Origin of the sequence: Neobacillus novalis NBRC 102450 (genome assembly GCF_001591805.1) — a bacterium.
Lineage (GTDB): Bacteria > Bacillota > Bacilli > Bacillales > Cytobacillaceae > Neobacillus > Neobacillus novalis.
Genome location: NZ_BCVP01000010.1, coordinates 1 through 57,671, shown reverse-complemented (window position 1 = coordinate 57,671; position 57,671 = coordinate 1). Strand labels below are relative to the sequence as shown.

The 57,671-nt window shown below is 38.4% G+C and carries 60 protein-coding genes, 1 pseudogene and 2 other annotated features; of the genes and pseudogenes, 50 read left to right on the top strand and 11 right to left on the bottom strand.

All coding sequences use genetic code 11. From position 1 onward, the window contains the following. Positions 1 to 27 precede the first annotated feature (27 nt). The gene (locus tag BANVL01_RS08185) at positions 28 to 465 is read right to left on the bottom strand and encodes a ribosomal maturation YjgA family protein (protein WP_066086499.1); all 438 of its coding nucleotides are present in this window, start codon (positions 463 to 465) and stop codon (positions 28 to 30) included. Positions 466 to 633: 168 nt separating this feature from the next. On the opposite strand from BANVL01_RS08185, the gene BANVL01_RS08180 reads away from it, so the two are divergent. From BANVL01_RS08180 to thrS, 21 genes are all read left to right on the top strand, one after another. Next, positions 634 to 1,269, top strand: coding sequence for a pentapeptide repeat-containing protein (locus BANVL01_RS08180; RefSeq protein ID WP_066086500.1), 636 nt, complete (start codon positions 634 to 636; stop codon positions 1,267 to 1,269). 55 nt (positions 1,270 to 1,324) lie between these two features. After that, on the top strand, positions 1,325 to 1,537 hold the full coding sequence (locus tag BANVL01_RS08175; RefSeq protein ID WP_066086501.1) for a hypothetical protein: 213 nt from the start codon (positions 1,325 to 1,327) through the stop codon (positions 1,535 to 1,537). Positions 1,538 to 1,785: 248 nt separating this feature from the next. Continuing rightward, entirely contained in the window at positions 1,786 to 2,604 is an 819-nt protein-coding gene (locus BANVL01_RS08170; RefSeq protein WP_066086502.1) for an SDR family NAD(P)-dependent oxidoreductase, read from the top strand. 13 nt (positions 2,605 to 2,617) lie between these two features. Further along, on the top strand, positions 2,618 to 3,661 hold the full coding sequence (locus BANVL01_RS08165; protein WP_066086505.1) for a ketopantoate reductase family protein: 1,044 nt from the start codon (positions 2,618 to 2,620) through the stop codon (positions 3,659 to 3,661). Beyond that, positions 3,655 to 4,305, top strand: a complete 651-nt coding sequence (locus tag BANVL01_RS08160; RefSeq protein WP_066086508.1) for a GntR family transcriptional regulator — start codon at positions 3,655 to 3,657, stop codon at positions 4,303 to 4,305. Before BANVL01_RS08165 ends, BANVL01_RS08160 begins: the two co-directional genes overlap by 7 nt. Before the next feature lie 23 nt (positions 4,306 to 4,328). After that, positions 4,329 to 5,342, top strand: coding sequence for an ABC transporter ATP-binding protein (locus tag BANVL01_RS08155; protein WP_066086510.1), 1,014 nt, complete (start codon positions 4,329 to 4,331; stop codon positions 5,340 to 5,342). Then, on the top strand, positions 5,296 to 6,291 hold the full coding sequence (locus tag BANVL01_RS08150; RefSeq protein ID WP_066086512.1) for an ABC transporter ATP-binding protein: 996 nt from the start codon (positions 5,296 to 5,298) through the stop codon (positions 6,289 to 6,291). Before BANVL01_RS08155 ends, BANVL01_RS08150 begins: the two co-directional genes overlap by 47 nt. A 23-nt stretch (positions 6,292 to 6,314) precedes the next feature. Next, a complete protein-coding gene (locus BANVL01_RS08145) occupies positions 6,315 to 7,328 on the top strand; it encodes an ABC transporter permease (protein ID WP_066086514.1) in 1,014 nt (337 codons plus the stop codon). A 15-nt stretch (positions 7,329 to 7,343) separates the two neighbouring features. After that, positions 7,344 to 8,162, top strand: coding sequence for a nickel transporter permease (gene nikC / locus BANVL01_RS08140; protein ID WP_066086516.1), 819 nt, complete (start codon positions 7,344 to 7,346; stop codon positions 8,160 to 8,162). An 84-nt stretch (positions 8,163 to 8,246) separates the two neighbouring features. After that, positions 8,247 to 9,881 (top strand): ABC transporter substrate-binding protein, encoded by a 1,635-nt coding sequence (locus BANVL01_RS08135; protein ID WP_066086519.1) that lies wholly within the window; start codon positions 8,247 to 8,249, stop codon positions 9,879 to 9,881. Positions 9,882 to 9,954: 73 nt separating this feature from the next. Next, positions 9,955 to 10,896 carry a M14 family metallopeptidase gene (locus BANVL01_RS08130; protein ID WP_066147795.1) on the top strand — a complete coding sequence of 314 codons (942 nt, stop codon included), beginning with the start codon at positions 9,955 to 9,957 and terminating at the stop codon, positions 10,894 to 10,896. Positions 10,897 to 10,920: 24 nt separating this feature from the next. Then, on the top strand, positions 10,921 to 12,057 hold the full coding sequence (locus BANVL01_RS08125; protein WP_066086522.1) for a M20 family metallopeptidase: 1,137 nt from the start codon (positions 10,921 to 10,923) through the stop codon (positions 12,055 to 12,057). A gap of 71 nt (positions 12,058 to 12,128) precedes the next feature. After that, positions 12,129 to 12,845, top strand: coding sequence for a creatininase family protein (locus BANVL01_RS08120; protein ID WP_066086525.1), 717 nt, complete (start codon positions 12,129 to 12,131; stop codon positions 12,843 to 12,845). A gap of 25 nt (positions 12,846 to 12,870) precedes the next feature. After that, positions 12,871 to 14,112, top strand: coding sequence for a hypothetical protein (locus BANVL01_RS08115; protein ID WP_066147792.1), 1,242 nt, complete (start codon positions 12,871 to 12,873; stop codon positions 14,110 to 14,112). Positions 14,113 to 14,192: 80 nt separating this feature from the next. Next, positions 14,193 to 15,239 carry a ketopantoate reductase family protein gene (locus tag BANVL01_RS08110; protein WP_066086528.1) on the top strand — a complete coding sequence of 349 codons (1,047 nt, stop codon included), beginning with the start codon at positions 14,193 to 14,195 and terminating at the stop codon, positions 15,237 to 15,239. A gap of 14 nt (positions 15,240 to 15,253) precedes the next feature. Then, complete coding sequence (locus tag BANVL01_RS08105; RefSeq protein ID WP_066086531.1) at positions 15,254 to 16,870, top strand: ABC transporter substrate-binding protein; 1,617 nt, start codon at positions 15,254 to 15,256, stop codon at positions 16,868 to 16,870. A 117-nt stretch (positions 16,871 to 16,987) separates the two neighbouring features. Further along, positions 16,988 to 18,742: a M28 family peptidase gene (locus BANVL01_RS08100; protein WP_066086534.1), complete on the top strand. Its 1,755-nt coding sequence runs from the start codon at positions 16,988 to 16,990 to the stop codon at positions 18,740 to 18,742. Next, positions 18,739 to 19,284, top strand: a complete 546-nt coding sequence (locus tag BANVL01_RS08095; protein ID WP_066086537.1) for a GNAT family N-acetyltransferase — start codon at positions 18,739 to 18,741, stop codon at positions 19,282 to 19,284. The genes BANVL01_RS08100 and BANVL01_RS08095 overlap by 4 nt, the downstream gene beginning before the upstream one ends. A gap of 331 nt (positions 19,285 to 19,615) precedes the next feature. Then, on the top strand, positions 19,616 to 19,963 hold the full coding sequence (locus BANVL01_RS08090) for a lmo0954 family membrane protein (protein WP_066086538.1): 348 nt from the start codon (positions 19,616 to 19,618) through the stop codon (positions 19,961 to 19,963). A gap of 20 nt (positions 19,964 to 19,983) precedes the next feature. Further along, positions 19,984 to 20,643 (top strand): PspA/IM30 family protein, encoded by a 660-nt coding sequence (locus BANVL01_RS08085; protein WP_066086541.1) that lies wholly within the window; start codon positions 19,984 to 19,986, stop codon positions 20,641 to 20,643. A gap of 152 nt (positions 20,644 to 20,795) precedes the next feature. Next, positions 20,796 to 21,017, top strand: a binding site (T-box leader). Positions 21,018 to 21,053: 36 nt separating this feature from the next. Next, positions 21,054 to 21,278 (top strand) — a binding site (T-box leader). A 51-nt stretch (positions 21,279 to 21,329) separates the two neighbouring features. After that, positions 21,330 to 23,270 carry a threonine--tRNA ligase gene (gene thrS / locus BANVL01_RS08080; RefSeq protein WP_066086543.1) on the top strand — a complete coding sequence of 647 codons (1,941 nt, stop codon included), beginning with the start codon at positions 21,330 to 21,332 and terminating at the stop codon, positions 23,268 to 23,270. Between the two features lie 118 nt (positions 23,271 to 23,388). Here the strand turns inward: thrS and BANVL01_RS08075 are convergent, their stop codons facing one another. Continuing rightward, on the bottom strand, positions 23,389 to 24,408 hold the full coding sequence (locus BANVL01_RS08075) for an HAAS signaling domain-containing protein (RefSeq protein WP_235845509.1): 1,020 nt from the start codon (positions 24,406 to 24,408) through the stop codon (positions 23,389 to 23,391). Further along, positions 24,386 to 24,733 (bottom strand): PadR family transcriptional regulator, encoded by a 348-nt coding sequence (locus tag BANVL01_RS08070; protein WP_066086547.1) that lies wholly within the window; start codon positions 24,731 to 24,733, stop codon positions 24,386 to 24,388. The genes BANVL01_RS08075 and BANVL01_RS08070 overlap by 23 nt, the downstream gene beginning before the upstream one ends. 228 nt (positions 24,734 to 24,961) lie before the next feature. Between BANVL01_RS08070 and BANVL01_RS28560 the strand changes: the two genes are divergently transcribed. From BANVL01_RS28560 to helD, 4 genes are all read left to right on the top strand, one after another. After that, positions 24,962 to 25,105 carry a YrzI family small protein gene (locus BANVL01_RS28560; protein ID WP_082804912.1) on the top strand — a complete coding sequence of 48 codons (144 nt, stop codon included), beginning with the start codon at positions 24,962 to 24,964 and terminating at the stop codon, positions 25,103 to 25,105. A 278-nt stretch (positions 25,106 to 25,383) separates the two neighbouring features. After that, complete coding sequence (locus tag BANVL01_RS08065) at positions 25,384 to 26,826, top strand: MDR family MFS transporter (RefSeq protein WP_066086549.1); 1,443 nt, start codon at positions 25,384 to 25,386, stop codon at positions 26,824 to 26,826. Then, entirely contained in the window at positions 26,826 to 26,984 is a 159-nt protein-coding gene (locus tag BANVL01_RS28035) for a hypothetical protein (RefSeq protein WP_218010660.1), read from the top strand. Before BANVL01_RS08065 ends, BANVL01_RS28035 begins: the two co-directional genes overlap by 1 nt. A gap of 53 nt (positions 26,985 to 27,037) precedes the next feature. Beyond that, positions 27,038 to 29,344: an RNA polymerase recycling motor HelD gene (gene helD / locus BANVL01_RS08060; protein WP_066086552.1), complete on the top strand. Its 2,307-nt coding sequence runs from the start codon at positions 27,038 to 27,040 to the stop codon at positions 29,342 to 29,344. Positions 29,345 to 29,453: 109 nt separating this feature from the next. On the opposite strand, the gene BANVL01_RS08055 is transcribed toward helD, so the two are convergent. Then, positions 29,454 to 29,675: a hypothetical protein gene (locus BANVL01_RS08055; RefSeq protein WP_066086553.1), complete on the bottom strand. Its 222-nt coding sequence runs from the start codon at positions 29,673 to 29,675 to the stop codon at positions 29,454 to 29,456. 770 nt (positions 29,676 to 30,445) lie between these two features. On the opposite strand from BANVL01_RS08055, the gene BANVL01_RS27210 reads away from it, so the two are divergent. Both BANVL01_RS27210 and BANVL01_RS08050 read left to right on the top strand, forming a co-directional pair. Continuing rightward, complete coding sequence (locus BANVL01_RS27210; protein WP_156482228.1) at positions 30,446 to 30,589, top strand: hypothetical protein; 144 nt, start codon at positions 30,446 to 30,448, stop codon at positions 30,587 to 30,589. A gap of 198 nt (positions 30,590 to 30,787) precedes the next feature. Then, positions 30,788 to 31,090, top strand: a complete 303-nt coding sequence (locus BANVL01_RS08050) for a hypothetical protein (RefSeq protein WP_156487434.1) — start codon at positions 30,788 to 30,790, stop codon at positions 31,088 to 31,090. A gap of 88 nt (positions 31,091 to 31,178) precedes the next feature. Here BANVL01_RS08050 and BANVL01_RS08045 read toward each other — a convergent pair whose 3' ends face one another. Further along, positions 31,179 to 31,907, bottom strand: a complete 729-nt coding sequence (locus BANVL01_RS08045; protein WP_066086557.1) for a DUF981 family protein — start codon at positions 31,905 to 31,907, stop codon at positions 31,179 to 31,181. 379 nt (positions 31,908 to 32,286) lie between these two features. Between BANVL01_RS08045 and BANVL01_RS08040 the strand changes: the two are divergent. The 3 genes and pseudogenes from BANVL01_RS08040 to BANVL01_RS08030 form a co-directional block, all read left to right on the top strand. Further along, a pseudogene (locus tag BANVL01_RS08040) lies at positions 32,287 to 32,562 on the top strand (phosphotransferase); the annotation flags it as partial. Positions 32,563 to 32,655: 93 nt separating this feature from the next. Continuing rightward, positions 32,656 to 32,862, top strand: a complete 207-nt coding sequence (locus tag BANVL01_RS28170) for a hypothetical protein (RefSeq protein WP_066086565.1) — start codon at positions 32,656 to 32,658, stop codon at positions 32,860 to 32,862. Between the two features lie 153 nt (positions 32,863 to 33,015). Beyond that, positions 33,016 to 33,804 carry a putative protein N(5)-glutamine methyltransferase gene (locus tag BANVL01_RS08030; protein ID WP_066096430.1) on the top strand — a complete coding sequence of 263 codons (789 nt, stop codon included), beginning with the start codon at positions 33,016 to 33,018 and terminating at the stop codon, positions 33,802 to 33,804. Between the two features lie 99 nt (positions 33,805 to 33,903). Here BANVL01_RS08030 and BANVL01_RS08025 read toward each other — a convergent pair whose 3' ends face one another. Then, a complete protein-coding gene (locus tag BANVL01_RS08025; protein ID WP_066086567.1) occupies positions 33,904 to 34,320 on the bottom strand; it encodes a DUF1284 domain-containing protein in 417 nt (138 codons plus the stop codon). A 276-nt stretch (positions 34,321 to 34,596) separates the two neighbouring features. Between BANVL01_RS08025 and BANVL01_RS08020 the strand changes: the two genes are divergently transcribed. Continuing rightward, positions 34,597 to 35,007: a hypothetical protein gene (locus tag BANVL01_RS08020; RefSeq protein WP_066086569.1), complete on the top strand. Its 411-nt coding sequence runs from the start codon at positions 34,597 to 34,599 to the stop codon at positions 35,005 to 35,007. Positions 35,008 to 35,154: 147 nt separating this feature from the next. Here BANVL01_RS08020 and BANVL01_RS08015 read toward each other — a convergent pair whose 3' ends face one another. Continuing rightward, positions 35,155 to 35,436, bottom strand: a complete 282-nt coding sequence (locus tag BANVL01_RS08015; protein ID WP_066086572.1) for a hypothetical protein — start codon at positions 35,434 to 35,436, stop codon at positions 35,155 to 35,157. 277 nt (positions 35,437 to 35,713) lie between these two features. Between BANVL01_RS08015 and BANVL01_RS08010 the strand changes: the two genes are divergently transcribed. Further along, complete coding sequence (locus tag BANVL01_RS08010) at positions 35,714 to 36,556, top strand: aldo/keto reductase (RefSeq protein WP_066086578.1); 843 nt, start codon at positions 35,714 to 35,716, stop codon at positions 36,554 to 36,556. Positions 36,557 to 36,622: 66 nt separating this feature from the next. Here BANVL01_RS08010 and BANVL01_RS08005 read toward each other — a convergent pair whose 3' ends face one another. After that, positions 36,623 to 36,919: a DUF3243 domain-containing protein gene (locus tag BANVL01_RS08005; protein ID WP_082804911.1), complete on the bottom strand. Its 297-nt coding sequence runs from the start codon at positions 36,917 to 36,919 to the stop codon at positions 36,623 to 36,625. A 252-nt stretch (positions 36,920 to 37,171) separates the two neighbouring features. Between BANVL01_RS08005 and BANVL01_RS27205 the strand changes: the two genes are divergently transcribed. Together BANVL01_RS27205 and BANVL01_RS08000 are read left to right on the top strand one after the other, a co-directional pair. After that, complete coding sequence (locus tag BANVL01_RS27205; RefSeq protein WP_156482225.1) at positions 37,172 to 37,315, top strand: hypothetical protein; 144 nt, start codon at positions 37,172 to 37,174, stop codon at positions 37,313 to 37,315. Positions 37,316 to 37,495: 180 nt separating this feature from the next. Then, on the top strand, positions 37,496 to 38,875 hold the full coding sequence (locus BANVL01_RS08000; RefSeq protein WP_082804910.1) for an MFS transporter: 1,380 nt from the start codon (positions 37,496 to 37,498) through the stop codon (positions 38,873 to 38,875). A 312-nt stretch (positions 38,876 to 39,187) separates the two neighbouring features. Here the strand turns inward: BANVL01_RS08000 and BANVL01_RS27200 are convergent, their stop codons facing one another. Further along, positions 39,188 to 39,394, bottom strand: coding sequence for a lmo0937 family membrane protein (locus tag BANVL01_RS27200; protein ID WP_425311811.1), 207 nt, complete (start codon positions 39,392 to 39,394; stop codon positions 39,188 to 39,190). A 276-nt stretch (positions 39,395 to 39,670) separates the two neighbouring features. On the opposite strand from BANVL01_RS27200, the gene BANVL01_RS07995 reads away from it, so the two are divergent. The 3 genes from BANVL01_RS07995 to BANVL01_RS07985 all read left to right on the top strand — a co-directional run bounded on the left by BANVL01_RS07995 (position 39,671) and on the right by BANVL01_RS07985 (position 41,547). Then, positions 39,671 to 40,108 carry a TraR/DksA family transcriptional regulator gene (locus tag BANVL01_RS07995; protein WP_169803147.1) on the top strand — a complete coding sequence of 146 codons (438 nt, stop codon included), beginning with the start codon at positions 39,671 to 39,673 and terminating at the stop codon, positions 40,106 to 40,108. Positions 40,109 to 40,423: 315 nt separating this feature from the next. After that, on the top strand, positions 40,424 to 40,825 hold the full coding sequence (locus BANVL01_RS07990; protein ID WP_066086591.1) for an S-Ena type endospore appendage: 402 nt from the start codon (positions 40,424 to 40,426) through the stop codon (positions 40,823 to 40,825). 224 nt (positions 40,826 to 41,049) lie between these two features. Then, positions 41,050 to 41,547: a CotY/CotZ family spore coat protein gene (locus BANVL01_RS07985; RefSeq protein ID WP_066086594.1), complete on the top strand. Its 498-nt coding sequence runs from the start codon at positions 41,050 to 41,052 to the stop codon at positions 41,545 to 41,547. Positions 41,548 to 41,653: 106 nt separating this feature from the next. Here the strand turns inward: BANVL01_RS07985 and BANVL01_RS07980 are convergent, their stop codons facing one another. Both BANVL01_RS07980 and BANVL01_RS07975 read right to left on the bottom strand, forming a co-directional pair. Next, positions 41,654 to 41,866 (bottom strand): DUF3006 domain-containing protein, encoded by a 213-nt coding sequence (locus BANVL01_RS07980; protein ID WP_066086595.1) that lies wholly within the window; start codon positions 41,864 to 41,866, stop codon positions 41,654 to 41,656. Between the two features lie 12 nt (positions 41,867 to 41,878). Further along, on the bottom strand, positions 41,879 to 43,183 hold the full coding sequence (locus BANVL01_RS07975) for a ComEC/Rec2 family competence protein (protein WP_066086599.1): 1,305 nt from the start codon (positions 43,181 to 43,183) through the stop codon (positions 41,879 to 41,881). 325 nt (positions 43,184 to 43,508) lie between these two features. On the opposite strand from BANVL01_RS07975, the gene BANVL01_RS07970 reads away from it, so the two are divergent. From BANVL01_RS07970 to BANVL01_RS07910, 13 genes are all read left to right on the top strand, one after another. Beyond that, the gene (locus BANVL01_RS07970; protein WP_066086606.1) at positions 43,509 to 44,561 is read left to right on the top strand and encodes a 2,3-butanediol dehydrogenase; all 1,053 of its coding nucleotides are present in this window, start codon (positions 43,509 to 43,511) and stop codon (positions 44,559 to 44,561) included. A gap of 1,386 nt (positions 44,562 to 45,947) precedes the next feature. Next, complete coding sequence (locus tag BANVL01_RS07960) at positions 45,948 to 47,012, top strand: LacI family DNA-binding transcriptional regulator (RefSeq protein WP_066086615.1); 1,065 nt, start codon at positions 45,948 to 45,950, stop codon at positions 47,010 to 47,012. A 3-nt stretch (positions 47,013 to 47,015) separates the two neighbouring features. After that, complete coding sequence (locus BANVL01_RS07955; RefSeq protein ID WP_066086621.1) at positions 47,016 to 47,636, top strand: bifunctional 4-hydroxy-2-oxoglutarate aldolase/2-dehydro-3-deoxy-phosphogluconate aldolase; 621 nt, start codon at positions 47,016 to 47,018, stop codon at positions 47,634 to 47,636. Positions 47,637 to 47,648: 12 nt separating this feature from the next. Further along, complete coding sequence (locus BANVL01_RS07950) at positions 47,649 to 48,383, top strand: sugar phosphate isomerase/epimerase family protein (protein WP_066086625.1); 735 nt, start codon at positions 47,649 to 47,651, stop codon at positions 48,381 to 48,383. 86 nt (positions 48,384 to 48,469) lie between these two features. Continuing rightward, a complete protein-coding gene (locus BANVL01_RS07945) occupies positions 48,470 to 49,753 on the top strand; it encodes a citrate transporter (RefSeq protein ID WP_066086628.1) in 1,284 nt (427 codons plus the stop codon). Positions 49,754 to 49,827: 74 nt separating this feature from the next. Then, positions 49,828 to 51,960 (top strand): hydantoinase/oxoprolinase family protein, encoded by a 2,133-nt coding sequence (locus BANVL01_RS07940; RefSeq protein ID WP_066086630.1) that lies wholly within the window; start codon positions 49,828 to 49,830, stop codon positions 51,958 to 51,960. Positions 51,961 to 52,046: 86 nt separating this feature from the next. After that, complete coding sequence (locus BANVL01_RS07935) at positions 52,047 to 52,610, top strand: hypothetical protein (RefSeq protein ID WP_169803146.1); 564 nt, start codon at positions 52,047 to 52,049, stop codon at positions 52,608 to 52,610. Between the two features lie 5 nt (positions 52,611 to 52,615). After that, on the top strand, positions 52,616 to 53,560 hold the full coding sequence (locus BANVL01_RS07930) for a sugar kinase (protein WP_066086635.1): 945 nt from the start codon (positions 52,616 to 52,618) through the stop codon (positions 53,558 to 53,560). Then, positions 53,557 to 54,180, top strand: coding sequence for an orotidine 5'-phosphate decarboxylase / HUMPS family protein (locus BANVL01_RS07925; protein ID WP_066086636.1), 624 nt, complete (start codon positions 53,557 to 53,559; stop codon positions 54,178 to 54,180). The genes BANVL01_RS07930 and BANVL01_RS07925 overlap by 4 nt, the downstream gene beginning before the upstream one ends. Positions 54,181 to 54,182: 2 nt before the next feature. After that, positions 54,183 to 54,716 (top strand): 6-phospho-3-hexuloisomerase, encoded by a 534-nt coding sequence (gene hxlB, locus BANVL01_RS07920; protein WP_235845508.1) that lies wholly within the window; start codon positions 54,183 to 54,185, stop codon positions 54,714 to 54,716. A gap of 277 nt (positions 54,717 to 54,993) precedes the next feature. After that, positions 54,994 to 56,256 (top strand): mechanosensitive ion channel family protein, encoded by a 1,263-nt coding sequence (locus BANVL01_RS07915; protein WP_066086640.1) that lies wholly within the window; start codon positions 54,994 to 54,996, stop codon positions 56,254 to 56,256. Between the two features lie 385 nt (positions 56,257 to 56,641). Then, positions 56,642 to 56,776 carry a hypothetical protein gene (locus tag BANVL01_RS28555; RefSeq protein WP_268874916.1) on the top strand — a complete coding sequence of 45 codons (135 nt, stop codon included), beginning with the start codon at positions 56,642 to 56,644 and terminating at the stop codon, positions 56,774 to 56,776. A gap of 118 nt (positions 56,777 to 56,894) precedes the next feature. Beyond that, positions 56,895 to 57,671, top strand: a 777-nt coding sequence (locus BANVL01_RS07910) for a nuclease/transposase family protein (RefSeq protein ID WP_501193475.1), incomplete at its 3' end; no start/stop codon positions are given.

Genomic DNA, 57,671 nt, shown 5'->3' with positions numbered 1-57,671 from the left:
AATTGACCTTTGAAACGATAACCAACGTTATCTACGTTGAGTAAACATTAGCACAGCCCTATCCAAGAAAGTGGCGATGATAATCCCTGCTGTATATCGAATGAGATCCGCCGTAAGAAAACCTTTACCCAGGATCAACCCACCAAGGACTGTACCCCGAATCTGATTAATCCAGTCTGCCTGATACAGCTGGCTAAATTCAATGCTGAAACTGAATAAAAGACTGAGCCAGATGGCAGTGGGGAGACTATTACGCACCAGCAAGAACCGGAATCCAAAATAGACCATCATCGCCCAGAGTGCATCCCCGGCGTTTTGCGCTACAAATTCTGGGAGGAGAGGGCCGTATTTTCTGGAGGCTAGGCCTATTAATATGGTGATCAAAACGGCTAGAATATAAGCTATCCTCATGTTACTGTAAATCTTATCCGTGGGTTCGCTTATTGATAGTTTGGAAGTCTGCATAAAAATCACTCTCTTTAATATCGTTTTGGTATTATTATACAAGTATTTGCTTAGTGTGGGGCTGGCTCATATTCTTCCCTTAAGGTAATATAGATTTTGTCATGTATAAATAATAAGCTATTTTTAAAAAATACATAACCACTAATCTTCGATGAAAGAGGCATAAATATGAAAATTGACTCACCTAAAATTTCAGTTGAATTACCTACAAGGAATTTTCAAGATATTTTTTATGAAGAAGATCATGAATTAGAAATGTGTCAGGTCGTTGACTCCGTTTTTGAAAATGAAGCTGTTGGTAGAGTGCGATTATCGAATATGATGATTAAGAATTGCCGGTTTAACCATACTGATTTTAAAAATATTGATATTACGGATGTATCGTTTGAAAACTGCGATTTTTCCAATGCCAATTTAAGCAAGTCTTCTATTCACAGAGTGGTATTTAAAAATAGTAAATTAGTAGGTGTGGATTTTACCGAATCACGATTTGGAAATATTCAGTTTGACAATTCCGTTTTAAACTTGACGACATTTGCAAATTCAAAGCTGGAAAAAGTAAGATTTCAGGAAACGTTATTAAAAAGTACCGATTTTTATGAATGTAAATTAAAAAACGTAGAATTTAAACATTGTAATCTTGATGGCGCAAACTTTGACCAAACATCATTAAAAGGAATTGATATCAGCACTTCCACATTTGATACGTTGACCGTGGCAATCGAGGATTTAAATGGCTGCAAGGTCTCATCATATCAAGCAATTCAATTTGCGACACTAATGGGATTGGTCATCAAAGAGTAGGAAATATCCAGAAGAACCTGAATTATATGTGACCCAAGATGGTGGAGATTCATGGGTGAGTGCATCGATTCCGATTCCTGATCAATATAATAAAATTTTCGTTACCGCCGAACTGCCCTTTAAAGAAGAAGACCATTTAGCCGTTCTTATTAATCAAGGGCCAACCGGCGATTATCGAGGCGGAAAGGTAAAAGGGAAGTTTCTTTCGAAAGATAACGGTCTGACATGGGAGTTTTTCGAAGAGGTACAAGCAAATGAAACAGAATAGGGATCAAATGAGAAGAATCTGTTTCTGGATTCTTTTCTTTTTATCTATTGACATCTTCAAACCTCTGATTAGAAATTTGGTACCTGCCCCTGAGTTGACTAACGAGTTAGCCTAGCAGAGGGGCGGTTTTTAATTTACTAATATAATTCCTTAAATTTCCCTTTTTAAAATTATTAAAAATATTCTAAAAATTCTTTGACATTCTGAAAAGCATTCGGTTATTATAAAAAATAAAGAGGTGAGATAATATGTTTGAAAGTGTTAACAGTTTACACTTTTCGCTGTTCTCAGGAAAAACGGTAGTAGTGACGGGAGCCGCACATGGGATTGGTGCAGCGATCTGTTGTGCATTTACGAGTCAAGGTGCGAATGTGATTGGGACGGATATCTTAGCTGAGGAACTTGAACAGGTTAGAAATGATATAAATGATCGATTTAAGGATTCTGAGAATCAAAATCAATTTGATATTTTTCCATGTGATATAACCGAGGAAAGACAAGTGATTGATCTCATTCAATACATAATTGAAAAATATAAGAAAATTGATATCCTGGTAAATAACGCAGGTGGGGTTTGTGGACAGGTGAATCAACCCATTGAAGATGTTCAGGAAGATGAATGGCGAAAAATATTTAATGTTAATCTTGATGGGGCGTTTTTTACAACAAAGGCTGTCGCCCCATATATGAAAAAGCAAAAGTATGGACGAATTATCAATATTTCTAGCGGAGCCGGTCGAAGTACCAGTTTAACAGGTATTCAAGCATATGCGAGTGCCAAAGCTGGTCAAATTGGATTTACTCGACAAATGGCTCAGGAATTAGGTCCTTTCGGAATAACGGTTAATAATATTGCACCAGGATTTGTCCTCTCCAATCCCTCTACCCGTAAACAGTGGGAAAGAATGACTAAATCACAACAAGAGGGCTTAATTGAATCTATTTCAGTGAAACGACTTGGAGAACCAGTAGACATAGCAAATCCCGTGTTATTTTTTGCCTCAGATTTTGCTAGTTATATTAGTGGTCAAACGATTTCAGTAGATGGAGGGCAACAATTATTTTAGGGGGGCTAGGGATATGGATATTACCATTATTGGGGCAGGTGCAATCGGAGGTGTCCTAGGGGCTTACCTTGTAAAGGATGGAAAACCAGTTACTTTTTGTGATATTGCTGAAGACCATATTAACAAAATGAATGACGATGGTTTAACGATTGAAGGGCCGGATCAAACATTTACGGTACAATGTTCGGCGTACACACCCAACGAATTAATTAGAAGAGGAAAAATGTTAGATACAGTTTTTTTATGTGTGAAAGCGCAGCACACAGAAGAAGCCATTAGATCAGTATTGCCTTTATTATCGGAAAATTCAAAAATAATATCATTTCAAAATGGACTTTGTGAAAATGTGATTTCAAAGATAATTGGGAAAGAAAGAACGATTGGCTGCTTTGTTAATTTTTCCGCAGATTATTTATCCCCTGGGAAGATTCTTTATGGAGGGGTTGCCTCCATCTATTTAGGGGAGTTGGACGGATCAATAACGAAAAGGCTGCTGGATTTACAGGATATTTTAACCTGTTGGGGTCCAGTTGAGGTAACAAACAATATTTGGGGTTATTTATGGGGGAAACTTTCCTATGCAGGGCTTTTATTTGCAACGGCATTAGTGGATGAAACAATGGCAGAGGTTGTGATAAAACAAGAGTTTCGTCCAACGCTGATGGAACTATGTTCAGAAATACTTGAGGTTGCAGCGAAGGAAGGAATTCAACCGCTAGGCTTTGATGATTGGGAACCAACCTATATCTATCCAAGAGAAACGCGAAATGAACTGGTTTTGAACGCACAATTAGAAAAACTCGCTAAGCGGATGGCAACCAATAAAAAGGCGAAAAGTGGAATCTGGCGGGATTTAGCAGTACGAAAGCGTAAGACAGAAATCGATTTTCAATTAGTGCCAGTTATTGAAATCGGCGCAAAGCACCAGATTCAAATGCCATTAACTCAATTACTTATTTCCCTCATTAAAGATATTGAATCAGGGGCTGCTCAAATGGATTGGAAAAATTTATCTAAACTAAAAGAAAAATATGAATCTGGTGAAACAGTATGTTAATAAACTATCAAAATCTTTCAGATCACGTGGCCGGTTTAATTAGGAAAATGATTATGAATGGGACGCTAAAACCTGGTGAGAAGGTAAATCAGGTTCAGCTTGCAGAAAAACTAAACATTTCGAGAGGCCCTATTCGTGAGGCGTTAAGAATGCTTCAGAATGAAGGACTAATCAATCATGAAACAAATAGGGGCACATTTGTTACAACATTATCTAACCAGGATGCTTATGAAATCTATACGATGCGAGCCTTGCTTGAAGGAAAAGCAGCTGAATTGGCTGCACCAAACTTAACAACCAATGACTTTTTGAGATTAGAAGAATTATTAGGGGAATTTAAAACGGCCTATCAAGAGGAAGACTTGGAACGTGAGGCAAAATGTGATATTTCTTTCCATCATACGATTGTGCTGGCTTCAAAGCATCAACGATTAATTCATATGCACCAGCAGCTAGATACTCAGGTTGGAGCCATGTTTCTTACTGTAGCAAGCGTAGTTCCTGAAAGGGCAAAACTCGTGGTCGATATCCACAAACATCTTTTAGATGTCCTAAAATCAAAAGATTTAGAGAAAGTAAAAAAGGCATTTTCCGATCATTATCTGCACACCCTTAAAGACTTGAAAAAGATGGATGTTTTTTGACATTAGGAGGAGGTGTTTTACCTATGCTGCTTCAAGTGAAAAACGTAGCTCTTTCCTTAAAAAGAGAAGGAAAATACACAAAAATTTTAGATGATGTTTCTTTTCAAGTTGAAAAAGGAGAAACAGTAGGAATTGTCGGCGAGTCTGGCTGCGGAAAAAGTTTGACGGCATTATCAATCATGAGACTTCTTCCTGAAAAGGCAAAGCTCGAAGGATCGATTCTCTTGGATGATGAGAATGTGACCGAATTTTCTAAACGGCGGCTGGAGAAAGTTCGTGGTAACCAGATGTCGATGATTTTTCAGGATCCGCTAACCTCTTTAAACCCTCTTCATACAGTTGGAAGGCAAATCGAAGAAGCGCTAATCCTTCATACGGATAGTAACAAGGCGGAGCGAAAGCGAAGAGTCATTCAACTGTTAAAGGAAGTCGGCTTGCCTAGGGCTGAAGACCTTGTAAATGAATACCCTCATCAATTATCAGGCGGGATGAGACAAAGAATCATGATTGCGATTGCGATGGCTTGCCATCCAAAGTTGTTAATTTGCGATGAGCCAACAACTGCTTTAGACGTAACCGTTCAAGCGCAAATCCTCGATTTGATGAACCATCTTAAACAAATAAATGATATGGGGATTATTATGATTACCCATGATCTTGGTGTTGTTGCTGAGGTTTGCGACAAGGTAATTGTAATGTATGCCGGAAAAGTGGTGGAACAAGCAAATGTAAAGGAGTTATTCCTGAATCCTAAGCACCCCTATACGAAAGGATTGCTTGAATCCATTCCTAAACTAGGGAAGAGAAAGGAAAAACTAGGCTCCATTTCCGGGATGGTTCCATCACCTGATCAAATGCCGTCAGGATGCCGATTTTACGATCGGTGCAGTAAGAAAATGGATATTTGCAAACAGGAAATTCCGCCGGTGCAAGAGGTTGGAGAAGATCATATAACAGCATGCTGGTTGTTTAAGAAGGAGGTGGAAGAGGATGACACTTCTCGAAGTAAAGGATTTGAAACAACACTTCACCATTAAAAAAGGATTTTTAGGTGAAAAGAAAATAGTAAAAGCTGTTGACGGTGTCAGCCTCCACATTGAACACGGTGAAACATTAGGTATTGTCGGAGAATCTGGCTGCGGGAAATCCAGTCTTGGCCGCACGATTCTCCAACTTTTAAAACCGACCTCAGGGGAAATCATTTTTAACGGGAAAAACATTACCCATCTGCCGAGAAGAGAAATGAAAACTGTCCGTAAAGATATGCAGTTAGTCTTCCAGGATCCTTATGCTTCCTTAAATCCAAGGAGTAAGATTCGGAGTATTCTAGAGACTCCATTGATTGTCCATGGAATGAATAACAAGGCAGAACGAATGAAAATAATTGAATCTTTAATCGATAAAATCGGGATTCGAAAAGAGCAGTTAGATCGGTATCCTCATGAATTTTCCGGAGGTCAAAGGCAAAGGATTGGCATTGCCCGCTCCCTAACGTTAAACCCGAAACTCATTATTGCCGATGAACCTGTGTCTGCCCTGGACGTGTCTGTCCAATCGCAGGTGTTGAATTTGATGGTCGATCTGCAAAAGGAATTTAATTTAAGTTATATGTTCATTTCCCATGATCTTTCCGTTGTTCAACATATTTCCGATCGCGTTGCTGTGATGTATTTAGGGAAAATTGTGGAGATTGCCAATGTCGAGGATTTATATAAGAATCCGTTGCACCCCTATACAAAGGCTTTATTGACGGCTGTGCCTCAGCCAGATCCGACGAAGAAACGAGAAAGGATCATTTTACAAGGTGATCTCCCAAGCCCGGTGAATCCGCCAAGTGGATGCCCTTTCCATACAAGATGTCCAGTAGCAACAGCAGAATGTAAAACGGAGGTTCCTGAACTGAGGGAAAAGGAAATGGGCCATTGGGCGGCTTGTATCCATGTTCAGCCAGCCCAACTGGAAAAGCCGCGGCTCATTATTTCATAACAAATCGAAGGAGGGGAGTAGGAATGGATGCGCTCCGTTACATAATAAAGAGACTCTTACTAATGTTTCCGATCCTTTTTGGCATCACTGTCTTGACTTTCTTTATCTCAAATACAATTCCCGGCGATCCGGCAAGATTAGCTGCAGGACCTCATGCCGATGCAAAGGTAATTGAAGAACTCCGTGAAACAATGGGATTGAATAAACCGCTATATGTTCAATATGGAACGTATATGAACAACCTGGTTCATGGTGATTTTGGATTTAGTAACTTTAGCCACCAGCCAGTAATCGAGGATATTAAGGCTTATTTTCCAGCCACGCTTGAATTAACGTTATTCTCGATGTTCATCACTATTTTAATAGGGATACCTTTTGGCGTCATTAGTGCGAATAAGAAGGATAAAATAGCAGATCAGTTTACACGTGTCATGTCGTTAATGGGAGTTGCCATGCCTGCGTTTTGGCTCGGAATTTTACTTCTCCTCTTTTTTTATCTCCAACTCGGTATACTTCCGGGATCTGGCCGGTTGGACACGGGGCTGTCGCCTCCAGTAACGATTACCGGTATGTATACTCTTGATGCATTACTTTCGGGGAATTGGACGGTTTTCCAATCAGCTATCATTCATCTAATTCTACCTGCTATTACTCAAGCTGCGGTAACAATTGGGATGATTACAAGGATGACGAGATCCAGTATGCTTGAAGTTTTAAAAAGTGATTATGTTAGAACCGCCTATGCAAAAGGGGGGACAGATACGAGGGTGCTTTACGGGCATGCATTACGAAATGGAATGATGCCAATTTTGACGCTGCTTGGAATGACATTTGGCCATTCCTTAGGCGGTAGTGTCCTTGTAGAATCGGTCTTTTCCTGGCCTGGCTTAGGGAAATATGCGGTAAATGCAATTACGTATTTGGATTTTCCTGCCGTTATGGCCGTTACGATGCTGATTGCTATATTATTTATTACGGTCAATTTGATTATTGATATTCTCTATCAAGTTATCGATCCGAGACTAAATTATGATTAAGGGGAGGCAGAGTGAATGGCTAGACGTTTATTTTCCAGTCCATTAACGTTGATTGGACTTTTCATCGTATTAATGATCATTGTTCTTACCATTTTTGCTCCCTGGATTTCCCCAAAGGATCCATTGGAAGTAAACTTGGGACAGAAATTGCTGCCGCCGAGTTCAGAGCATTGGTTTGGCACTGATGAGGTAGGAAGGGACATTTTTAGCCGGATTATTTATGGCACGAGAATATCTTTAAAAATTGGTTTGCTAGTGGTAGTTATTGCTTTTCCAGTAGGAACCGTACTCGGTGCGATTGCTGGTTTTGTTGGTGGAGTGGTTGATCAAATTATCATGAGGATTACCGATATTTTTCTATCATTTCCAGGAATCATTCTTGCTATGTCGATTGCTGCAGCCCTTGGACCTTCGATTGAAAACGTATTGCTTGCTCTCGCCATCACCTGGTGGCCTTGGTATACACGGATTGTCCGTTCCTCCGTATTATCCATTAAGAATGCGGAATTTGTTGAATCGGCACGAGTGATTGGCGCAAATCCCATTAGGGTCCTGTTCAAGGAGATTATCCCTAACTCGATTGCACCGGCTAGCATTCAAGCATCCCTTGATCTCGGGTTTGTTATTCTGGCTGCCGCGGGCTTGAGCTTTATCGGTTTAGGGGCCCAGCCGCCTTCACCAGAGTGGGGGGCGATGCTTTCATCTAGTAGAGAAATTTTACGTGATGCCTGGTGGGCTGCTACGTTTCCTGGTTTAGCTATCCTTGTGACAGTTCTTGGTTTTAATCTTTTAGGTGACGGATTACGAGACCTATTAGATCCGAAAAACCGCTGAGTGTTCCGAATTGAAAGGGGTGATCGCACCGTTAAAAACTATGTTCCACAAAACCAATGTTAACTATTACGAGGGGGAAAACGAATGAGGAAAAACAATTTTGCAATAAAAATGCTTGTTTTAGCTTTGACGGTTCTTTTGGCGTTGGCTGGGTGTAATAAGTATAACGAGGAAACAACAAAAACACCAACAGATGGAAAGGATAACCAGCCAAAGCAAACAGAGAAAGCAGGTTCTGGAAATCCAGATGTCTTTAATTATGCTACTAACCAAGATATTCCACACCTAGACCCTCACGGCACATCGTCCAATACTTCGTTTCGTGTAACCTATATGCTTTATGATCGTCTTGTTACCTACGATGGAACGGACACAGAAATTAAACCGCAGTTGGCTGAGAAATGGGATTTGCCTGAAGATGGGGTAACCTATACGTTCTATTTAAATAAAAATGCGAAGTTCCATGATGGGACGCCAGTAACCGCTGAGGCAGTTAAGTATTCCTATACACGTGCGTTAAAAATCGGTAAATCAGCCGCTGGACAATTTAATGGCGTAATTGACGAAAATAGCTTTGAAATTATTGATGAGCACACCATCAAAATTAAATTACTTAAACCGTTTTCTCCATTCTTGAAAACGCTTGGAACTGTGTTTGGAAATATCGTCAACCCTAAACTTTCTGAACATGAGGGGAATGATAATGGCGAAGCTTACCTAGCGGACAAAGATATGGGCTCAGGTCCTTTCGTATTAGATTCCTGGGCTCGCGGTCAAAAGCTCGTTTTGAAAGCAAACAGCGATTACTGGGGAGAAGTGCCTAAATTAAAAACAGTCAATGTCCAAATTGTTAATGAACCAGCCACAGCACGCTTAATGCTTGAAAAAGGAGAGCTGGACTTACTTGATGATACGATGCTTTCTCCGGATGTATTAAAACAATTGGAAGGCGCAGATGGCATAGAGATTCTTAAATCTCCAGGATATGCTATTGATGATATTTCGATGAATATCGAGAAAAAACCATTAGATAATGTAAAAGTTCGTCAAGCGATAGCACATGCTGTAAATTATGATTCTATTATTAACGATGTATTATTAGGTGCAGGTGAACGGATCGGCGGGATCATTCCAAAAGGCATGTTTGGCTACAATGACGCTGTGAAATTGTATGATTTTGATCTCGAAAAAGCAAAAGAACTTCTTAAAGAAGCTGGTCAGGAAAAAGGCTTTAAATTAGAAATTGCCATTTCTGAAAATAACGAAGTTCGTAAAAACATCGCAGTAATGTTACAAAGTGACTTCAAAAAGATTGGTATTGATCTTGAAATTAAATCATTGGCATGGCCAACATACTTGGATTTAGTTACGAGTGGTAAGCACCAGTTAGCAATTGGAGGATGGACACCAGATTATGCGGATCCAGATTACAATCTTTGGTATTTTGCCCACTCTTCAAGTAAAGGACCAGGATTTAACCTAGCATTCTATGACAATAAGAAGGTCGATCAATTATTAGAAGAAGGAAGACAAACGGTTGATGAAGGCAGACGTGAAGAAATTTACAAAGAGATTCAAGCCATCATGGCAGAGGAAGTTCCATATATTTTCCCTTCGCAGCGTAAAGTCCAAGTACCAGTGAGAACATGGGTAAAAGGATTTGAAATCAATCCGATGAACACATGGTATGTGCCATTCCAAAAGATAACCAAAGACTAATATCAATCATGCAGAGCGATCGTTATTTTCTATACGGTCGCTTTGCACCATTTTTTTCTATAGGAGGTTTGACATGTGGAATTTTGGAAACCTTTCTGTTGGCCACGGAGAAAAAGTGAAGGGTTATTTACAATTTCCTCTAATTGAAGAAAAATTGCCTGTCTTTTTAATTAATGGAGAAGAAGAAGGACCTGCAGTGCTCATTCTAGGGGGCATCCATGGCTGTGAGTATACATCGATCGATGCGGCGCTCGAAATCGGTAAAACGCTTTTGCCAAAAGAAGTAAAAGGAAAAATCGCCGTAATCCCGATTGCCAACCCAAGGTCCTTTTACACGCGAAGCATTTATGTTCATCCAGAAGACAATAAAAATTTAAATCGATCCTTTCCCGGTAAAGAAGACGGTACTGCTGCGGAAAAACTGGCATACTGCCTTAATGAAACAGCGATAAAAGAGGCTGATTATATCATTGACTTGCACGGCGGTGACATGATTGAAGCCTTAGTTCCGTTTACGATTTATCATGTTAGCGAGGATGCTGAAATTACAGAGAACTCAAGAAGGTTAGCTTCATTATTTGGGATTGAATATGTTGTCGGCTCCACAGGGCAAGTGGGTGGTTCGACATACAGCTCAGCTGCCTTACAGGGGAAAGTAGCCATCATTGCCGAAGCCGGTCAACAAGGAATTTTAGACAAAGAAAACTCGCAGCTTTTACAAGACGGCGTAAAAAATGCGCTGCGCTCAATCGGTTCCTTAGATGGTGTGGTTAAGCAAACACCAGCAAAACTATTAAGTACTTTCGATTGGTCATTTGCCGATTACACAGGATTATGGTATCCAAATGTGGCCATTGGTCAAAGTGTTGCGAAAGGGGAATTACTTGGGGAAATCACCGACGAATTCGGTGAATCCATCAAAAAATACTATGCAGGAACGAAGGGTGTTGTTTTGTTTTTAGTCACGTCCTTGGCCATAAATCTGAAAGATCCACTGTTGGCGATAGGGGATTAAATAGCAATGAAAGGAAGAGGATAGGTGTCAACGATCCTAAATTTCTTAAAAGAGAACCAAGATTCTATTACGAAAACATTAATGAGGTTAACAAGGACAGAATCACCCTCGCATACAAAAGAGCTCGTTGACCAATGTGGTGATGTGTTAAAAGCAGAATTTGAATCCCTGGTTGGCGGTACAGTAGAAATGATTGAAAAAAAGGAAGTAGGGAATCAGTATAAATTTACATATGGAACAGGAGATGAAACGGAACAAATTTTAATCATCGGGCATATGGATACGGTTTGGGACAAAGGAGCCATCCCCATCAAGCAAGATGGAGATCTTCTTTACGGGCCGGGTGTGTTTGATATGAAAGGCGGATTGGCGATCACGCTTTGGGCACTTAATGCGTTACGAGAAAAAGGCGTCCAAGGAAAACGAAAAGTTGTCTTTCTTGTCACAACAGATGAAGAAATCGGAAGTGAACACTCGAAGGAAATCATTCTTGAGGAAGCAAGGAAAAGTTCGGTTGTGTTTGTACCTGAATCGAGTATCAGTCCTCATGCCGCAGTCAAAACGGAGCGAAAGGGGGCGGGGCAATTTACCCTAAATATAACAGGGGTTTCAGCTCACGCCGGCATAAATGCGTGGGATGGTGCAAGTGCTATCGAAGAATTAGCCTTTCAAATCATCGATTTAAAAAAACTCGCCAATCGGGAGGAGGGAATATCAGTCAATGTCGGTGTTATCAATGGCGGAACGAGAGTGAATGTAATTGCAAAAGAAGCAATCGCCGAGATTGATGTGCGGATTACCAAGAAGAACCAGGCCGAAAAGCTAGCGCGGCAAATTAGGAACCGACCCGTTTTTGTCGAGGGGACAAAGGTAGTAATAACTGGGGAAATCGAACGGTATCCATTAGAAAGAACAGAATCGGTCATTGAATTATACAAACAGCTGAAAGAAATTGCCCATACACATGGTTACGACCTTGGCGAAGGCTCTTCGGGAGGGGCAAGTGATGGCAATTTTACAGCCGGACTTGGGATACCAACAATCGACGGGCTTGGACCACAGGGAGATGGGGCTCATTCAGAAAACGAACATGTTTTTTTATCGAATCTTCCTTACAGAGCAGCTTTATTAGCAGAAATTATTTTGAAACATATCCATTAGGTTATTTTTAGAACGAATCCAGCTGACACGGAAAGTTATTTGGCAGCCAAAAACGAAGAGGTGAACTTGCGATGTATATGATGAATTTAACCGCAAAGCAATTTACAGAGGTAAAAAAAACGGTGACTACAGTCCTTTTACCAATTGGAATGATGGAAACACATGGACCACACTGTTCGTTAGGGACAGATGTATGGATCCCTAGGGAATTTGTTCGTCGTCTAGACTTATTAATTGGCGAGAAAGTCATGATCGCGCCAGAGGTGCCTTATGGGCATTCTTGGGGATTAGCGCCATTTGATGGAACGATCGACATCTCAGCTGAAGCGTTTTCCGCTTATGTGTATGAGATTGGGAAAGAGTTTCATAGAAATGGTTTGAAAAATATCATTCTCTTTAACGGTCATGGAGGGAATATTGCCAGTTTAACTAGTGTTGTTGAAAAACTTGCTGATTTAGGAATGAATGTTTTAACGATTAATTGGTGGGTCGATTATCGGGAACAAATTTTAGAGATTACAAAAGGACCGGGTCATGGCGGCGAGGACGAAACGTCTTTAATTCTCGCTATTGATGAAAAGCTTGCGAACCCAAGTCTGGTTGGAAATCACGAATCGAAGTTAAATCCGAAAATCAAATTTGAAAAAATGGGGACTGTGTTATTCAAAGATGGATATTTGGGTGATGCAGGTAGTGCAACTGCAGAGAAAGGCGAAAAGTTATACGAAATGATGCTTCAATTGATTTTAGTTGATATTGAGGATCTATGGAGAATTGCTGCAAAATAATACATCACAAAAGGGAGAGATGGTAGTGCTAAGATGGACCGATTCACCAATTGGGGAAAAAATCGTTGATATTGTTGTGAGCTTAAATGAACAAACAGAGAAACTCCATGGCCAAGAGGTAGCAACAGCTAGTTATAGTGATATCAAGCCGACACTCAAAACATTTGATGAAATTGGCATGGTGCTTGATGAAGTAGAAAAGGCGATTTCGTCAACTGAAGGACATGAGGGTGAATATGTAAGGGCAATGACAAACGGGTTCCGTTACTTTGCCCGCAGCCTGCAAGGCGATGATGTACCATATGAACAATTGATTGCATCTATTCAGGAACTTCCATCAACATTGATAACTGATAACCAAATGGAGCATGCTGGTGAACTGGTAGAAAAAGGGCTGACTGATTTAGGGTATAAAGGAACGTTACAGGAAAAGGCGGCTGCCTGGCGCAACGATACCATGATTGAACCAGAGAAAGTCACATCAGTTGCCGAAAACTTTCGCGAATTAAGCAAGCAAGGGACATTAAAGCGGGTCATCGGGCTTCCGGAAGAAGATGGAATTGATTGGATTAAACCGATTCGCGGTGTTTTCTGGAGTGGTTATTCAAAATACACGGGGAACTTCCGGGGCAATTTAACCTTTAATATTGACCGTCCATGGACTGAACCTATCTTGGCCCAAATTATGACTCATGAAGGCTATCCTGGACATCAAGCATTTTATTGTCGTTGGGATTATTTATTCCAGCAAGGAAAACTTCCACTAGAAGCTTCCTATTATATAATCAACAGTCCAACGAATGCATTGTTTGAAGGCGGACCGGAAACAGCGCTTACTTTCCTCGGCTGGGATGCCTTGGAGGAGGATACGCCGGGTGTTAGTGAGGATCAGAAACAGCAATATCTTTTAGCAAGAAATTACTTAGACTATCAGCGAATGTTCACTACTAACGCTTGTTTTATGTATAACCTTGGGAAAACAACGAAAGAAGAGACAATCGACTACATGATCAACCGTGGTGGAATTACCGAAATTGAAGCAAACAATGCATTCCGCTTCTTCTCTGACCCAGTCCAGAAAACGTATTTTCCAAGTTATTACTATGGCCGTTGGATGGTAGGCAATGCCTACAAAGAGACACCTAAAGAAAAAAGAAAAGAATACTTCTCTATCCTTTATGATACACCGCACACAACCAATACTTTTATCAAGGCAATCAGTCAGTTAATTGGCAAAGAGTTCGACGCTTTTCGGACAAGAAATTAATAATAATGGATAATTTTACAGGTGAGGCTGGATTGGCCTTCACCTGTAAAATTATTTGATAGAAAGATAGGTGTTAGCGGATGATCACCATCATTGGTGCAGGTGCTATCGGAGGTGTTTTGGGAGCCTACTTAGCAAAGGGGGGTGAAGAGGTCGTATTTTGTGACATTGAAGAGGAACATGTTGTAATGGTTCGTGAAGAAGGAATTCGAATTGAAGGTCCTGATGAGGAATTTCAAATTAGAGTAGACGCTTACACCCCGGAAGAGTTATTAAATATTAATAGGCCATTAGATTGGGTATTTATTTGCACAAAGGCTCAGCATTCTCAAGGGGCAATTGAGAAAGTAATTCCGCTTTTGAATAATGGGACAAAAGTAGTCTCTTTTCAAAACGGACTGACAGACTTAAAAATTCCTCCTCACCTAAATGTACCCACTCCTTTATTATGTTTTGTTAATTTCTCAGCAGATTATTTAGAACCAGGTCGGATTCTATATGGAGGGGTATCCTCTGTTTCAATCGGAGAATTCGATGGAAAATGGACCAATAGACTTCTAGAATTAAAAGCTTTACTCGAGAATTGGGGGCCTGTAACAGTTACTGGAAATATTCCTGGTTACTTATGGAGCAAGCTTTCTTATGCCTCTCTCCTTTATGCGACAGCCCTTGTGGATGAAACAATGGCGGCTGTAGTCTTCAAAAAAGAATTAAGACCTACATTAATCGAGCTGTGTGCTGAGTCACTAGAAGTAGCTCATTTGCAAAGAATAAAATTAAAGTCATTCGATGTCTGGAAACCCGAATCAATCTTTCCAAGAGAAAATCAAATTCAACAAAAATTAGATAAGGAATGGGACTTTCTTGCTGAATGGATGTCAAAAAATAAAAAACAGAAAAGTGGAATTTGGCGAGATTTGGCCATTCGGCATCGGATAACTGAAGTGGATTTCGACCTAACTCCCATTGTTGCTCGAGGCCGCCACTACAACTTATCACTCCCACTGACCCAATATGTAATTAGTAGTATAAAAGAAATAGAAGTCGGCAAAAGAGAAATGGATTGGCAAAATTTATATCAATTGAAACATATCTATGAAAATAAAATAAAGCAGAATAGACTTTGAAAGGGGATTAGAGGATGAAGAATAAAAAGTTCCGTGCCTTTTCGACTTTCCTTTTTTGTATACTATTGGCATTAGCAGGTTGTTCGAAATATAATGAAGAGGCAAATACAACGCCAGTGGACAAGGAGACTAATGACAATAGTAAACCGAGCAACAAAGATGTTCTCACATTTGCTACTAACCAAGATATCCCTCACTTAGATCCACACGGAACTGCATCAAATACTTCATTTCGGGTCACATATATGCTCTATGATCGTTTAGTTACCTACGATGGAGAAACAACAGATATTAAACCAATGCTTGCCGAGACATGGGATATAACTGAGGATGGGAAGAGCTATACCTTTCATTTACGGAAGGATGCCAAATTTCATGACGGCACCCCTGTAACAGCCGAAGCAGTTAAATATTCATTTATAAGAGCAATGAAAATCGGAAAATCAGCTGCTGGACAATTTAAAGAGGTCATTGATGAAAATAGCTTTGAAATTGCCGATGATCACACCATTACCATTAAACTTAATCACGCCTTTGGACCATTTTTGAAAACGTTAGGAACAGTGTATGCAAATATCGTCAATCCAAAATTAGCCGCAAATGAAGGAAATGATTTAGGCGAGAAATATTTGTCAGATAAGGAAATGGGGTCAGGGCCGTATACACTTGAAGGTTGGGATCGTGGCCAAAAGATCGTATTAAAGGCTAATGAAAATTATTGGGGTGGTAAGCCTACACTTAATAAAGTAAATTTGTTAATTATCCCTGAAGCATCGACAGCAAGGATTATGTTAGAAAAAGGCGAAGTAGATCTATTAGATACGACAACTTTGTCACCTGAAACGTTAGCTGAAATGGATGGTAAGAATGGGATTAAGATTTATACAGCTCCAAGTTATAAGATTGTATATGGGGACATGAACCAATCAAAACCGCCATTTGACAATCCACTTGTTAGAAAAGCAATGGTTCATAGCATCAATTATGACTCTATTATTGAAAATATATTTCTCGGTAAGGCCTTCAAAGTTAACTCGGCTGTTCCTAAAGGCATGTTTGGATTTAACGAGGATACGCCATTAAACGCATACGATCTTGAACTAGCAAAAAAATTACTAAAAGAAGCAGGTTACGAGAATAAGCTAAATTTTGAAATTTCTATTTCTCAAAATGATGAAGTATATAAAAATATGGCTGTGACCATCCAATCTGATCTAGCAAAGATAGGGGCTAAAGTTACTATAAAGGAATATGCCTGGCCAACCTACCTCGATTTAATCACGAGTGGAGGTCATAATATTTCCCTTGGAGCATGGACACCAGATTTTGCGGATCCAGATTATAATCTATGGTATCTTGCACATTCTTCAAGCAAGGGAGCAGGATTCAATACGGCTTTTTACGGTAATAAGAAGGTAGATCAACTCCTTGAAGAAGCGCGGACAATCGTCGATGAAGCAAAACGTGAAAAAATATACCAAGAGATCCAAAGCATCATGGCTGAAGATATTCCCTACGCCTTCATCGCGCAAACAGAAGAGAGTGCACCAGTTAAGGACTATGTAAAAGGCTACCAAATTAATCCGATGAACACTTGGTATGTTCCCTTTCATAAAATGTCAAAAGAATAGTATTTTCCTATAATGAGTTACTTATTAGGGTCTGGCCTCTTAAAACGAGGTCAGACACTTGTATATTCATCTAAGATCTGACGATAAATATATAGATGAAAAAGTGAGGTAGGATAAATGAATAGCGGATTAAGTCCAATTGAATACGAAATCACTAGCGAAATCGACAGCAATCAGTTGCTGGAATTTAACAGGGAAATCGCAAAGGAAGTAAGGTTATCTGGATCTACGGAAGAACTTCGTGCCTTTGAATATGCCAAGCGCACTCTGGAAAGCTATGGACTATCAACAAAACTAACCTTTCACGATGCCTATATTAGTATTCCGGGACGTGCAAGTTTAGTAGCAGGAAACCAAGATATCGCTTGTATTACCCATTCGATGGCACCCAGTACCGATGTTGAAGGATTAAAAGGAACGGCAGTCTATATTGGTGAATTTTCTGAGGAAAAGCTTAAGCTTGTCGATGGACGGATTGCAGTTGTCGAGAGTATTGCCCTGCCTGAAATTCTACTACAATTGGAGGCTTCAAAGGCAATCGGTGCAATATTTATTAATGGACCGTACACACATGAAATGATTGTCTCCACTGTTTGGGGTAGCCCTTCCGAGGAGAACATCGATTCAATGCCGAAAATCCCAGTTGTATCGATAAATAACGAAAATGGATTAACACTTAGATCACTGATTGATCAAGGTGAAAACGATGTTATATTTCATGCAAGGGTTGACACAAAATGGATTAAAACCCCAACATTAACAGCGGAAATCCGGGGTAATGAAGAAGCGGATCATTTTGTGTTGTTCAGTGGTCATATAGATTCCTGGCATTATGGTGCAATGGATAATGGTTCCGCAAATGCAACGATGATGGAAGTGGCCAGAGTACTTAGCAAATTTCAAAAAAATATGAAAAGATCATTACGATTTGCTTTTTGGTCAGGACACTCACACGGCAGATACTCAGGTTCGCAAAATTACTGTGACAGCCATTGGGAAGAAATCCATGAAAATTGTGTGATGCATTTTTATGTCGATTCTGTTGGCGGAAAAGGGGCCACGATTCTTAGCGAAAGCAATTGCATGGCAGAAACTAAGGAAATTGCAGCTGAGTATGTATGGAAAATAGCTGAACAAAAATTCATTGGAAGCCGATACGGCAGATATGCAGACCAATCCTTTTGGGGAGCGGGTGTTCCATCTTTGTTTATGGGGATGAGTGAACAACCTATTTCCGCTGATCCAAATTCCAAAATGGTTTTTGAACTCTTTAAAGGGAAAAAAGCTGGGGGTTTTGGGTGGTGGTGGCATACGGTTGAAGATACCATTGATAAAATTGACCCTGTAAACTTAAAACGGGATTGTGAAATATATGCACTTTCTATTTACAAGGTTCTGATGGATCCAATCGTACCCATCAATCAGGTCGCAGCAGTTAAGGAATTGAAAAAGCTGGTGGATGAATATTGGGCAATTTCCAGTGATCATATTGATTTGGGGCTAACCCAAAGCCGCCTAAGTAGTTTAGAAACCATGCTCAATGAAATTTATCAACATAAAACGAAGGATACATTACCAAAGGAGGATTTGAAAGAGCTAAACCAAAGTTTAATCCGGATATCACGCATCTTAGTACCACTTAATTATGTGGAAAATGATATTTTCGACCATGATCCGGCCAATAAAACGTGCCCACTTCCTGCGCTATCATCTATCAGAAAAATGTCGGAGGTTGAAAAAAATAGTCATGAATTCCACCTCATACAGACTTCCTTAAGGAGAAAAATCAATAAGGTGAATTATTCATTGAAACGAGCCATTGAAGAAACGGAAGCGTTACGAATAATGGTAAACAAGGATCAAATCAAATGATCGAGTTACAATTTTTTGAAAAAGAAGATTTTCAGCAGCTTTTGTCGTGGATCGATAGCCAGGATTTTCTTGTTCAATGGGCCGGTACTAGTATGGAATTTCCTTTGGATGAGCAACAGCTGGAGCAATATTTAAGTATGTCCAATTCCGAAAACGCAGCCAATTTAGCATATAAAGTAATTTATGTAGAATCAGGCAAAATAATTGGCCACATTTCTCTAGGAACGATTAATCGTAAAAATGGAACTGCGCGAATGTGCAGAGTGTTAATCGGTGATAAGAGTCTGCAAGGAAAGGGCATTGGAAGATTGATGGTTCTTGCCCTTTTAAAGATAGCATTTGAACAATTGAATCTGCATAAAGTTAGCTTAGCCGTATATGATTTCAACGAAGCGGCCGTCAACTTATATAAAAAGATCGGGTTCAAAACCGAAGGATTCATTAGGGAAGCAAGCAAAGTTGGCAATGACCATTGGAGCTATTTTGAAATGAGTATGTTGAACAGGGAATGGCAGGCATTAAATAATGTAGATGCCAAATAGTGCACATGTATGATGAACAAAAGCGAAGTTCTCCGTTTAGGGGGGCTTTTTTGTATTTTTTTTAACAGAATAAACATCAAAATGGTGTGGCTATTTCATAATGGGAGGGAAAAAATGAATGGTTTCTATGAGAAATCAGCATGAGTTGAACATTGTTTAAGGACTAACCAGTCGAGGTTAGTCCTTTTTCCATGCTTGATTTGATAGTCCCACATCAGATAGGTCTTAAGTCCGAGAGATAAATCAAGCTCAAGCGCAATTATGAAACATGTAGAAAAAAGGTAAGATGAAATCAAGATAAATGATTTGTTAAACATAGGAGGAAAATAAAATGAAAAAATTTGCGTTACTTTTCGCAGGTGGCCTTGCCGCCATTATTTTACTTAATACAATTGGCCCGATGGTTGGATTACTGGTTAGTCTAGCAATTCTATACTTTATCTTTAAACAGTTCTTAAAGACGGAATCAACAGGTTGGAAAATCGGGCTAATTATTATTGGCCTAATGGTGCTTTCATCAACAATTCACCATTTACCAGCTCTAATTGGAGTAGGTGCCGCATATGTGCTCTATCTTGTATATAAAAATTGGAACCAAAACAAAAATACGGAACAAAAAAATGAGACAGATCCATTTGTTAGTTTTGAAAAGCAATGGAATGAATTAAAAAAATACTAGGATTTAAGGAGAAGATAAACATGGGGAACTTATTTACAAGAATAAAAGATGTTATCGTCGCTGATTTAAACGAAACTCTTCAAAAAAAGGAAAAAGAAAATCCAATTGCTTTGCTCAATGAATATCTCCGCCAATGCGAGCAGGAAACAGCGAAGGTGGGCAAATTGGTTGAACGTCAATCTCAATTAAAGGATGAATTCAGGAGAGAGTATAGCCAGGCGATGGAATTGGCCGAAAAAAGGAAGTACCAAGCGGAAATTGCTTTAAAAGCAGGAGAAGAAAAGCTCTGCCGATTTGCAACCGCTGAGCATCAACAATATGTAGAGCGTGCGGAGCGCCTAAATAGTTCACTTGCACAAATATCGGAGCAGCTACAAGAATTAGAAAGAAAATATGAAGAAATGAAGCGAAAATTAAAGGATATGCAGCTTCGAAGAATGGAATTAATGGGACGAGAAAACGTAACTCGGGCTAACATCGGAATGAACCAGGTGTTAGAATCGGATTCATACTCATCCCAATCTTATTCAAAGTTTAAGGACATTGAAACCTACTTAGAACGCCTTGAGAAAAAGGTAACAAGTTACTTCAACGGTAATACAATTGATCTTCAGGTAGCACAGTTAGAAAAAGGGATGGATACTAAGGAAAACAAATCATTAAACTTATTAAAAGAGTAAATCCCAGCATACAAGATCAATGCCGGCAGTTTTAAGGCTTTAAAAGGATACCACTTATGGAGCGGCGGCGACAGTTACTATGAAAATAGGTTGTTGCTATTATTGGGAATTTATTGTATTATGAAGCAAATCTAAATATATTTTTTATTTTATAAAAAGCAATGATGAGGACATGAGTTACTTTTAATGGTTTCCAGAGAGGGAAGAGAACGCTGAAATCTTCCTAACGCAAACAAGTATCTTACCACCTCCTGAGCTGTATTGGGGAAAATAAGTATCCAATAACCGTCCATGCTACGTTACAGCACCAAAGCCATAAGTTTTTTCTTATGGGAAATTGGGTGGAACCACGAGTAAACGCACTCGTCCCTTGTTACAGGGATGAGTGCGTTTTTTTTATTTTCAAAATAATAAAAGCTATGAAAAGGACATGAATTATTTTTTTGGTTTTCAGAGAGGGAAGGAGAGCTGCGATCTTCCTAACTTAGAAAAATAATTTACCGCCTTGAAGCTGTATTGGGGAACTAAAGTATCCAATATCGTCTAATGCTGCGTTACAGCACCAAAGCCATAAGGTATCGATTACTTATGGGAAATTGGGTGGAACCACGGGTTTAAACACGCTCGTCCCTTGCTATAGGGATGAGCGTGTTTTTTTTTATTATTTTTTAGGGAGGAATATAGTTATGAGTGAAAAATGGATTAACATTCAATTTCCAGACGGAAAAATAAAGGAGTTTCCTCAAGGCATTACAGTTGAGGATGTGGCCGAGTCGATTAGCACTAATTTACGAAAAAATGCGGTGGTTGGGAAATTTGATGAACAACTGGTGGATTTAGGCTTCAAGTTAGAAGAGGATGGGGAACTCGCTATTTTTACTCAAGAATCGGAAGAAGGATTGCATGTTTTAAGGCATACTTCAGCGCATGTATTGGCACAAGCCGTGAAAAGGCGCTTTGGTAATGTGGAATTAGGTATCGGACCCGTCATTGAAGACGGATTCTTCTATGATTTGAAATTAGAACATAGTTTGACATCCGATGATTTACGATCGATTGAAAAAGAAATGGAAAACATCATCAACGAGAATTTAGTAATAAAGCGAATGGAAGTAACATATGAGGAAGCTAAAAAGGTATTTGAAGAAAAAGGCGAGCCATATAAGCTAGAACTACTAAATGACATCCAGAAAGATGAAAAAATCACTCTGTATCAACAAGGAGAATTTATCGACCTTTGCCGCGGGCCACACCTTCCATCGACTGGATTAATCAAAGCATTTAAATTAACTCGGGTTTCAGGGGCTTATTGGCGAGGAGATAGTCAAAACGAGGTGCTTCAACGAGTATATGGAGTGGCATTTCAAAAGAAAAAGGACCTACAGGAATATTTACATTTCTTAGAAGAAGCAGCTAAACGTGATCATCGGAAGTTAGGGAAACAATTAGACTTATTCATGTTTTCTGAAGAAGCACCGGGAATGCCATTTTATTTACCGAATGGACAAATTGTTCGCAATGAGTTGGAAAATTTTTCACGGGAACTTCAAATAAAGGCAAAATATGAAGAGGTTCGGACACCATTTATGATGAACCAACGATTATGGGAGGACTCCGGCCATTGGGACCATTATCATGAAAATATGTATTTTTCCGATGTCGACGAGACAAAATTTGCGATGAAACCAATGAATTGCCCTGGCCATATGCTAATTTTTAAAAACAGCCTATACTCCTATCGAGATTTACCAATTCGAATGGCAGAGTTTGGTCAAGTTCATCGCCATGAATCCAGTGGTGCCTTAAATGGAATGTTTCGGGTTCGGACGTTTTGTCAGGATGATGCACATATCTTTGTTCGTGAGGATCAGATTGAAAGTGAAATTAAACAGGTGTTTTCGCTCATTGACCAAGTGTACCGCACTTTTGGTTTCGAATATTCGGTGGAGCTTTCTACTCGACCCGAGAAATCTTTAGGGGATGACAGCATTTGGGAAATTTCTGAAGGAGCATTAAAGAATGTCCTTGAAAAGTTAGAAATTAATTACCACTTAAACGAAGGGGACGGGGCATTTTACGGACCGAAGATTGATTTTCATATTAAAGATGCACTAAAACGGAGCCATCAATGTGCGACAATCCAACTTGATTTTCAGATGCCAGAAAAATTTGATTTAACATATATTAGTGAAAAGAATGAAAAGGTTCGTCCCGTTGTCATTCATCGTGCTATATATGGATCCATTGATCGGTTTTTTGGCATATTAATCGAGCATTTTGCCGGTGCCTTTCCTGTTTGGCTAGCACCGGTTCAAGTACAAATCATCCCTGTTTCACAAGTTCATTTAGACTACTGTTTAAAGGTTCAGTCGGAGCTGAAACAATCAGGAGTAAGGGTGAAAATTAATCAAAGCAATGAAAAACTGGGCTATAAAATAAGAGAAGCCCAGATGCAAAAGATTCCATATATGCTGGTTCTGGGGGATTGTGAAGTCAATGAAGAGGCAGTGAATGTTAGAAAGTATGGGGCTCAACAATCAGAAAGTACTTCGCTCATTAGTTTTATCAAGAAAATTAAAAACCAAATCAAAGAGCGTAGTTTGTATGCAGATAAAATGACGAGGTAATGGATTAGGGTGATAATTTTGGTGCATAACACCCATTGTGCTAAAACATTAGCACAATAAGTGTCATGCACCGACTTTGGATTATTTGATTTTATGGCAGACTGTGGTTTTTCTAGTATTATCTTATTCTTGCTTTACGATAACTCTGGAATATTTCAATTATTATGGAGACAATGAAGGACGCTGCGATGATCTTCCAGATCCATTCCAATGAATAAGCTACAGCTGAAGAAGTAGTTTCAAACACATCCGCCATATAGGGGATGATTTCTTGATTTAGCAACTGTGGATTGCTAGCGATGACGATAAAAGTAATCGCGCTTGATAAACGAATGATCGCATTCATGGTTACAAGCTTCATCGTCCATTTTGCTGCTGTCCATTTATAAACGATCAAACCTACTTCCAAAACGATAAAAATCACGATGATCGGCCAGTAGGACAACAAGGTATCCTGATTAAAAAAAGGCATAACGAACTGTAATACGTTTCCATCAATTGATCGATAAATGCCAACAAGATGGTCAGCATAGAAATAAGCAATGGCCCAAATGGCTATCCAGATGAAGCCGAAAATAACATCGCCTTTTGATATTGCTTTTTTCTTGGGTATGATTTTGACATTCTTTAGATCTTCTGGCGTCCATGTATCACATTTCTTTTTATGTTGCAGGTCAGAGTTTGATAAGCCAACTCTCTCAAAGACGGCAAATACAATCGTGAACCAAAAGAACACTTGAATGAGCACATTTATCACATTGCCGATTATAATCCCAAAGGAGTTAATGGCTGCAGAAAGAATAGCTTCTTTACCTTCAAAAGATACAATACTCTCGAAAGTATGGATGGAGATTGTAATCAAAATGGCCCATGGTATTACCCTTTTCATTGTCAGAATGTAAATATCATATAGATTCGGTCCAATTAAATACATAGGTGTATCACGATAACTTGCAGCGAGCACTGCCGGATCACCAAGTTTCGAAAGTGCGTCCTTCACATCTACTTCCGCATAATTTTCCGGGAGCATATCCTCGATGGTAGACTTAAGCTCCAGGGCGATATCATCCCGTGTCTTAATAGGAAGCCTTTTAGTTACTTCATACACATAAACCTCAATCAGATTCAATGTTTTCATCTCCTTGTAATAATGATTTTAGTTCCAGTGTCATCTTTTTCCATTCATCCATTAATTGCTTGTAAACCTCAATTCCGTAGTCACTTAATACGTAAAACTTCCGCGGCCTGCTTTCGTTTGTGTCCCAGCTGCTCGATACGAGTTCCTGTTTCTCTAATCGTCGCAATAGAGGATACAATGTACTTTGCTCAATGATTACACCGGCATTTTCAAGCTGCTGTACGAGTGAATAGCCATATTGGGGCGTACGTAATTGACTTAAAACGGCCAATGTGAGTGTTCCTCTTCTTAGTTCCGTCGTGAATGTATCCAACAAAGAACCCATGCGTTAATCACCTCATTCATTTATACTGTATGTCGTACACTATTATGATTTAAATAACAATGCACATCGTATCTTATTCAAATTTTATAAAATTGCTTAGGTGTTATAACTAAAAAACCCCTTAATTTACAAAAAATTAAGGGGACAGGGTTTATTCTTTTTTTAATCTTCCAGCCTTTTTGGCGGCCTCTTTTAAGATGACTTCGATTTGGGCGTTCACGAGAGTAAATGACCATCAATATTTTATTCCTTTCAATAACAGTAAAAATGAGAAAGATTAATCCAGAAGAAGCTGCCCATCAAAATAAAGTTGAAAAACTCTATCAAAAAAATAGAGATCAGCAAATTTCAATCCGGAGGTTTATGAGCTAAAATATGTTGATTGTGTATCTCTGAAAGTTGATAATCACGTTCTTTGGACTTGGGTTCTTTCAGCAACCTGCGATATTCCTTAGCAGTATTTTGAAAGACAGCATCTGCAAAAATTTGTAGATGTTTTTTTTGATTGAGAAAATTCCCCCAGATAATATTTTCTTACAAAACAAAGGGAAAGTTGGCGCATTCCCAAAGCGTTTCAGTGGAATTCATGAGGAAAAGAAGGTAATCTGTAACAGTGTTATTTTACTTTTTAGAGCAGGGGAGTTGGATGAATGGAGAAATCAGGCAATAAACAGTCAATGATTGTCGGACTGTTGCTAGCGGGAACTTTTATTGCCATTTTGAATCAGACACTGATGATTACAGCAATACCTCCAATTATGGATGAAATGAACATTACCGCAAATAGTGCACAATGGCTAACGACCGTCTTTATGCTGGTGAATGGGATCATGATTCCCATCAGTGCCTTTTTATTAGAACGATTTACCACGAGACAGCTGTTTATTTCGGCAATGAGTATTTTTGTAGTTGGAACCGTTGTGTGCGGGATTGCTCCTAATTTTGCAATTCTCCTTTTAGGCAGGGTCATTCAGTCGATCGGTGCAGGAGTGATGCTGCCATTAATGACCACCGTATTTTTACTAATATTTCCAATCAATAAGCGCGGTGCAGCAATGGGGCTTGTTGGTCTTGTGATTTCCTTCGCACCGGCCATTGGGCCAGCGTTGTCCGGATGGGTTACATCCCATTTTTCATGGAGAGTGTTATTTTTTATTATTTTACCAATTGCGCTTATCGATATCATTGTCGCATTCCTTTTCTTAAAAAATGTAACAGATGTTTCCAGACCAAAAGTCGATGTCCTATCGATTCTGTTATCTTCATTCGGGTTTGGCGGGCTTCTATATGGATTTACTTGTGCTGGAAATTATGGTTGGACCCATACAGCGACACTTCTTTCACTCGCAATTGGCGGTGTATCCTTGCTCGTGTTTATTTTCCGCCAATTAAGGTTGAAACACCCCATGCTGGAATTCCGTGTATTTAGCTTTTCGATTTTCCCGTTCGCCATTATCATTGGAATGATTGGCTTTATGGGCTTAATCGGAGCTGAGACGATTATCCCGCTGTTTATGCAGCGAATGAGGGGATTTTCCGCTTTTGACGCGGGTCTTGCTTTATTGCCTGGTGCCTTGATAAGCGGCTTCATGTCACCGATTGTTGGGAGAATCTTTGATAAAATCGGTGCGAGATGGCTTGTGATGATTGGCTTAACAATCATGACAGCAGCTTCCTTTGCGTTTACTAAACTAAGTCCAGCGACAACTATGACCTATATTACGGTCCTTTATGGAATTCGTATGTTTGGTCTTTCGATGGTCATGATGCCTGTCGCAACAGCTGCCTTGAACCAGTTACCCAAACGATTAATTCCCCATGGGGCGGCCATGGATAATACGATGAAAATGATCGCTGCTTCGGTAGGAACCGCCATCCTTGTTACAGTGATGACAACAACAGCAGAAGCAGGTAAACAGCGGCCAGATATTGCCTATCCGGATATCCACGGAGCGAATATCGCCTTTATGGTAGTTTCCATACTTTCCTTAATTGGACTAATCCTTTCTTTTTTCATTAAGCATAACCGACAGGCCGAGGATGAGACGGATGGAAAAAGGCAAAGAAACGCACGGGTGAAACTCCAGGAGTAATGGCTGAAATCGACAAATTACAATACAAAAGTGAAAATTGGTGCCTGTCCCTCCGTTGTTGGCCTTATGCGCAGCGGTGGGCAGGCATCATTTTTTTTGCTAATATTCCTACTTTCTCATTACTAAAAAACTTGACTAGTATAAAAGATTTAGTTTAATCTTAATATCCAAATGTTTCAAAAATTACCTAGAGAGGTGATGACTGAATAGGATGAGTGCTAAAGATCAAGTGTCTGTCCGTGACCATAAAGACTATCAAACAGAAGTGGAGCGCTTAGAGTTTACAAAGGAATATATCCGAACTGTTTTAGATATTTCTAAGGGGAATAAAGAATTTTTTGTTGAAAATATGAAGCAATCTTTTGCCGATTTAAATTCTAAGGATAGTAGTACGAGCTACACGGATCTCCTCGCGAATGCAAGTTTTCTTGAATTAGCGGAAAGTGAACTGAAAAGGCTAGAAAGCGTGATTGGCAAGCCCTATTTTTCAAGGATTGATTATACGAGCAATAGTACGAAAATGGAAGAAGTTTTGTACATCGGCAAGGTTTCCTTGTTTGATCGTGTGACACAGCAGCCGATTATCGTCGATTGGAGGTCACCGATTGCCAATGTCTACTATGATGGCCGGCTCGGAGACGTGTCCTATGATGCATATGGGGAGACACAAACCGGTTACTTAGCATTAAAGCGGCAGTATGAAATCATCGAAGGATTATTAAAAGAAATCCGAGATATCGATCTGACGACACATGATGAACTTTTGCAGAAATCTTTGTCAGGTAAAGCAGACAATCGATTAACAGAAATCGTTGCGACCATTCAAAATGAGCAAAATGAAGTGATTCGGGCATCACTGAAGCACCCGATTATCGTTCAAGGGGCCGCCGGAAGCGGGAAAACAACCATCGCACTCCATAGAATATCCTACTTTCTCTATACACTAGGGTTTCAATTTCCTCCAGAAAAATTAATGATTCTCGCACCAAACCGACTATTTATTGATTATATATCGGCCGTTTTACCTGAACTTGGAGTTAACAAAATTAACCAGACCACTTTTATCGATTTTATGAAAAGTTGTTTGGGACAGAAAATTAAACTATTTTCTCCTAATTCTAAGCTGATGAAGCTCCTTGAAGGGAATGGGAAATCTAAGCAACTGCAATGGGTTTCGAGCTATAAGGGATCACTCGAATTTAAGGAATTAATCCATAGTTATATAAAAGAATTGGAGTTAAAACTCGCCCCTGGAGAGGATTTTATTGTAGAAAAATCGATTCTCCTGAGGGGAAAAAATCTCAAAAAACTATTTTTAAACGAATATACATACTTACCAATCTATAAAAGACTTAATAAAATAAAAGCCCTATTAGCAAGTGATTTAAAAAAGAAGAAAGCCATTATGCTGTCAAATCTTAACACTAGATATGAAGAAGCACTAGAGAAGGCTCTATATAGCAGGAGGCTGGAACCAGAAAAAAGAAAGCAAAAAGTAGTTACCCTGATGGAGAAGAAAGAACAAAGAGTAAAAAGGGTGGAGCAGGAGGCAAAGGTCGCAGTAAAAAAATATATGGATGCGTTTGTCATGAAAGATATGTTTACCTTGTATAAAGAACTAATGACTTCTCCTGAAATGATCAACATGCATTCGACTACACTTACAGATCAAGAGTGTAAGCTGCTAAGTAAATATTGTCAGCGGATTTTTGATCGAGGTGCATACGAACTTGAGGATTTAGCTCCAATCTTTTATATGAAAACAAAATTGGAAGGGATCGATGAAAAATATAAAATGCGGAGTATCTTTATTGATGAAGCACAGGATTACAGCTATTTTCAATTTGCCGCATTAAAAGAGGGCTTTGATACAGATTTGTTTACCATTGTGGGAGATTTAGCACAAGGGATTCATTCCTATCGCGGCTTGAATAGTTGGGCGCCGATATTGAAAGATATCTTCCCTAATGCGAATTATCAAGCCTTACAAAAAAGCTACCGAACGACTGTTGAGATAATGAATTTGGCAAACGATATCCTTCAGTTGATCGACCAAGACTTGCCAAAGGTCAAACCCGTCATACGACATGGTCAAAAACCATTGTTTAAAACCATTGACCCTTCGAATCTAGAACAAGTCAGGCTGCAGCTGGAACAAGATATTTCCTCACTCAAAGAGGAAGAGCTTCACACGATTGCAATCATTGGACGAACCGACAAAGAATCTCAAAGAATCCATCAAATCCTAAAAAATAGTCCTCTTCCAATTCAATTAGTCGAGGAAAAAGAAGATATGAAGAAGGGGCACATCGTGATTATACCTTCTTATTTATCGAAAGGGTTAGAATTTGATGCCGTCTTGATTGTTTGCTTGGAAGAACCATATGCAAAAGTAGATCTGGATATCAAATTGCTGTACGTGTCGATGACAAGACCGATGCATCGATTGTATTTATTCGGCAAGAGTCCGTCAGACTTTTTATTACAGCATGCGGATGATTTACATTTTGAAAAGTAAAAAATTCAAGTGTCAGACCCCCGATGCGCTAACGCTTGGGGTCTGCCCCTTATTCCACGGTGAAATCCCATTCATAAACTAACCCTTCAATGATTAGGAACGATACATCTTACCTTGATACTGCGTGATATGCGATATAAACCAATATAGCACCAAGGGCTATGATATATGCAAGAAAAACGGGATTTAACGAAATCCAATTTTTTCTAATTGTGCTATGAATTTCTCCATCCAATTCGCTATTTCTCACTTCGACCGCTTTACCAACTCTAAGTGTATAAAATAAACCGCCGACTATTACAATTGCTCCGAGAATAAGCGCAATGGTCATAGAATAACACCACCTTTACTTTATTTTTTGAAAAAGCCGGCTTGCTATTCATGAACCTTTTTTCCATTATATCCAGATATCTTTTTACAACTTGGATGGTGCCTGTTTTGTTCCCTGAAAATTCCGTATAGGATAGTCTTCTAAAACAATGGGAAACCTATTATCATCAAAATATAAAATGTAAGATCTCATTAAAGTAAATAAACTGCTTTCTTTGATCACTTTACTTTTGAATTAACAAAACATTCTCTAATTACGATGATCTGGATATGATTATTTTCGAACGATCGCTAACAAACAATGAGAAAGATTACTTCCCTGAAGTCACATTTTTCTTTTCAAACAACTCCAAAAATTAATTTGACTCTTCCGACAAATTAGCGAGTAAATTTATCGATCACAAAAAACTCCATTGATGATAAAGAGCAACGGAGTTTTTTACTTCTTGTTTAATAGTGTCCTCTATGTTACGAAAATGAAGGCATGTTTTTCAATACTCGTAGCCAACCAGTCAAACGATTAACATGTTGAGGGAAATTTCCGATATTGTGAAGAATTGTACTTAAACAGACGGGTAGCAAGAGTTCAAGATGGATCGCTGCGGTGTTCTTTTTTGCTTTTTGTGCTAACGAAAACAGGTTAATTCAAAGAAGAAATTTGTATTTTTGATTTGTTTCTCGCTAATTTTTCTAGCAAGTTGTTCGCAAGTCATTGCTATGCATAATAAAGGATTAGAGAAATCTATAAGTTCTGCTTTGGAGAAAAATAGTGTGACAGAAATCGATTTTAATTCTGTAAAGGGCTTTGATTGGGATAAAGCATATTTAATAACCCCTTATACTGATCAAGAAACCATAAATAAGCAATTGGGCGTTAAATTTAATGATCCAACTAATTATCAAATGCAATCATAAAGATACAAAAGAAATAAAAATTTTATACCAAAGGGACAACAGAAAGATTAAAGACCAGCTGCCATTTTCGGCGGCTTTTTTTATTGAACAGAGCTATTTATAGACTTTTTTTAATTTTTGGGACAAACATCTACACTCGGAGACAAAACCATCATAGTTTATCTAAATGAGTAGAAAAGAGAGGGGAAGAAGTCATTGGTGGGGAATGATAATAATCAAAAACAAAAGCCAAATGAGGATAAAATGGTGGAAGAACAAATCATCCCTATAGAAAAATACAATTTAGTTCACAATTGGAAACTCATAATGCAATTCAATTTTGCTTTATTTAAAAACAAAGATGAATTTGTAATTATTAATAATAATGATGAATATATAGCTCGTTTTAGCATTACCGATGCAGGGGTAATCGAACTAAAAAAAACCTCATCTGAATTACCTCCGAAGATTGATTTTAAGAATAAAATGATTAAGATACCTAATTATAACAGAGCACGGTGAGTACTGAGTATTTATAATATAAAGGAAGTAGCATATAAAAGAGGCAAACATCCTTTGTGTAAAGGATGTTTGCTCATTTTCATGATTCTTAGTGCCCCAGTGTGTGTATGATTAATCCTATATGAGTAAAATAATTCATAATACCGAATGCAGTCCAAATGATACCAGTAATAGTCCATGCCCATTGATTGAATTTAAACAAACTTGGGCTTGGATTTTCTTTTTGGTTTACTGCGAAAAGAATAGCCCCAACACCTGTAAGAGCAAGTAACAAAGACATAAAAGTTGCTTCAATCATTGGATAATCAGCGAATAATCCGGAAATAGGTTCTTGAGGCGGTGCGGCAAATAAATGAAACGTAACACCGGCACATCCCATTGCAATAAGAGCAAATCCCATTGCAGCACCGAAATAAGATAAAGGCTTAAGTAAATATGGCAATTCCTTCCTTAATCTTTCAGATACTACAGTTGAATTGCTAGTATCAATCCCTTGTTTTAAAAATAAATTTGCTTTTCTCCATAATAGAACCGTTATTCCTAATAAAAGAACCCCAAAAGCTATGGATGATTCACCAAAGATAATATCATCAAATGGAAAGCCCATTTTTGATAGAGGCCAAGTCAATGACATGTGAAATCCAGTTATCGTTAAAATGAGCCCTGGAACGGCAAAACCAATAGCCCAACCCTCTAAATGCCCAATTTTATTTGCATGTAAGTGAGAAAAAAATCTAACAATTAATAATAATCCAATACCTACTGATACGGCCATAATCGTATTATATACTGCTGTTGTTGACCATTCTATAACCATAAGTTATACCACCTTCTAGTTTCGTTAATAACTTTTCTAATATAATAACAAACTTTATAATACCCTTGTATTTATAAAGATATGTAATCTTTTCCTAAAATTTTTTTTTGCTAGTTGTAAAATTATTTGCAACTAGCTATCCTCAGGCAAAGATGTAGGAAGATATGAATTGTGATTACAAGAGGGAAAACTTAAATGTTCGAGTAATTGATATTGAAAAAGATAAATATATTTTTATTCAATTTAAAAAAACGGAAATTAAATAGATGGTCATGCTTCATCTAAATGTAGAAATCGAAATGCCGGAAGCTAACAGCCTAAAAAAATTGTGAATGAATATACTTAAACAAAGGGGTGCTTGAGTTTAACAAAGGAGGAGTTGGTTAAAGATGGAAAGCTCTGTGCAGTTATTGATTTTGGTATTTTGGGAGTAGGAGATCCCTCTTGTGATGCAGCAATAGCCTGGACTTTTTTTGATGATGCCAGTAGAAAAGTGTGCAAGAATGAAATGAATTTGGACGAGAAAACCTGGAATAGAGCACGAGGATGGGCTCTATGGAAAGCATTGATAACATATGATGTTCAAAAAGAATCTGATAAAGTGAAAGCAAAAGAAGCATTTAATCCTATTCAGATAATAGTTGAAGATTACAAAAAAATTAGTTCAATTAAGAAGTGCTTTTTTTATTGGAGTAGGACAGAAGAGTTAAATGAGATAAATATATTTTTAATATGAGGAGATGATTATTTGATTAGTCTATTGGAAAATATATTCCAATTATCGGCAGTATTACTACTCCTATGTTCATTCTATTATTATCGACATTTTAAAAAAATTAAGAGAGAAAGAAAATTAACCTTATTTGAATTTTTTATTTATGTCATAACTCAAGTGGCAATTTATCTTTGTGCAGGTAGTTATCTACTTCTGTTTTTGGATAGGAATTTTGGATAGAGCTTATTAAACAAACGGTTGCTGCGGCGACTTTTTATCTTTTTCCTCTAACCTGGCAGACTGAAGAAGGACTTTTCCAATTTTTAACGAACTTCCTATAATAACCGTTATAAAGGATGGGTGGTATTTATAGGAGAGCAAATTAATTTTTATATTGATGACAAAATTAAAAAAAGTATAATCGAGAAACTTCGCACCGCCGGTTGTGTTTTCGCAGAAGAAGAGGCTAAACTTCTAATGTCTGAGGCACGGACATTGGATGCCCTCTTCACTTTGGTTAATCTGCGAATAACTGGTATCCCCCTTGAACATGTCCTCGGTTGGGCGGAGTTCTGCGGCATCAGGATAGCAGTAGACCCAGGAGTCTTCGTCCCGCGCCGCCGTACTGAGTTTCTCGTCCAAAAGGCTGTTGCCTTTTCTATTCCTGGAGCCATAGTCGTTGACCTTTGCTGCGGTACTGGCGCGGTCGGTGTCGCGATAGCCAAAGCTGTGGGGTGGATTGAGTTGTATGCAGTCGACATCGACCCAACTGCAGTGCGCTGTGCCCGCCGCAATGTTACTAACCAAGGTGGTCACGTATATGAAGGCTACCTCTATGAACCACTACCAGCCAAACTGCGTAGGAATGTCGATATCCTAGTTGCAAACACACCTTACGTACCTACCAAGGCAATCAAGCTGCTTCCCCAGGATGCACGTCTACATGAACCAAAGGTGGCGCTTGACGGAGGAGATGACGGACTTGATATTCAGCGAAGAGTGGCAGAGGAAGCAACTCTCTGGCTGGCTTCGGGCGGGCACCTATTAGTAGAGACAAGCCAAATTCAGGCACATCAGACCTTTGAAATTTTTAGCCAATACGGACTAATACCTCAGTTAGCACACAATAATGAGCTAGACGCTACTATTGTAATTGGAACCAAGCCTACCCCTCTAGAATAAATAAGGGAAGCTATTATTTTCGCTGTTTTAAAGGGGGAGAACCTCGATGTGCTACACTGAGGATCAGACTTTTTTAAAATTGATCGAATTACTGCGGGCTTATTGAATTTCTCTTAAGCCCTTCCCTTCATGAATCTCTCGAATCCCTTCCTCGCAAACCCCATAAGAACGCCAAGAACAAGTTTCACAGACTACTTGAATATCGGAGGGTTTGACATGCTTTCGGATACGGGACTCAATGTCGTCCCATTTCAGAATTTGGCCGATTTTAAGGTCCATTTTGTCTAAAATAACGGAATCCCTTTCATAGATTTGGTCGTTTTGACAATGGCATTCACCTGAATTAGGGTACTTTTCACACAACTGATCTGGTCCCTTTACGAGCTGAATCAGCGTTTTTGGGTTGTTTCTCAAGATTTGATGCAATCGCGTCATATTTTCTACGTATTCTTTGGAATAGCCCATTCCCCGATAGCCTAGAAGGCAAAATAGATGATGTCCTCGCAGCTGATACATAATTTTCCCCCAGTGTTTTAATTCCTTTGATTTAAAAGTAAACATATTTTTTGGATAACAATATAATATTAAAAATAACAGATGATCTTAGTTTTGGGGAGCTTTTGACTTTTGAAATACGAAATTTTTTCTCGATTTTTAGAAAATCCACCTTGTAATACCAAATAAATATCGGGAAAGAATGAAAAAAGAACCTTTTTTAGAAAAGATTCAGGGAAACACATTTGCCATTGTTTAACATAAAATAAAGCAAAATTTGTTCTGGGGTTGCTAAGAATGGATTATTCAATGAATATCAATCAAAAGGGAAAAGATTATAGCGATCATAAAAGTATAAAAATTTTACAACTAGAAAAACAGGTTTCATTCGGGCTTTGGGTTCAAGTCTTGGGACAGATTATTGAACTTAAAGGATTATCAGAGCTTTTTCATTTAGAAGATAATTCGAATAATATAGGCGAACAACAAATACTAACTGGTGTTTGGATTAGGACGATTGGCCAGATTCTTGAAGCTGTATCTGTATCTAGACAATTAGGAGAAACAGATTTGGTCAAACTTTTTCAAGAACAACAACTAGCGATTACAGGAGATTTACTTGTGTCACTTGGTTCAGCTTATGAAGTAATCGGAGGAATTCATGTACTAGAAGAAGAAGCAGCCAAAATAACTCGCATAGTTCCATAAAACTACTAGGGTCAGAACCCCGACGTGCTCACGCTTTAGTGTGCTGGGGGTCTGACTCTTTTTACCTGTTAATACTTAAAAGGTAATGCACGATTTCCATTATTAGATTGTTTTTTGAAACCACTAGGTGCATAAGGAATAATTATTTTACATTTTCTGTTTTAAAGCTAAAAAGGTAAGAATTAAAGAAACTAAGACAAGCAAATAAATTGGAGTCATCCATATTAAATAAATTGAGACGTGCATTGAATTGCCAATTTTGTCTTGAATTAATCCAGTATCTATTGCAATGAAATACCAATGGAAACTAACAGGATTATCAGCATTTATATACATCTGAGGAAGATATAATGATCTATGGGTAATCCGAACAACTACATAAATTAAACTAAACAATAATAGCAGATTAGCGATTAATAATTTTTTCAATATCAAACCTCCTTCGGTATTACATATGTTACCGATTGGACAATAAGTATTAAATCTTATACTTAATTTTAATTGTAGGAATCAACAAATCTGGCCTATAATATATAGAAAAGAAGCTGAAGGAAAAGTGAGGAGGATGATGAGAATCTCCGACTTGATTTACTCAAGTTTCTGCTGTTAAATTTGAAGGAAAATCTTTTGATATTGATTATGATTGCATCTGTAAGCTGTAGCTGCCTTACCTTATAGAGAAACTCATTGAAGGGAGTGATTAATTATGGGCAAGACAATTCCGGAAATTACACTAAATGATGGGATGACAGTGCCGGTAATCGGTTTGGGAACATATAAACTTAAGGGAAATGAAGGTGTTAATTCTATCCTAAGTGCAATCGATTTCGGCTATCGTCTTATCGATTCTGCTTATAATTATGAAAATGAAGGAACGGTAGGGGAGGCCGTTAGACGCAGTTCTGTTCCAAGAGAGGAATTAAAAATTACATCCAAACTGCCCGGCCGCTATCAGTCTTATGATAAAGCGATTACGACCATTCAAGAATCATTATATCGTGCAAATCTTGATTATTATGATCTATATTTGATTCATTGGCCAAACCCTAAACAGGATACTTACGTAGAAGCGTGGCAAGCATTAATTGACGCTAAAAAAGAGGGGCTTATTCGTTCTATTGGTGTTTGCAATTTCTTACCTGAGCATTTAATGCGCTTAGAAAAGGAAACTGGCGTAAAACCTAGCATGAATCAAATTGAATTACACCCATTTTTCAATCAAGCACCACAAAGAAAATGGCATGAAGAGAATAAAATACAGACTGAGTCTTGGAGTCCATTAGCTCGTGCAAGTGAAGTTTTACAAAATGATATGATTCAACAGATTGCCGAACACCATAACAAGTCTTTATCACAAATTATTTTACGTTGGCATTATCAGCTAGGCGCCATTTCCATTCCAAAATCTGCGTCTCCTGCACGGCAACTTGAAAATATATCTATTTTCGACTTTTCACTAGATGATACTGAAATGAACAGGATTTCAGGATTAACTCGGGCGGACGGCAGAATTAACAATCAAGATCCAGCTACATACGAAGAATTTTAAACCCTTTCAGATCGTAAAGCTTAAAAGCACATCACTAATATAAATATGTGATGTGCTTTTTTAATATTAATCCTGTACTAATCGGACAAGCATATGTGCCAGTTTGTGTTGTTCATCTTCCTTACCTACTTTCCAAAGCTCCTGCAATAATCGCTCCTCGGAATTTTTAGGCGGCTGCTTATCGGCAAGGTAATCGGCTACTTTCTGAGCCGAATTGGCTAATTGCTCCTCGTCCATCCCTAGTTTTTTTCCTAAACTAACTTTTCCTCTCAGGTATTCTCTGAAATCATCAAAACTTGTTAATGAATCTCCGTTTTTATAAATATGGTTTGCTAGTTCTTGGTCATTTAACTGCTTGTCCACGAAAATCACTCCTCTTTAATTATACAACAGGGGTTACTATGTCTAGAGGATACATTCCCTGTTTTCTATTAGATAAAACCTAGTTATGGTGCAGCAGCGTGTTAACCTTGCATGGTCATCGTAGTGATAAAGTATCAATAAGTAAAATGATTGTAGATAGCTGTTTGTTACCGATTAACGAAACTTTTCAGTCATTAAGAACGTACACAATATAATAATATGATGACCTAAAAAAGTAGGGAGGAAGAAAATATGAACTTCTCCACAAAACAACGAAGCGTGTTGCTATCAATAACCACTGAATGGCAGACAGCGATACAGATTGCTAATCAGCTTCCGAAACCATCGGGGAATTTATCGGACGTACAACAGGTACTCAAGGATCTTTTGAGTTAGGGATTGGTGCAAATTAATCCAGTTGTTTTCGGATTATATCGACTAACCACAGATGGCATAACTATAAAGGAGTTAGAATTGAGTGAGAACCAATGAATTTTTGTACAACTTACACAAGAGGATAAAATTCATTTTATTTGATATACTTTTATCTAAATAGAATTTATCAAAGAGGAGAATATGAGTTTTATGTCGGTAACAAAGAATCTTTCTCTCGTTAAAAATCAGAATTTTTTAATCGTCGCAATCGCTTTAGGTGTAATATTAAACCCATTAAATACGACGATGATAACTGTTGCTTTACCAGAGATAAAAAATGAATTTATGCTTTCATCAAAAGATATTACATGGTTAATTGCTTCCTATTTTATCATAAGTGCTATTTTCTTACCCCTTATTGGTAAACTTAGTGACTTCTATGGAAGGAAAAAAATCTTTTTGTTTGGACTTCTATTGGTAGGTATTTCTTCATTTACTGCTCCATTATCTCCGAATATGCCGTTTCTACTAGCAATGAGAACGATACAAGCAATCGGTACATCTGCTCTGTATCCTGCTGGAATTGGAATCATTCGTTCTACTATTGAAAAAAATCAAAATAGAGTAATCGGTACACTTTCGGTATTTGCTACCACTACCGCTGCCTTTGGGCCGACAATCAGTGGGCTGTTAATTCAGCAGGGCGGCTGGCATGTGATTTTTTATATAAACTTTCCAATTATCATTATTTCAGCCATTTTGGCTGTCCTTTCTATCCCAAATGATGAAAAGAAAACAGCTAGAACATTCAAATGGGATGGGATTGGGATTTTATTATTCAGTTTTTTAATCACTGTTTGGATGTACTTCTTCCAAACATTAGAAACTGGTTTAAATTTATGGACATTTATTGGTTCTTTAGCGTTAACATTATTATTTTACTACTTTGAAAAAAGGAAAGACGAACCTTTTATTGATGTCGTGTTCTTGAAGAAAAATCTCAACATTTCATTCGTGTATGTTCAATATATTTTATCTACCTTAATTTTTTTTGCCCTGCTGCTTTCCATGCCAATCTATTTTCAGTCTGTATTATTGCTTAGCTCTAAACAAACTGGCATTATGATGCTCTCTATTTCCATATTTGGTATTATCATGACTCCTCTTGCGACTCGTTGGATTGAAAAGTTAGGATATAGAATACCTTTACTTACAGGGGGTGTTATAGGATTAGTGGGTGTTATCCTCTTTTTGACAATCAATCATGACTCTCCACTTTACTGGATATTCTTGGTGTTGTCGACCATTGGAATCAGTAATGGTATTTTAAATATAGGTTTACAGACGTTACTCTTTTCTTTTGTTTCTGTATCTGAAACTGGAACGGCTTCAGGTTTATTTATGACATCGAGATTCATGGGCAATATCCTCGCCTCTAGTTTATTTGGCGTGATGTTTGCCACTGGAGTCAACGATACTAACCAAAGTTGGATGACCATCATTTTAATTGTTGTATCAGTTATTTTATTGCCAGGAATTCTGTTTATCACAAAAGGCAAACTCGTAACCAATACTCCATAGGTTATAAAAAACTTAGTTTTTACTTCAAGTAGCTTGGAACATTGTGAGGGAATGTACTTAAACAAACGGGGTCGTTCAATATGCCTTGAAAAATGACAAAGGAATGTACGTCTAAAACTCCAAGAGTAATGGTGGAAGTCGAAGGAACAAAAACAATGATTGAACTTTTTTTAGTGACCCAAAAAGAACCAGGCCCCATCCAGTAATAGGACGGGATCTGGTTCTTTTTTATGTTTGGACTCTGAATGCTGTCCGGAGGTGGAAATGGGGCCAGCCGGACAGAACCACGCTGATCTAGAAAAATGACGGTGATTAGGCTTTATTCCCCATTCTGCCTGAAAATAATTTAAAAAGGAACACTACGACAGCTACTACGAGTAACAGGTGAATAAGCCCTCCAGCAATATGGAAAACAAGCCCGAGAACCCAACATAATAGTAAAAATCCAATAATTGTCCAAATCAAGATAATCCCTTCTTTCTTAGAAAAATAATTTGCTCTAGAAGGTATAATACCCATTTTCCTAAATAAGTATCGATTTCTATTATTTTTTTTTGATAGAATGCTTAATTAATGCCAGATGGTCAGCCTTCGGGTGCAGCAGATTCATTATTTGTTTACATCCAGAACTCTTGTAATCGTGGGATTTTTTAATTGAGCCCGAAATTTCATTGGATGTCCAAGTTATGATTCTATGTTGAAAGGGTATGTAAAAAAAGTAAAAGAAACGAAAGAGAGGAAAAAAATATGTTAACAGAAAGGGAACTCACCCATTTTAAGAAAAAATTGACACGAATGAAACAGGAAATGCTTGAAGTTATCGAAGCAAACAAGCCATTGTCATTTGAGGATTATGGTGAATTGGCAAGCTATGATAGCCACTTTGCTGATACGGCCACACAATTGGAAGAAAGAGAAGTACAATTTTCAATAAAAGATTCAGCTCAACATATATTAAATGAAGTAAATGAAGCGTTAGACCGAATTCGCAGCGGAACATATGGAAAATGTGTAGATACTGGAGAGGACATTCCTTATGACAGGCTAGAGGTTCTTCCGTATGCAAAACGTACGGTTAATGCGCAAGAAAAGTTTGATGAATTGGCAGATTCCATTCCTCAAACAGAGCTTTCCTTTTCCACTACGATAGACGACCAAAGAGGTGATTATCGCCTTCAAACGGTAGATGAGCTGCAACAAGAACACGGGAATTCATCGTATAGAACGAAGTAAAGACCAGAGGCACGGTTACTCTGGTTTTTTTCGTTGCGAAACATTCACAAATGTTGTTTTTTCAACATTTGTGGGTGTTTTTTTGTGTGGGGAAAAATGGCTAGTGGGTCAGACCCCCGGTGAACTATAGCTTTAACGTGCGGGGTGTCTGACCCTTTAACACTGGGATTAACTGTGTTCATTCGCTTTTTCTGATCGAAATCCAAGAAGGCAAAATATTTTAGTTATTATCAACCATAGTCCAAGCCATTTCTCATTTAAAACATTTAATAAAGAGTGAAATTACATTATATAAGGAACGGAGGTGATTCACTTATGTGTCAAAGTTTTAACGGGAACAATGGAAATAGTGGTTTTAGTTGTTGTGATCCTAAAAATTTTGTACAAGACAAAATTTGCAATGAATTTACAGTTGCTGGTGATCTTGTAGCAAATGCAGAGGTTATTTTTGCTACAAATTCAAATGATGTTATTTTTACGTCAGGGTATGTAAAAAACACTGGAAATTTCCCTATTACAGTACAATTTGTAAAAGGAGCTGATCCTATCGATGGGACAGGCGGTGTCATCGTAAGGCAATCAGTAGTTCCAATTGAAGGGACATTTAATTTTACTATTTCACGATTTGATACAATTCGAGTATTCGCAACAGGAGCTACAGCAGCTCTTCCGGCAGCAGGTGAATTTTGTATTACTCCTCGTTATAGAATCCAATAACCAGCTGAAAATTAATTTTAAATTCAATACTAATTCCAACTATGAGACCTTCAACAGCCCACCCTCCTTGGCGTCCAAGGGGGGGTGGGCTTGTTTATCAAATGATCTAAGGAATATATTTATATTCACTCTTTTCCTCAATTTGCATGAAGTCCCACTCAAAGCTCATTCGATTTCCATATAAATAATTAAAAAGGTATTTCCATTTAAGGGGAAGATTTTTTATGGAGAAATGTCAGATTGATGAAAAGAAATGCTTGAAAACAACTTTAGAATTAATATTAAATACACAAAGAAAAATGAGTAAACAAAAGTGTGACTTTAATAATTCGTTATCCTGTTTGGAACCTTTAGGGAAGACCTTTAAAAATACAATCCCATTCATCCTTTATGGTGATTTAGAGCCATTTAAAGTGGAAGGTGTTACCACATGTTTTGATAATGAATCAAACAAGGAAAAGTTTGTTTGTTTTACAACATTTCTTTTTCGGGTCATTAATTTAGAAGGAGATTGTGCTGTCTTGGAGCTACTAAAATTTAAAAATCATGACAAATGTGTTCCAAATTGCAATGATCACAAATGTTCTCCTTGCTGTCAGTTACATTGTGAAAATGTAGATGATTTAATTTCAACATGTGTGTTTATGAACGTGGAAATTTCCAGCTTTAGTGGAATACAATGCTTACCTGCCGTTTGTATAAAAAAATCTTTGAATGTGTAGCTGGCACCACCTATAACCATTCAAAATGTTGTTTTTTTCAACTTTTGTAAGTGTTTTTTGTGTGAGGAAAAGAATACATCATACAAAATGGGAGGGGGTGGAACCCCTACTCCCACATATCCTCCATTAACTTATTAATTTGCTTTCTTCGCTCCTGAGTTCCCGTCACATCAACAGAAATATGCTCGCCATCCATTACCAAGATATCGCCTACCCTTGCGCCACTAGGAAGTCGGTTCGTTCTTATATCGACAAACGTGCCATCTTCTTTTTCACAAACGACTAGATCTCCTTCAAATCGATCAATGATCAGCTTCACTTCACTCACTCCTTATTGGGGAATAAAAGATGTTTGTGTTTGATATTCTTTCCCATCTGCCTGAACTGTAATATCGATCAGCACTTCAAATCCGGCCGCCGCTCGGCTGATTCTAACCGGTAAGGTAGTTCCAACGGTTCCGGTATACGTGGTGTCCTTGCTTTTATAGTGAAAAACAGCTGTAAAGGGTGCACCTGACATACCGGATATATCTAAATGAATCGTTTCGTTTTGGCCAGGAGTCGGATTATCTACTTTTGCTTTAAGAGCGGTGGCGGCCGCTTGACTTGTTGTTGTCTGCGGTGCTTGTGTGACTGCTGGGTTAGCAGGAGTGTCATTCGCATTGTTTTTCACCGTATTCTGTTCGATTTTGGCTGGATCTGTATGAAACGTGATGGTTGATCCATCACTGGTCGCAATAATCGTTCCTTGTTCATCCGTTCTGAATACTTGGATGTTATGTGCCTGCATTTTTTGCAGCGTTTCAGCGGTTGGATGACCATATTGATTGTTTTTACCTGCCGAAACAATCGCATATTTCGGTTGTACCTTCGTTAAAAAGGCTTCACTCGTTGATGTATTGGCTCCATGATGGCCTAATTTCAGCACATCTGCTTGCAGTTCGGTGCCCGAAGCAATCATATCCTGCTCGGCTTTGACCGCCGCATCTCCAGTAAATAGAAACGTGTTTTTGTCATATGTCATTTTTAATACGGCACTGGAAGAATTCAGATCCTCACCGTAGCTGGTAACAGGCCCAACAAACTCCGCATCCACTCCTGCTAACTCTAATGACACGCCGGCCTTCGCTTCCTTCAGTTTTAATCCTTCATTTTTAACAGCTAAGATAAAATCTTCAAATGTTTTCGTGGTATGGGTAACCTTAGGCATATAAACCGATTTGACGTCGAAATTTTGGAGGACGGTATCCAGTCCGCCAATATGGTCAGCATCAGGGTGCGTTGCAATCATGACCTCTAGATCGTCAACATGGTATTTCTTCAGAAAGGCGACGACATCATCGCCTCGATCGTTGTTCCCACCGTCTATTAATATGTCATCGCCATTGGGTGTCTTAATATAAATACTGTCACCTTGTCCGACATCTAAATAATAAACCTGCATCTTTCCGGCTGCGGTCGAATTTGTCTGTACCGCTTGGTCATTGGGTTCTTTCTTGACTTCCTCACTTGTCTCTTTCACTGGCGTTTTGTCCGTAGTCGCAGCTGTTTTCGCTGGCGCTGGCGTACTCTGACAGGCAGCTAAAGAGATGGCGAGAAGGATACTGCTAACTATGCTGAATAACCTTTTTTTCACTTTATTACCCCTTAATCATTATTCTTTTCAATATTGTCTAGTATGTTGAACTATTATTTATAAGTTTACTATATTTATTATAGTACATTTTTGCCAATCACATTGAACTTCATCCTTTTTTACATAATTAAAGTTCGAAATGTTGTAAAAAAAGAAAAGAAGGTGGACTCATCTTCCTAAAACGACTAGAGAGACAAAGAGCAGATAAATTGTCTTTTAAAAAATTTAGAGTGATAATTTAATTGTAAACACATGTGTTACATCTTAAATCTTTTAATTGAATAATATTTTCAAAGACTGTACAAAGCTAGGAGGGCTTCTTAAGATGAAAGCAGCAGTATGGTATGGAGCAAAAGATATTCGAGTGGAAGACCGTGATGTTCCAACAGTTTCTAGTAACCAAGTAAAGATTAAAGTTGCTTGGACAGGGATTTGTGGAAGTGATTTACATGAATATTCTGTAGGACCGATTACTATTCCAGCAAATGGCCCGGATCCTTTAACAGGTAAGCAGGCACCGTTAACAATGGGACATGAGTTCTCTGGTGTGGTTGAAGAAGTTGGCTCAGAAGTGAGTGGTTTTAAACCTGGTGATAAGGTTGTAGTAAATCCTTTAATTATTAGTGGAAATCATAAGGATCCATTAATTGATATGTATAAAGGATTTGGCTTTGTCGGTTTAAATTCCGATGGCGGATTTGCAGATTTAGTTGTTGTTGATGAAAAAAATGTTATTAAGCTTCCTGAAGATTTGTCCTTAGAATATGCAGCTCTTATTGAACCGACAGCTGTTGCTGTTCAAGGTATTAAGGAATCCGGATTGAAATTCGGTGAAACAGTAGCTGTCTTTGGCGCAGGTCCTATCGGTTTACTTACAATTATTGCAGCAAAAGCAGCAGGTGCTAAAGAAATATTTGCTTTTGATTTATCAGAAACTCGATTACAAAAAGCTAAAGAGGTTGGGGCAACACATGCTGTCAACTCAGGCCAACAAAATCCAGTTGAATACATTAGATCCATTTATCCTGACGGAGTTGACCGTACATTTGAGGTTGCTGGAGTTGCGCCGACTTTTAACCAAGCGATTGCAGTCACTCGTGCCCGTGGAGTTGTAACTGTCGTTTCAATTTTTGAAAAACCAGTAGAGTTCTCTCCAATGCAATTAACTGTTACTGGTGTGCATTTGGTCTCAACACTTGCCTATGAGCCAGATGTGTTTGAAACAACTGTCAAATTAATAGCAAGCGGCCAAATTGATCCTTCACCTGTGATTACTGATCACATTGAATTAGAAGATATCGTTAATAAAGGATTTGAAGCCTTGATGAAAGATAAATCTCAAGCAAAAATCTTAGTAAAATTAAGTGGAGAAAAGTAAGTTCTGAAATATACATTTCATAATAAATGGTAGAAAAAATGCTAACAAGGCAAAAGGCTTCTGTACATTTTGTTCAAGGGTTCCGTTTTGAGGTGCTTTTCTTAAAATACGTGCCGAAATGACAGTTGTATTGGCATCGTTATTGGGATATAAAAAAGGAAAACTCGCCATAGAAATGGCGAGTTTCTTTATTAGGAATACAAAAACCTGATTTATATAAAACCTCACTTACTTGTGATATGGTTCACCGTAATGCATCAAAATGAGGTTCTCTTGGATTTTTGAGATAAGATTCACTCCCTTTTAAATAAAATGTCTTGTCCTTAATCGAGTAACCAGCAAAAGTAAAATAAGCGGAGAGTTTCAGGTTAAATGCAGAATAGAGCTCGTTTTGAGGAAAATAAGGTGAGGTTTTCCGGTTATGCAAGGCAAAATCCCTCATTTTCACGTTTTTCGAGTCAATAGGCGGAATCTCTCCGTCTATTTAAGCCTTTTTTAATAAAAATCACTAATTAGGTGAAATTTTTCCGTCTATTTTTCAGCTCGGGTGCTTAACCTGATCCCCCAACCGATAAGTGCGGACACTTTTAATTCTAGAAGCGGGAATCAGCTCCTTTTTATCGACCAACTTATAAAGATCAATAAAATGGGTACTCAAAACGGCACTGCAAATGACAGAAGTTTTGACCCTCTTTTTTGATTGTACAATACTTATTGACCATCATAATAATGATGTCAATTGCTTTGTCAAAGTTAATGGAATTTCGTAGAAACCTTGATAAATAAAGAAAAGACGTATGCCAATTCATACGTCAATTCTTGTGTCTTTTAATAAGAAAGCACCCGAAAAAGGAACCCTTTAACATTTTGTACGGAAGCCTTAATGTTTACTCATTTCTATAAAAGGTGCTCCCACCAAATGTCCATCACGTCTTTTCCTCAAAAGGATAAACTCCATAAACAGATGAATAAGTAACACAATAATACTACGACTAATAAGAACCTTTTAAAAAAATTTGTAAACCTTCTTGATATTCTAAAAATATAGGTATATACTATTTTATGAAAACGGTAACAAGATTGAATATTATTTTTTTTCTATCTTTGTAAACCGGTTTCTAAAAAAGTTGACGTATATGGCTATCAGCTGCCGATGAAAATATTCACTTATCAGACCTAAAACCTGGAAGTGAATTTAATTAATTGCCTTTTGTAAACCGGTTTCTAAAGAGAGAGAGAGAGTGACCAGCTGATAAATATAGTATTCACTTAAAATTCATTCAGTCCCAACTGTAAAGTGAATTTAAACAGGATTGTCTTTTTGTGAACCGGTTAACTAAATCGATAAACACGATATTTCAAAAGAAAAGGAGTTGGGTTGATGAAATGGGTCATAAGGCTAAAGGGGAAAAAATTCGAGTAACTATCAATGAGGTTGCCAAAAAGGCAAACGTATCCAAAACAACAGTCTCCAGATATTTAAACGGTAAATATGAATATATGTCGGAAGAAACAAAGGAATTGCTCGGCACCGTCATTGCCCAATTAGGCTATCGACCGAGTAATCTCGCTAGAAGCTTAAAAGCGAAGAATTCGGGTGTTATTGGCTGTACCATTGCCGATATTGGAAGTCCTTTTTCATCGATTGTTTTAAAAGGAATAAGTGATTATTGTAAGCAATTGGGTTACAACGTATTATTTGCAAACATTGGTAATGATTCGATTAATGAGATAGAAAGCATTCAATCATTATTGGATAACAAAGTAGATGGCTTAATTATTAACACAACCGGTAAAAATGATGACTATCTTTTATCACTAAAAAATGAAGGAATTAAAATTGTTTTGACCGACCGCAGTTTAAGTAAGCCCAATCTGCTGGATACGGTAGCGACTAATAATTATGAAGCAACATTCGATTTGGTGAAATATTTGTACGAGCAAGGCTACAAACGGGTAGCGTTTTTCACCCAAGATATGACGGTTATTAGCAGCCGTTACCAGCGTCATAAAGGATTTAAGGACGCCATGAGAAAGTTTTTTAATATGGATGGAGATTTGACTACTTATGTTGTCGAACTTGATGATCCTCAAAATACAGATGATAGTTTAAGGAAATTTGTAAGCGTTTCAAAGGGTGAGCCGGCTGCTATTTTTACTGTTAACGGCGTGACGCTATTAACGGTCCTACATGGAATGCAACGGCTAAATATTGAAATCTCCCCTCAATTAGGAATATGTGGATTTGATGACTGGGGTTGGGCGTCCTTGATTCCCCCTGGAATAACAACTCTGACACAAGAATCCTATGAGTGCGGCGTTCAATCTGCCAAGCTATTAATCGAGCGCATTAAAGAACAAGGCGAATTCGAACCCAAATATATAGAGTTGCCGGCACAGCTTGTCAAACGCGGCTCTACAGATCCGAAAGCTATTAATGGAGGCGGTTAAAAAATGAAAAAACAAGAAGTCATGGCAAAGCTGCAAGGAAAAATCATCGCGGTTATTCGTGGAAATGATCTGGAAGAAGCCAAAGAAATCTGTAAAGCTCTCGTACACTCGGGAATTACCACGTTAGAAATTACCTTCAGCCTTCCGAAAGCAGAAGAACTAATCCATACACTGAAATCGGAACTTCCGGAAGCCGTAATTGGAGCAGGTACGGTTTTAACGAAGGAACAAGCTGAATTAGCTGTATCAAATGGAGCAGATTTTATCGTTTCTCCTTGTGTGGTAGAAGAAGTTGGTTCCTATTGCAAACAGCATGAGATTTTTTGCTCATTAGGGGCTGCTACCCCAACTGAGGCTTATCGTTCATACTTGGCAGGAAGCGATGTGGTGAAATTATTCCCAGGTGAGTGTGTATCAATGAAAATGATCAAAGGAATTAAAGCGCCAATGCCATTTATTGAGATGATGCCGACCGGGGGAGTAGATGATTCGAATATTAAAGAGTGGTTTGAAAGCGGTGCCTTTGCAGTTGGATTAGGCGGCTATTTAACCAAAGGGATTCATGTCGATAATCTGGACCTATTGAAAGAAAGATGTGAAACGATTTTACACGCATTACAGTAGGAGTGGGGAAACGTGAAAAAGAATCAAATAGTCATTAATACACTTGTCTATCTTGAAGATTTACAAGCTGGTGTACCTCAAAGTGAAATGGTCGACTGGGTTCATGAACTCGGAGTAAAAAACATTGAAGTTAGAAGAGAGTTTATCAAAGACCGCCAAGAACTGCAGGATATTAAAAATAAATCAGAACAGTATGGAATGAACATCTTTTTTTCTGTGCCAGATGTGCTCTATGAAAATCATCAACTAAAATATGAATCGCTTGAAATGTATTGTAAGGAAGCTTTCGACATGAATGGCCGCTGCATAAAACTAAATATTGGCGAGTATAAACAATTTGGTGACGGAGATTTGCAAACGATTACTAGGTTGACAGAACAATACAAAGTCAAGATCACCGTTGAAAATGATCAAACCGAAAGCAATGGAAGATCTCAAAAAATCTTTGATTTCTTGACCGAGGTTAAACAACTGGGCGGATCGATTACCTTTACCATCGATATCGGGAATTGGCTATTCCAAGGGGAAGACCCTGTTGAAAATGCCAAACTGCTTCAATCATTTGTCACTTATATTCATATAAAGGATATAGATAAAGAGAAAAATACAAGACTATTGAATGAAGGGCTAGTGGATTGGAAAAAAATCATCGAGATTCTGCCGAAGGATCTACCGGCTGCCATTGAGTATCCAATATCTACAAAAGAAGTACTAGTTTCAGAAATTCAAAAACTGCTAGAAATTTAGGAGGCGATGCCCAAAACTACTAACAAACAGATCGCAAATAACAGTTAAGTATCTATTGATAAACATTTTACTAGGAGGAAAACATAATGGCGTTAACAATTGGTATCATTTTGCTAATTACGTTTATCGGATTTATCGTTTATGCAGTTAAAGGTGGAAACCTAATGATCGGATTCCTGATCATGGCTGTTATTTGGTCAGCACTTGGAATGATTGGTGGAAAAATTACTTGGGATCAAGCAATGACGCAGATTTTCCAAGGCGGGCCGGAAAGCTGGGGGCCAACGGCCGTTGTTGTTGTTTTTGGTAGCTGGTTTGGTCAAGTATTAGTAAAAACAGGTGTCGCTTCAAAGATTATCCGTATGACTGTAGAACTTGGCGGGGACAAGCCTCTTGGTACAACCGTATTATTGTCCATCGTTACGGGCCTAATTTTTACAAGTACATTTGGTGCTGGCGCTGTTGTAGCAATTGGGGTTATTGTTCTTCCAATTCTATTATCACTAGGTGTACCGAAATCCTTAGCTGTTTCTGCGTACTTAATGTCAGTCGGTTCCGGTATGTATGTCAACATCGTGTTATTTAAGCAAATGCAAGGGATCTTTACAGATTTCCCATATGATGCAAGCTATTTGAAATTTGGTTTTACAGCGATGGCTGTTCAATTACTCATTGTCATTCTCATGTTGTCCGTCAGACTTCGTAAATCAAAGGTTAGTCATGCTTGGGCTGCAACAGCTTCAGGCAGTAATGAACAAAACGTACCAGGTATTGCGCTAATCACTCCATTATTGCCCGTTGTTCTTGCAATCGGATTTAATTGGCAGCCAATTCCGGCGTTCATTGTATCCGCTTTATTTGCGCTATTTATAACTGGAAAAATTAGATCTTACAAAGATGCTGAAAAAATTATTTCTAAAACCTTCTATGATGGTGTAGTTGACGTTGCAGGTTTACTTGGTTTCTTGTTCATTCTTCCAATGTTCAATAAAGTATCAGGAGCAGTTTCACCATTCTTTGAAAGTATTTTAGGCGGAATCATGCCAACCAGCACATTAACTGTAGCCATTTTATTCATGGTCATTGCTCCACTTGGTTTATTCCGTGGTCCATTAACCGTATTTGGTGCTGGTGCTGCAACAATCGGGATTTTAACAGGAGTAGCTCACATCCCAGTGGCATTCTTATTCCCATTAATGTATATCCCAACGATTTCAATGAATATTTCAGCTTGTCCTACTCAATCTTGGAACTTGTGGTCAATTAACTATACAAAAACAGATACAAGAAGCTTCCTGCTTTCAGGTGCACCATGGACATGGGGTGTTTGTGTCATTAATATAGCCATTGCCTATATTATGTTCGGTTAAGAAACGCCATGAAATCGGTGGGTCCTGTTGAAGGAGCAGCCGATTTCAATAAAATTGGAAGTGGAGGAATAAAAATGGCCAAAAAAGCTATTCGCGTCGGTATAGATGTTGGGGGAACTCATACAAAAGCAGTCGCAATTGATAATGAAACACATGAAATCATCGGTAAAGGTTCCGTCATGACCACCCATGATCATCCAAATGGTGTGGCTGCTGGTGTTATCGAAGCCTTTAAATTATGTTTAACAAAAAACAATATTAATCCAGAAGATGTAATTTTTATCGCTCACAGTACGACACAAGCAACAAACGCTCTTTTAGAGGGCGACGTTGCCGAGGTTGGGGTTATTGGGATCGGTAAAGGCGGCCTGGGCGGCTGGCTTGCAAAAAAACAAACTAAAATTGATGATATTGATTTGGGTACTGGCCGAATGATTAAGACACATCATCGCTACATGAAACAGAAAGAAGTAAACGGTGAAAGTATCAAAAAAACAATCAAAGAATTAAAAGACGAAGGTGCAGGAGTTTTTGTCGCTTCCAAGGCATTCGGTGTTGATGATTTAACTGAGGAAAAAGAAATCCAAAAACTTGCTGTTGAGCATGACGTTCCTGTTTCAGTTGCATCTGAAATCAGTAAGCTGTACGGTCTGACTCGAAGAACAAGGACAGCAACCATTAATGCCAGCATTCTGCCAAAAATGCTTGAAACGGCAAACAGTACAGAAGGCAGCGTCCGTCAAGCCGGGATTCAGGTTCCATTAATGATCATGCGTGGTGATGGCGGGGTTATGGGGATTGATGAAATGAGAAAACGTCCTGTATTAACCATGCTGTCCGGTCCTGCCGCCAGTGTGGTTGGTTCATTGATGTATTTAAGGGCATCAAACGGTATTTATTTCGAAGTAGGCGGAACGAGTACGAACATTGGAGTTATAAAAAATGGACGCCCGGCTGTTGATTACTCAATCGTTGGAGGCCATCCCACATATATTAGCTCCTTGGACGTTCGCGTATTAGGTGTAGCCGGAGGAAGTATGGTCCGTGCATCAAAAGAAGGTATTGTTGACGTTGGGCCAAGAAGTGCCCATATTGGTGGTATGCCTTATGCCGTCTTTACACCGATTGAAGAAATCGTCGATCCGCAAGTAGAGTTTTTCTCTCCTAAAGAGGGTGATCCGGCTGATTATGTCTATATTAAACTTAAAAACGGCAACAAGATCACCATTACAAATAGCTGCGCAGCGAACGTATTAGGATATGTAACCCCTGAACATTATTCATATGGAAACCCTGAGGCTGCCCGGAAAGCAATGGAGCCGCTCGCCAAATATATGAATAAGACGGTAGAAGAAGTGGCTAGACAGATTTTGGAAAAATCTTATGAAAAGATTAAACCAGTCATCGAACAATTCGCGGAAAAATATAAACTGGAAAAAGACCAAATTTCTCTCGTTGGCGTGGGAGGCGGCTGTGCATCTTTACTTCCATTTACTGCTGAACATATGGACTTGGAGTACAGCATTCCAGAAAATGCAGAAGTCATTTCTTCTATTGGTGTTGCCTTAGCGATGATTCGTGATGTGGTTGAACGGGTTATCCCATCACCGACGAAAAAGGATATTGCGGATATTAAGAAAGAAGCCGCAAATATGGCCATCGCTAATGGAGCCGTGCCTGATTCCGTTGAGGTTCAAATCGAAATCGATTCTCAAACGAATAAAGTAACAGCGATTGCAATGGGTTCTTCGGAAGTTCAAACAACGGATCTGTTAATGGCATTAAGCGAAGAGGATGCCAAAGCACTGGCTGCCAAATCAATTGGTGTACCGATTGAGGAAACACAATTGGTTACGAAGAGCAATGTCGTTTATGTCTTCTCTGCCAATGGGAAGAAAGAAGGTTCTAAACAAATCAGAATCGTCGACAAAAAAGGCTTTATTAAGGTACAACGCGGAGACGGTGTCGCTGAAAAATGCACCGTAGCAGAAGCACAAGAAGTGATCGGCAAAATGTGGGAAACTTTAGCCGTCTTCAAGAGTGATATTAAATTAAGTCCTGATATTTATCTTTGTATTGGCGGTAAGGTATTGGATTATGCAGGCATGCTAGATAAAGATCAGTTATTCATGGTCGTTGATACAGAATTATCAACCATGGAACCAAATGAAGAAATCATTATTGTCGGAGCAAAAAATGATTTATGATCACCGATAAAGTAAACTTTTTAACAAACATATCGGATCATGAGTGGGGTAGATATGCATTCAGCAGAGACCCTCTCAACCGTAAAGTGACTGATCCTGTAAAACAGGAACTTATTGAAAAAGCAATTGAATGCGGCAATCAGCAAGCTGTTCAACTAAGGCAAACATATCCCGTTCTTTCCGTTAAAGAAATAGCAGCGAGGATGAACGCAAAAATAAATTATAAAGATTCATATAGCATAGAAAATTATATAATGTTTGCCGTGTTTCACAGTCCAAACAGCATTACATTATTTAATGATAATATTGAGCTTGTCAAAAAATTTATCCAGGAACATCAGCTCGGGTTAATGCTCGATCATGTTGATGTGGAGGAGCTTTTAATAGCCCATGAATTGTTTCATTTTATAGAAGAGCATAATGCTGATATTTTTACAAAAAACACGAAAATACCCCTTTGGAAACTCGGGAAATTTCAATATAAATCACGGCTGGTGGCACTTAGTGAGATTGCAGCGATGCAGTTTGCAAAAGGCTTGCTCTCGCTTGACTTTAACCCATTCGTTTTCGATGTTTTAATGTTGTTTCCCCATCATGAAGGGAAAGCTAATCAGTTATTCAATGAAATTACAACTATCATAAGGAGTTAATCGATATGAGTAAAATACTGTTATTTGGTGAACCAATGGCTATGTTTACTGCAGAAACAGAGGGTCCGCTGGAAGAGGTCGAGTTATTCAGAAGATCACTGGCAGGTGCAGAGGTGAATGTCTGTACAGGGCTTTCCCGGTTAGGGCATAAAGTATCCTATGTAACCAAGCTGGGACAAGATCCGATGGCACATTATATTAAAAACTTTTTAAATCGGGAAGGAATCGGTACTGAATTCTTAACCTTTGACCCCATTTATAAAACAGCCACTCAATTAAAGAGCAAAGTTTCCGAAGGGGATCCTGTAGTCGCCTATTATCGTAAGGGGTCAGCTTTTTCACATATGAGTGCTGCTGATATTGATTTAATCGATTTTGATGGGGTTGATCTTGTTCATGTGACGGGGATTCCACCAGCATTATCGTTAAGCTGCCGTGAAGCAACATACCGCCTAATGGATCGTGCAAGAGAGAGTGGCATTTATATTACCTTTGACCCTAATCTTCGTCCAGCTTTATGGGAAAGCGAAGAGGTAATGGTAAAAGTAATCAATGAACTGGCCGCTAAATCCGATTTGATTTTGCCTGGAGTATCCGAAGGATTGATTCTGGCCGGAACGGATAATCCAGAGAAAATTGCAGATTTTTATCAGGATCTGGGTGTCAAAGAAGTCATTATCAAGCTTGGAAGCAAAGGAGCTTACGTAAGAACTGAATCCGGAAGCTTTTATCAAGAAGGCTTTAAAGTGGAAAAAGTAATCGACACAGTTGGAGCCGGAGATGGCTTTGCTGTAGGCGTCGTTACCGGTAAGCTGGAGGGGCTGTCGATTCAGGAAACCATTACCAGGGCGAATGCGATTGGTGCAATTCAGGTCACATTTGTAAGCGATAACGAAGGCCTTCCAACGAGAGAAGAATTAGACAAATTTATTGGGAGTCATTCAAAATGAAACTTCAATTAGCAGTGGATCGGGTAGCGATTGAAAAAGCGATCGAAATAATCCGTGAGGCCGAAAATGATATTGATATAATTGAAATCGGCACTTCACTGATCAAGGATTTTGGTCTCGAATCTGTAAAGCGAATCAGAAAAGAATTTCCGGACAAGGTTATTTTGGCCGATATTAAAACAGTGGATGAAGCAGAATATGAATTCGAAGCAATTTATCAGGCTGGTGCCGATATTGCCACTGTTCTTGGCGCTGCTTCCTTGGAAACGATCAGAATCTGCCAAAAGGTCGCCCAGAACTATCAGAAGGATTATATGATTGATTTGCTTGAGACGTCACCTGAAAAGCAAATAGAACTTAAACAATTTACAGACGGTATCCTTTGTGTTCATCTTCCGTCGGATAAAAGCACAGGTTTACTAACTTTAATAGAAAGTACTTTATCACAGATTCATGATTTTCCAAGATTGTCCGTTGCTGGGGGAATCAATTCTCAAAATATTGCCGAAATCAAGAAAGCTAATTTTGAAATTGCGATCGTCGGTAGTGCGATAACGAAATCAGCTAATATAAAAGAATCAGCAAAAATGTTTAAAACGATAGTGGATGGAGATGAATGAACATGCTTGCTTCCATTTTAGAAGAAATAAATGAAGTCGTTTCAAAAGTTGATGAGCAATCGTTGGCAGATGCTGCCGCGGATATCGTAAGGGAAAAGAGAATCTTCGTGGTTGGTGAAGGCCGTTCAGGGCTTATGGCGAAAGGATTTGCCATGAGGCTCATGCATTTGGGCTATGAAGTATATGTAGTAGGTGAAACCATTACACCAGCCATTAAAGAAAATGATGTAGTGGTTGCGGTTTCTGGTTCAGGCAAAAGTGCGAATGTGGTTTCCGATGCAAAAAAAGCAAAAGAAAAAGGAGCAAGGGTCTTAGCGTTTACCAGTAATTTGGAATCGGATTTAGCAGGCAGTGCGGATTTGACTGTATTGGTGCCTGGCACTGTAAGAGGAGACCAGGGCGGTAACAGAAAATCAATTCAATTGTTAAGTTCTTTGTTCGATCAAAGTGTTCACATCGTTTTAGATGGTTTATGTTTATATCTGAGCAGACGTGATGGCGTATCCAATGAAACTGCCACAGGAAAGCATTGGTAAATAAAGAAGATACATGGAAAAATAAATCTATGATGAAGTCAACCCCTGTCACGTTTTAAAGTGCAGGGGTTGCTTCGTACAATAACCATTCCCACGGGTCAGTCCCCCGGAAAATTAAAGATTTACCATGCCGTGGGAACTGATCCCTTTTTCCCTTTTTCGAAGTGTGGTTATAAATGTAAAGACTAGAATAGGAAAAAGGCTCTATAGAAACTTCCCTACGGCTTTCTGTTATAATATATAAATATATTAAAATAACATCAAGGGAGAGGCATATATGAAGTACATAAGTAACCTGCTTTTAAAATTTGAAATAGATCCCACCATAGCTGGGTATCTTTCAATTATTATTATGATTCTTTTAATAGCGATTATCTGTGTTGTAGCCCATTTTATCACAAGAAAAGTAGTGATCAGGGTTATAACCCATATTGTGAAAAATAACAAATTCACGTGGGATACAATGCTTTTGGAAAGAAGGGTATTTCATAAGCTATCTCATTTTGTTCCTGCAATTATTATTTATTATTTTGCATCAACCTTTCCAAGCTATCAGAAATTGATAGAAAAGGGTGCCATTGCCTATTTAATCATAATGGGATTAATGGTGATGAGTAGCTTATTAAATGCAATTAATGATATTTATCAAACCTATGATATATCTAAGGTTAAGCCAATAAAAGGGTATATCCAGGTAATTAATATTATTGTCATTACACTTGGAGTTGTATTGGTGATTGCGAACCTGGTTGGAAAGAGTCCACTTGTTTTTCTAAGCGGGATTGGTGCTCTCTCTGCCGTACTTATGTTGGTTTTCAAAGATTCTTTGTTAGGACTTGTTGCAGGGATTCAATTGGCTTCCAATGATATGGTTCGGGTTGGGGACTGGATTGAAATGCCGAAATACGGAGCAAATGGGGATATTATCGATATTTCTTTAAATACAGTAAAGGTACAAAATTTCGACAAAACGATTACTATGATTCCAAGCTATGCGATGATATCGGATTCCTTTATAAATTGGAGAGGGATGCAAACCTCTGGAGGGCGACGGATTAAGCGATCCTTATTTATTGATATAAATAGTATTTCATTTTGTACCGAGGAAATGATTAAGAAATTTAATACAATCGACTATCTCTCGGACCATATTATCGTGAGGGAACGTGAAATTGCAGAGTACAATACGAAGAACGATATTAACCGGAGCAATCCAGTGAATGGAAGGGCTCTTACCAATATCGGTGTATTTAGGGCGTATATCAGCAATTACATTCAACATCATCCTGGAATCAATCAAGAAATGAGCTTAATGGTTAGACAATTAGAACCAACAGAACATGGGCTGCCTCTAGAAATATATGCATTTTCAAATGATATAAGATGGGCGGTATACGAATCGGTCCAAGCGGATATCTTTGACCATCTTTTCGCCGTAGCACAGGAGTTTGGACTTCGCATATTCCAGAATCCATCTGGGCATGATTTGAAAACGATAGTAGATGAATCAAAGAGGGAAGTAATGAAATATAGGGACTAAGTTTTAAGGTCAGAACCCAACGTGCTAATGCTTTAGCGGGCTGGGGGTCTGACCCTTTTTCTTGGAAATGAACAAAAGTGCCTGGCATCAACCAGAAATTTGGAAGGTGCCAGGCACTTTTCAGTATTAAATAGTATGGATTTCTATCATTTTAATTTGATAGAGTGTTAATTTATGCCGAGTTCTAGGGCCAGACCCTTTAATCCAATAATTTAGAATGGGTAAGGAAAGAAAAATATTCATCGAGTCTGGGAGGGGTAATGTAAGATAGGTGGGTTAAGTTCCGTGAAAAGGTAGAGAAGGGTAACGACGTGATACTGTTGGAGTCGAAATTGGCGATTGATCTAGTGGTGGCATTAATTGTTATCATCAGGTTGATGGGGAAATGGAATTAGCACAAATTACAACATTAGATTTTTCATTTGAGGTAATTTTAGCAGATTTGGTTGCTAATATTAGCGTGGAAGATACATATAAATGGTGGCATTTGGTTATCAGAAAGCAGCATAATACCCCCTAACTTCAGATATGGGGATATAAGCTGTTATTTCATTTTTGGAAATGGACTAATACTTTGTATTCTATCAACCTATTTAATATAATAAGAACATAGGTTCCGTTTAAAGGAGGTGAAAAGAATGTATAGTGCCTATAAAATTCAAATCCATTCCGATCATGAACTATTTGAATATTGTGATTCTCTCTGCTTCAAAGCGAAAAATTTGTATAACATTACAAATTACTACGTTCGACAGGTATATACAGCCCTAAACGCAGAAAAGAAAAATGAAAATCAACAACAAGTTTTGATGGATATCGAAACATATTTACCGATAATGAATGAAATTCGACAGAAACACTATGAAAAGGAAATGGTAAAACCTAAGAAAGTAGATAAAAAGGGTAAAGAAATAGAACCGAAGCTAAAACTCTTTAAAATGCCAACCAAAGATCAATCATTCATTGGGTATAGTTTTGTTGAGGCCTTGTTTAAAGTCATGAAGCAGGTTGATTACACTTCCATGCCGTCTCAGTCCAATCAACAAACAATGAAAAAGGTATTTGATGATTGGAAGAGTTTTTTTAAAGCGTCAAAAAAATATAAAATCAATCCAAGCTGCTTTCCGGGTAAACCAAAGATTCCTAAATATAAATCAAAAACAAGCAGAACAACGTGTTATTTAACGAATCAAATCACAGAAATTAAGGAAGGAAATGTTCTCAAGTTACCGGGAACCAGATTTCAACTGAAATTAGGAAAGGTAGCCCTTTCAGAAGGAAAGCTGCAACAGGTTCGAATCGTACCTTCCTATGGTCAATATGTTGTGGAAGTCGTTTTCAAAGCTGAACCGCAAGAAAAGGCGATTTTAAGAACAGAAGAACAAATCAATAAATTCATTTTCGAGCCGAAAAAA

Excerpts from the sequence above, each read along its gene's own strand:
- BANVL01_RS08185 (WP_066086499.1), bottom strand. The coding sequence starts at position 465 with ATGCAGACTTCCAAACTATCAATAAGCGAACCCACGGATAAGATTTAC.
- nikC (WP_066086516.1), top strand. The coding sequence starts at position 7,344 with ATGGCTAGACGTTTATTTTCCAGTCCATTAACGTTGATTGGACTTTTC.
- BANVL01_RS08000 (WP_082804910.1), top strand. The coding sequence starts at position 37,496 with ATGAGTTTTATGTCGGTAACAAAGAATCTTTCTCTCGTTAAAAATCAG.
- BANVL01_RS08170 (WP_066086502.1), top strand. The coding sequence starts at position 1,786 with ATGTTTGAAAGTGTTAACAGTTTACACTTTTCGCTGTTCTCAGGAAAA.
- BANVL01_RS28555 (WP_268874916.1), top strand. The coding sequence starts at position 56,642 with ATGGAATTAGCACAAATTACAACATTAGATTTTTCATTTGAGGTAATT.
- BANVL01_RS07940 (WP_066086630.1), top strand. The coding sequence starts at position 49,828 with ATGGCCAAAAAAGCTATTCGCGTCGGTATAGATGTTGGGGGAACTCAT.
- BANVL01_RS28560 (WP_082804912.1), top strand. The coding sequence starts at position 24,962 with ATGACCATCAATATTTTATTCCTTTCAATAACAGTAAAAATGAGAAAG.
- BANVL01_RS08055 (WP_066086553.1), bottom strand. The coding sequence starts at position 29,675 with ATGACCATTGCGCTTATTCTCGGAGCAATTGTAATAGTCGGCGGTTTA.
- BANVL01_RS08120 (WP_066086525.1), top strand. The coding sequence starts at position 12,129 with ATGTATATGATGAATTTAACCGCAAAGCAATTTACAGAGGTAAAAAAA.
- BANVL01_RS08105 (WP_066086531.1), top strand. The coding sequence starts at position 15,254 with ATGAAGAATAAAAAGTTCCGTGCCTTTTCGACTTTCCTTTTTTGTATA.
- BANVL01_RS07955 (WP_066086621.1), top strand. The coding sequence starts at position 47,016 with ATGAAAAAACAAGAAGTCATGGCAAAGCTGCAAGGAAAAATCATCGCG.
- BANVL01_RS08100 (WP_066086534.1), top strand. The coding sequence starts at position 16,988 with ATGAATAGCGGATTAAGTCCAATTGAATACGAAATCACTAGCGAAATC.
- BANVL01_RS08070 (WP_066086547.1), bottom strand. The coding sequence starts at position 24,733 with ATGGGTTCTTTGTTGGATACATTCACGACGGAACTAAGAAGAGGAACA.
- BANVL01_RS07970 (WP_066086606.1), top strand. The coding sequence starts at position 43,509 with ATGAAAGCAGCAGTATGGTATGGAGCAAAAGATATTCGAGTGGAAGAC.
- BANVL01_RS08180 (WP_066086500.1), top strand. The coding sequence starts at position 634 with ATGAAAATTGACTCACCTAAAATTTCAGTTGAATTACCTACAAGGAAT.
- BANVL01_RS07925 (WP_066086636.1), top strand. The coding sequence starts at position 53,557 with ATGAAACTTCAATTAGCAGTGGATCGGGTAGCGATTGAAAAAGCGATC.
- BANVL01_RS08130 (WP_066147795.1), top strand. The coding sequence starts at position 9,955 with ATGTGGAATTTTGGAAACCTTTCTGTTGGCCACGGAGAAAAAGTGAAG.
- BANVL01_RS27200 (WP_425311811.1), bottom strand. The coding sequence starts at position 39,394 with ATGGGTATTATACCTTCTAGAGCAAATTATTTTTCTAAGAAAGAAGGG.
- BANVL01_RS08095 (WP_066086537.1), top strand. The coding sequence starts at position 18,739 with ATGATCGAGTTACAATTTTTTGAAAAAGAAGATTTTCAGCAGCTTTTG.
- BANVL01_RS08135 (WP_066086519.1), top strand. The coding sequence starts at position 8,247 with ATGAGGAAAAACAATTTTGCAATAAAAATGCTTGTTTTAGCTTTGACG.
- hxlB (WP_235845508.1), top strand. The coding sequence starts at position 54,183 with ATGCTTGCTTCCATTTTAGAAGAAATAAATGAAGTCGTTTCAAAAGTT.
- BANVL01_RS08020 (WP_066086569.1), top strand. The coding sequence starts at position 34,597 with ATGGATTATTCAATGAATATCAATCAAAAGGGAAAAGATTATAGCGAT.
- thrS (WP_066086543.1), top strand. The coding sequence starts at position 21,330 with ATGAGTGAAAAATGGATTAACATTCAATTTCCAGACGGAAAAATAAAG.
- BANVL01_RS07945 (WP_066086628.1), top strand. The coding sequence starts at position 48,470 with ATGGCGTTAACAATTGGTATCATTTTGCTAATTACGTTTATCGGATTT.
- BANVL01_RS07915 (WP_066086640.1), top strand. The coding sequence starts at position 54,994 with ATGAAGTACATAAGTAACCTGCTTTTAAAATTTGAAATAGATCCCACC.
- BANVL01_RS08025 (WP_066086567.1), bottom strand. The coding sequence starts at position 34,320 with ATGTATCAGCTGCGAGGACATCATCTATTTTGCCTTCTAGGCTATCGG.
- BANVL01_RS08045 (WP_066086557.1), bottom strand. The coding sequence starts at position 31,907 with ATGGTTATAGAATGGTCAACAACAGCAGTATATAATACGATTATGGCC.
- BANVL01_RS08110 (WP_066086528.1), top strand. The coding sequence starts at position 14,193 with ATGATCACCATCATTGGTGCAGGTGCTATCGGAGGTGTTTTGGGAGCC.
- BANVL01_RS08150 (WP_066086512.1), top strand. The coding sequence starts at position 5,296 with ATGACACTTCTCGAAGTAAAGGATTTGAAACAACACTTCACCATTAAA.
- BANVL01_RS08075 (WP_235845509.1), bottom strand. The coding sequence starts at position 24,408 with ATGAAAACATTGAATCTGATTGAGGTTTATGTGTATGAAGTAACTAAA.
- BANVL01_RS08165 (WP_066086505.1), top strand. The coding sequence starts at position 2,618 with ATGGATATTACCATTATTGGGGCAGGTGCAATCGGAGGTGTCCTAGGG.
- BANVL01_RS28035 (WP_218010660.1), top strand. The coding sequence starts at position 26,826 with ATGGCTGAAATCGACAAATTACAATACAAAAGTGAAAATTGGTGCCTG.
- BANVL01_RS08090 (WP_066086538.1), top strand. The coding sequence starts at position 19,616 with ATGAAAAAATTTGCGTTACTTTTCGCAGGTGGCCTTGCCGCCATTATT.
- BANVL01_RS08010 (WP_066086578.1), top strand. The coding sequence starts at position 35,714 with ATGGGCAAGACAATTCCGGAAATTACACTAAATGATGGGATGACAGTG.
- BANVL01_RS07960 (WP_066086615.1), top strand. The coding sequence starts at position 45,948 with ATGGGTCATAAGGCTAAAGGGGAAAAAATTCGAGTAACTATCAATGAG.
- BANVL01_RS08085 (WP_066086541.1), top strand. The coding sequence starts at position 19,984 with ATGGGGAACTTATTTACAAGAATAAAAGATGTTATCGTCGCTGATTTA.
- BANVL01_RS07995 (WP_169803147.1), top strand. The coding sequence starts at position 39,671 with ATGAAACAGGAAATGCTTGAAGTTATCGAAGCAAACAAGCCATTGTCA.
- BANVL01_RS08155 (WP_066086510.1), top strand. The coding sequence starts at position 4,329 with ATGCTGCTTCAAGTGAAAAACGTAGCTCTTTCCTTAAAAAGAGAAGGA.
- BANVL01_RS07930 (WP_066086635.1), top strand. The coding sequence starts at position 52,616 with ATGAGTAAAATACTGTTATTTGGTGAACCAATGGCTATGTTTACTGCA.
- BANVL01_RS27205 (WP_156482225.1), top strand. The coding sequence starts at position 37,172 with ATGAACTTCTCCACAAAACAACGAAGCGTGTTGCTATCAATAACCACT.
- BANVL01_RS08065 (WP_066086549.1), top strand. The coding sequence starts at position 25,384 with ATGGAGAAATCAGGCAATAAACAGTCAATGATTGTCGGACTGTTGCTA.
- BANVL01_RS07985 (WP_066086594.1), top strand. The coding sequence starts at position 41,050 with ATGGAGAAATGTCAGATTGATGAAAAGAAATGCTTGAAAACAACTTTA.
- helD (WP_066086552.1), top strand. The coding sequence starts at position 27,038 with ATGAGTGCTAAAGATCAAGTGTCTGTCCGTGACCATAAAGACTATCAA.
- BANVL01_RS07990 (WP_066086591.1), top strand. The coding sequence starts at position 40,424 with ATGTGTCAAAGTTTTAACGGGAACAATGGAAATAGTGGTTTTAGTTGT.
- BANVL01_RS08145 (WP_066086514.1), top strand. The coding sequence starts at position 6,315 with ATGGATGCGCTCCGTTACATAATAAAGAGACTCTTACTAATGTTTCCG.
- BANVL01_RS08160 (WP_066086508.1), top strand. The coding sequence starts at position 3,655 with ATGTTAATAAACTATCAAAATCTTTCAGATCACGTGGCCGGTTTAATT.